Below are 57,232 nucleotides of genomic sequence, written 5' to 3' on the forward strand. Positions count from 1 at the left end.
TATCGGACCGTGCGCCGTGCCCCGAAATCGTGCCGTGGGCGGGGGCAGGATGAGCAGGCCCTAGTCTACGGCGGCATGGAACCGGCACCGCCCCGCGGAGGGCCCATCTCCGTGGCGGTGGTGCTGCGCTTCGTCGACATCGCCGCCGAGGCGCTGGCGGGTGCGCGCGAGGAGATCGACGCCCTCAACGTCTACCCGGTGCCCGACGGCGACACCGGCACCAACATGCTGCTGACCGTCTCGGCCGCGCGCGACGCCGTCCGCGAGGCCGTCGCCGGGCTCGACGGCACCGGGCGCGAGACCTCACCGGGCCGCGAGCAGGCCCTGACGATGTTGGCCCGGGGGGCGTTGCTGGGAGCTCGGGGCAACTCCGGGGTGATCCTCAGCGAGATGCTCGGGGCCGTGGTGCGCCGCATCGCGCACGCGACGCCGACCGAGCGCAACGCCGAGATCATGGCCGACGCCCTGCACCGCGCCACCGAGGCCAGCTACGCCGCGGTGGGCGAGCCGGTCGAGGGCACCATGCTCACCGTCGCCCGCGCTGCCTCCGAGGCCGCGCGCGCCCGGTCCTCCGAGCCCGGGGCGCGGGCCCGCGACGTCTTCACCGCCGCCGCTGCGGCGGCGCGCGAGGCGCTGGCCCGCACGCCCGAGCAGCTGCCGGTGCTGGCGGCAGCGGGGGTCGTGGACGCCGGCGGACGGGGGTTGTGCGTGATCCTCGACGCCGCCGAGACCGCGCTGACCGGGCGTCGTCCGGTGCCGGTGCCTGCGGTGCTGGGCAGCCACCACATCCCCGTGCCGCACCCCGTGCCACCCGCCGGGGCGGGTGCGCCGACGGCGGGTGACCTGACCGCCGACGGTCCGGCCTACGAGGTGATGTACCTGCTCGACGCCGAGGAGCAGGCGGTGACCGCGCTGCGCGCGAGGCTGTCCGGTCTGGGCGACTCGCTGGTCGTCGTCGGCGGCGAGGGGCTGTGGAACGTGCACGTGCACGTCGACGACGTCGGTGCGGCCATCGAGGCCGGCATCGAGGCCGGTCGACCGCACCGGGTGCGCGTCACGCACTTCGCCGAGCAGGTCGCCGGGGCGCGCGCGGCGGCGGCGCCGACCGGACGCGCGATCGTGGCGGTGGCCGCGGGGCCGGGGCTGGCCTCGCTCTTCGAGGAGGCGGGCGCCACGGTGGTGCGCGGGGGGCCGGGGCAGCGCCCCTCGGCGGGCCAGGTGCTCGAGGCGGTCCGGGCCTGCGGCGCCAGCGAGGTGGTGGTGCTGCCCAACGACCACGACTCGGTGCGGGTGGCCGAGATCGCCGCGCGCACGGCCGAGACCGACCACGGCTTGCGCGTCGTGGTCATCCCGACGGTCGCCCAGGTGCAGGGCCTGGCCGCCCTGGCGGTGCACGAGCCGGGTCGCCCCTTCGACAAGGACGTGCTCGAGATGACGGCGACCGCGCGGCACGCCCGCCACGGCGCCGTCACCGTGGCCGCCCGTGCCGCGATGACCATGGCCGGCCCCTGCGAGCCCGGCGACGTGCTGGGCGTGATCGAGGGCGACTTCGTGGTGGTGGGGGAGGACCTGCACGCCGTCGCCACCGACGTGATCGCCCGCCTGCTCGCCGGTGGCGGCGAGCTGGTGACCCTGGTGGAAGGTGAGGGCGGGGCCGGACTGGCGCAGCGGGTGGCCGACTGGCTCGACGCCGAGCACCCCACTGTCGACGCCGTGGTGTACGACGGGGGCCAGGAGCGCTACCCGCTCCTGCTGTCCGTCGAGTAGCAGTCCAGAGCAGCCCAGTAGCAGGAGCCCCCGTGATCACCTTCGACTCGCCGGTCGCGACCGTCCTGGGCGACGTCGGTCCGCAGAAGGCCAAGCGCATCACCCAGGTGCTCGGCCTGCACACCGTCGGCGACCTGTTCGACCACTTCCCGCGCCGCTACCTGCCCACCGCGGAGCTGACCCGGCTCGGCAAGCTCTACCCGGGCCAGCTGATCACCGTCGTCGGCGAGATCGAGCGCTCGGAGCTCAAGACCTACCAGGACCGGCGCAGCGGCCGCACCGGCTACCGGGTGGAGGCCGTGCTGGCCACCGGTGGCTCCGGGGGCGACCTCGGCGCCCGGCTGGGCATGACGTTCTTCGCCAAGGGCAAGCACATGGCCGAGCACTTCGAGCAGAAGTACCGCGCGGGCCAGCGGGGGCTGTTCCTGGGCAAGGTCAGCAGCTTCCAGAACCGGTGGCAGCTGACCAACCCGGTGATGTTCCTCTTCGAGTCCGACTTCTTCTCCTCGGTGGCCTCGCTGCCACCGCTGTACCCGATCTACCCGCTCACCAAGGGGGTCTTCACCTGGGACCTCGAACGCGCCGTCACCTTCGCCCGCACCCTGGTCGAGGTGCCCGAGGACCCGCTGCCGCAGGCCGTGCGCGAGGCGCACGGCCTGGTCGACCTGCGCACCGCCTACAGCCAGGTGCACGCCCCCGCGACGCCCCCGGAGGCCGAGGCCGCGCTGCGCCGGTTCCGGTTCGAGGAGGCGCTGGTGACCCAGCTGGTGCTGGCCCGTCGTCGGCGTGCCCAGCAGTCCGTCGGCACCCGCACCCGCGACGGCGGCGACGGCGTCCTGCTGGCCGCCTTCGACGCGCAGCTGCCCTTCGAGCTCACCGCCGGCCAGCGCCGGGTGGGGGCCGAGATCGAGACCGACCTGGCCCGGCCGCACCCGATGAACCGCCTGCTCCAGGGCGAGGTCGGCTCCGGCAAGACCCTCGTGGCGGTGCGCGCGGTGCTGCGGGTGATCGACTCCGGCGGGCAGGCGGCGCTGCTGGCCCCCACCGAGGTCCTGGCGCAGCAGCACCACCGCTCCATCACGGCGATGATGGGCGAGCTCGCCTCCGGAGGGATGCTCGGCGGCTCCGCCGTCGGCACCCAGGTGGAGCTGCTGACCGGCTCGCTCACCAAGGGTCAGCGTCGCGAGCGGCTGCTGCGGATCGCCAGCGGCGAGGCCGGTCTGGTGGTGGGCACGCACGCCCTGCTCGAGGACACCGTCCAGTTCGCCGACCTCGGGCTCGTCGTCGTCGACGAGCAGCACCGCTTCGGCGTCGAGCAGCGCGCCGCCCTGACCGCCAAGGGCATCGACCCTCCGCACGTGCTGGTCATGACCGCCACGCCCATCCCGCGCACGGTGGCCATGACCGTCTTCGGCGACCTCGAGACCTCCACGCTCGACGAGCTGCCCGCCGGCCGCGCCCCCATCCAGACCTCGGTGGTCAACCTGCGCGAGCACCCCGGCTGGATCACCCGGGTCTGGGAGCGGGTGCGCGAGGAGGTCGGGCGCGGGCACCAGGTCTACGTGGTCTGCCCGCGCATCTCGGTCGAGGAGCTCGAGCCCGGCACCCTGCGCGTCGTCGAGCTCGACGAGGACGGACAGCCCGCGGGCGAGGACGACGAGGTGCCGCTGGCCGCCGTCGAGGACGTCGCGCCGCTGCTCTCCACGGGCCCGCTGGCGGGTCTGCGCGTCGAGCGGCTGCACGGGCGGATGGCGCCGGAGGAGAAGGACGCCACGATGACGGCCTTCGCCGCCGGCGAGATCGACGTGCTGGTGAGCACCACGGTCATCGAGGTCGGCGTCGATGTGCACAACGCCACCACCATGGTGATCCTCGACGCCGACCGCTTCGGCGTCTCCCAGCTGCACCAGCTGCGCGGTCGCGTCGGTCGCGGTGGCCTGCCGGGGCTCTGCCTGCTGGTCACCCACACGCGCATCGGGGAGGGGGTCGAGTCCCCGTCGATGATCCGGCTCGGGGCGCTGGCCGACAGCACCGACGGCTTCGAGCTCAGCCGCCTCGACCTCGAGCAGCGCCGGGAGGGCGACGTGCTGGGCAGCCGGCAGTCCGGTGGGCGCTCGCAGCTGCGGCGGCTCAAGGTGCTGCGCGACGAGGAGACGATCCTCGAGGCGCGCGGGGCCGCCGTCGGGCTGCTCGAGGGCGACCCCGAGCTGGAGGCCCACCCGCTGCTGGCCCGCGAGGTCACCGAGCTCGAGGCCTCCCAGGTCTCCGACTTCATCGACAAGTCGTGACCCGGATCATCGGCGGCAGCGCGGGCGGACGCCGCCTGCGCACCCCGCCCGGCGAGGGCACCCGGCCCACCAGCGACCGGGTGCGCGAGGCGCTCTTCTCCGCCGTCCAGGCCTGGGCCGGCACGTGGGAGGGGCTGCGCGTGCTCGACCTCTACGCCGGGTCCGGTGCGCTGGGGCTCGAGGCGTGGTCGCGCGGGGCGGAGGCGGTGACGCTGGTGGAGCACGAGCGGCGCGCGATCGCCGTCATCGAGCTCAACGCGCGCGACCTCGGTGCGCCGGTCGACCTGCGCGCCCGGGCGGTCGACGCGGTGCTCGCCACGCCGCCTGCGGCGCAGGAGCGCTACGACCTGGTGCTGATGGACCCGCCCTACCCGCTGGGCGAGGAGGAGCTGGCCGAGGTGCTCGCGAGCCTCGCGGCGGGCTGGCTGGCGCCGGACGCGCTGGTGGTGGTCGAGCGCGGCTCGCGCAGCCCCGAGCCGCGCTGGCCGGCGCTGGTCGAGGCCTGGCGCTCGCGCCGCTACGGCGAGACCACGCTCTGGTACGGTCGCGCCGCCGCGAGCCCACCCCCGGAAGAGGTCTGAGTAGTGCGCCGAGCCGTCTGCCCCGGGTCCTTCGACCCGGTCACCCACGGCCACCTCGACATCGTCGGCCGCGCGGCCGCGCTGTTCGACGAGGTGGTGGTGGCCGCGGGGGTCAACCCGTCGAAGAACCGTCTCTTCAGCCCCGAGGAACGCCTGGGCATGCTCGAGCGGGCCTGCGCCCCCTGGCCCAACGTGCGCGTCGACGGCTTCACCGGCCTGCTCACCGACTTCTGCCGCGAGCACCAGATCCACGCCATCGTGAAGGGCCTGCGCGCGGTGAGCGACTTCGACTACGAGCTGCAGATGGCGCAGATGAACGCCTCGCTGACCGACGTCGAGACCGTCTTCATCCCCACCAGCCCCGAGTGGTCCTTCCTGGCCTCCTCGCTGGTCAAGGAGGTGGCGCGCTTCGGCGGCGACGTCTCCGCGCTCGTGCCCGACTTCGTCAACACCGCCCTCGTCGATCGGCTGCGCCAGGCCTGACGAGAGCCGACACCCGGCTCGGGAGCCCGCGGTTTGGTCGCGGTCCACCCGGGCGGATACGCTCCTCGCTGGATCTGACGTGCCCGGAACCGGAAGTGAAGCCCTTGTCTGGCCTGGACCCCCGAGCGCCGCTCGTGCTCGACACCCGCGAGCTCGGCCGCCGCGCGGGGTCCCAGCGAGAGGTGGAGCTGACGGTGCCGGCGCCGGCGGATCTGGGCATCGACGTCCTGCGGGTCGCCGAGGGAACGCCGGTCGAGCTCGACCTGCGCCTCGAGGCGGTCCTGGAGGGGGTCCTGGTCACGGGGACGGCGCGAGCCGCCCTCGTCGGCGAGTGCGTGCGCTGCCTGCGCGAGATCGACGACGACGTCGAGGTCGAGCTGCAGGAGCTGTACGTCTACGACGACATCCGCGACCGGGAGCCCGCCGAGGAGGACGACGAGGTCAGCCTGCTCGAGGACGACCTGCTCGACCTCGAGCCCCTGCTGCGGGACGCGGTGGTGCTCGCACTACCCTTCCAGCCGCTGTGCGAGGACGACTGTCCCGGACTGTGCACCGAGTGTGGTGCACGCCTGGCCGACGACCCCGACCACGGCCACGAGGACCCGATCGACCCGCGGTGGGCCGGCCTGACCGCCCTGACGCAGACCGGCCTGACGCAGGACCCGGACAACGACGAACGAGGAGCATGAAGTGGCAGTCCCGAAGCGGAAGATGTCGCGCAGCAACACCCGGCACCGCCGGTCGGCCTGGAAGGCGACCGCGCCCACCCTGGTGACCTGTGCCAACCCCGCCTGCGCGGCCAAGCACCTGCCCCACCGTGCCTGCGGCACCTGCGGTCAGTACGGCGCGCGGTCCGACCGCCGCCAGGTGCTCTGACCGACACCGAGTCGCAGCTCGACCAGCACGTCGAGCTGCGCACGGCGCTCGGGGACCCCGTCCTGGACCCCGAGCTGCTCGAGCGTGCCCTCACGCACCGCTCCTTCGCCTACGAGAACGGTGGGCTGCCCACCAACGAGCGGCTGGAGTTCCTCGGCGACTCGGTGCTCGGCGTCGTCGTCACCGAGACGCTCTACCTGATGCACCCGGACCTCTCCGAGGGGCGTCTGGCCAAGCTGCGCGCGGCCGTCGTCAACGCTCGGGCGCTGGCCCAGGTCGCGCGTGCCATCGGGCTGGGGCGCGAGATCAAGCTCGGTCGCGGCGAGGAGACCACCGGCGGTCGCGAGAAGGCCTCGATCCTCTCCGACACCGTCGAGGCCGTGATCGGTGCCGTGCACCTCAGCGGGGGCCTCACGGCTGCCGCCGACGTGGTGCACCTGCTCTTCGACCCGCTCATCGAGGCCGCCTCGGCGCTCGGGGCGGGACTGGACTGGAAGACCTCGCTGCAGGAGATCTCCGCCGAGCACGCGCTCGGCGTGCCCGAGTACGTCATCACCGACGACGGGCCCGACCACATGAAGACCTTCACCGCGCAGGTCCGTGTGGCCGGCGAGCTGTACGGCAACGGCGTGGGCCGCTCCAAGAAGGAGGCCGAGCAGGCCGCGGCCGAGACGGCCTACCGCGCCGTCAGCTCCTCGCTGGGGCTCGCCGACACCGGCGCCCCGCTGGACTGAGCACACCGTGCCGGAGCTGCCCGAGGTCGAGGTCGTCCGGGCCGGCCTCGAGCGTCACGTCGTCGGTGCCACCGTCACCTCCGTCGAGGTTTTGCACCCGCGCCCGGTGCGTCGCGACCCCCGCGGGCCCGAGGGCTTCGCCGAGGCCCTGGCCGGACGGCGCCTGGTCGGCGCCCGGCGCCGCGGCAAGTACCTGTGGTTGCCGCTGGAGAACGGCGACGCGCTGCTGGCCCACCTCGGCATGAGCGGCCAGATGCTCGTGCAGCCCATCGACGCCGCGCCCGAGCGGCACCTGCGGGTGCGGCTGATGCTGGCCGACGGTCCCGCACCGGGCCGCGACCTGCGCTTCGTGGACCAGCGGATGTTCGGCGGCCTGCTGGTGAGCACCGGTGGCGCCGAGCTGCCGCCCGAGATCGCCCACATCGCCCGCGACCCGCTCGACCCCGGGTTCGACGACGACGCCTTCGTGGTCCGGGTGCGTCAGCGCTCCTCCGGCGTCAAGCGGCTGCTGCTGGACCAGGGCCTGGTCTCCGGGGTCGGCAACATCTACGCCGACGAGGCGCTGTGGCGCGCGCAGCTGCACGGGGAGCGCCCTGGCGACCGACTCACCTCGCGCCAGGTGCACGAGCTGCTGGCCCGCTGCCGCGAGGTGATGGGGGAGGCCCTCGCGCAGGGCGGCACCTCCTTCGACGCTCTCTACGTCAACGTCAACGGCGAGTCCGGCTACTTCGACCGCTCGCTGCACGCCTACGGCCGCCAGGACGAGCCCTGCGACCGGTGCAGCACCCCGATCCGCCGGGTCGCCTTCATGAACCGCTCCAGCTTCTTCTGCCCCCGCTGTCAGCCCGTGCCGCGGCGCCGACGGGTGGTTTGACCGGGGGCGGGTGCCGGTGGGACTCTTGTAGACGGCCCGAACGGGGCCGGCACCACCCGTCACGATCGCACCGTCGTGACGTTCGATCGATGAAAGGCACGACCACATGGCCAAGGCGCTGATCGGCTACCTGAACAGCGACCTGCGCGACCCGCGGCTGGCCTCGGACAACGCGCGGCTGCGTGCCCGCGTCGCCGAGCTCGAGGCGCTGGTCCTGCGGCTCTCGGAGGAGAACGACCGCCTGGTGGCCGCCCGCGCCGCCGAGCTGCTCGACGAGCGCCTGCAGGCGCAGATCACCGAGCAGGCGCAGGAGATGCAGCCCGCCTGACGGCTGGCTGGTCCGGTCCGTGCGGCCCGGGCCGCACCCGGTGGCCCGGTCAGACCACGGTCGTGGTGACCGGCACCGTGTGCACGAACCCCGCGCGTCGCACCTGCACGAAGAACAGCATCCGCCCGGGTTCGTCGATCTCGGTGTGCAGCTCCAGCACCGTCTGCGCGCCGTCGGTCTCGGGCGTGCCGAGCGGGTGCAGGTGGGTCACCGCCCCGGTCTCGACGTCGAAGCCCGTGACGTGGGCGCTGGTGCCCAGGTAGCTCTCCAGCTGGGGCGGCTCGGAGTCGTCGGCGCCCTCGGGGTCGCTCAGGCGCAGCTCGAGGCTGCCCTCGGGACCGCTGGCCAGCTCGGCGTCGGTGCTGACCTCGAGCGCGCCGTCGCTCTCGGTGCTGGTGGCGGAGACCGGCTCGGGCGTCCAGCCGCCCGGGACCGTCGCGGTGGCGCCCAGCAGCACGTGCTCGCCCTCGGCGACGCCGCCGTCGGCCGGCGCGAACTCCGCGATCGCGCGGTAGCGCCCGGAGCCGGCCAGGTTGACCCGCGCCCGCCACGTGCCGTCGTCGTCGAGCACGGGGTGCACGTGTCGGAAGTCCTGCAGGTCCTCACGCACCACGTAGAGGTGCAGCGCCTTCGTCTGCTGCTCGGTGTAGTCGCGCAGCGGCTGCCCCTCGGCGTCGAGGATCCGGAACGACAGCTCGCCCGGCGAGCCGCTGAAGCGCGGCACGCGCAGGTCGCTCATCCGGTAGCCGGCGGCCTCGGCGGTGGTGCCGTCGCCGATGCCCTCGCCGTGGGAGTGGGTCTCGCCCGGCTCGGCCACCCGCGGGGTCACCGTGACGGTGGGCTCCTCCAGCGGCTGCGCCGCGGGGTCGTCGCCCGAGGAGGCGCACCCGGCCAGCAGCAGGCTCGCGAGCGCGGCCGCCAGGGCCGTGCCGGGAGCAGTGGTGAGGCGTCGCATCGCCCTCAAGGCTACGGCTGGATGGAGAGGAAGATGAAGGAGGCCAGCAGCACCAGGTGCACACCGCCCGCCAGCGGCTTGGCGCGACCGGGCACCACCGTCAGCACGGCCACGACCACCGAGACGGCCAGCAGCACGATCTGGGTGGGCTCCAGGCCCAGCGCCAGCGGGCCGTCGAGCCAGATCGAGGCCACCGCGATGGTCGGGATCGTGAGACCGATCGAGGCCATGGCCGAGCCCATCGCCAGGTTGAGGCTCACCTGGGCGCGGTCGGTGAGCGCTGCCCGGACGGCCGCGATCGACTCCGGCAGCAGCACCAGCAGGGCGATCACCACACCGACGACGGCGCGGGGGAAGCCCGCGGCGTCGACACCCGCCTCGATGGTGGGCGAGAGGGTCTTGGCCAGACCGACGACGACCACCAGCGAGACCACCAGCAGCGCGAGGCTCACCAGCGCCTCCCGGGTGGTGGGCGGGTCGGCGTGGCCGTCGCCGTCGGCGTCCACGGGGCCGCGCTCGGCCGCGCGGCGGCCGGCGGCGCTCTCGACGGGCAGGAAGAAGTCGCGGTGGCGCACCGTCTGGGTGAACACGAACATGCCGTAGAGCACGAGCGAGGCGACGGCCGCGAACGCCAGCTGCGAGCTGGAGTACTCCAGGCCCGCGCCGGAGGTGGTGACCGCCGGCAGCACCAGCGCGACGCCGGCCAGGGCCACCACGGTGGCGAGCGCCGAGCCGGTGCCCTCGGCGTTGAACTCGGCGAGGTGGTGCTTGTAGGCGCCCACGACCAGCGAGATGCCCACGATGCCGTTGATGGTGATCATCAGCGCCGCGAAGACGGTGTCGCGCGCCAACGTGGCCGTCCCGTCGCCGCCGCTGATCATGAGCGTGACGATCAGCGCCACCTCGATCACCGTGACGGCGACCGCGAGCACCAGCGACCCGAACGGCTCGCCCACCTTGTGCGCCACCACCTCGGCGTGGTGGACCGCCGCGAGCACCGCTCCGATCAGGAACACCGCGATGAACGCGGCCACCAGCGGCGGGGGATAGGTGCCCCACGAGAACACCAGGACCACGAGGCCGGCGAGCGGCATCCACAGGGTCCAGCGGAATCGTCCCTGCGTCACCTCGGCACTCATGGGGCGAACTGTAGTGAACGAGTGATGTTCGCCGGATCGGCGATCGGGGGGTGACGCTCGTAGGCTGGTGCCATGGCTTCCAGCGTCTTCCCCCGGCTCGAGCCGCGCCTGCACGAGGTGGCCAAGCCCATCCAGTACGTCGGTGGCGAGCTCAACTCCGAGGTCAAGCCCTGGGACTGCGCGCCCGAGGGCGAGACCGTGCGGTGGGCCCTGATGTACCCCGACGCCTACGAGGTCGGCCTGCCCAACCAGGGCGTCCAGATCCTCTACGAGGTGCTCAACGAGCGCGACTGGATCGTGGCCGAGCGCACCTACGCGGTCTGGCCCGACCTCGAGAAGATCATGCGCGAGGGCGACGAGCACGGCCCCATCCCGCAGTTCACCGTCGACGCGCACCGTCCCGTCGGCGCCTTCGACGTCCTCGGCCTCAGCTTCAGCACCGAGCTCGGCTACACCAACATGCTCACCGCGCTCGACCTGGCCGGCATCGCGCTGCACGCCGTCGACCGCGGCGAGGACGACCCGATCGTGCTCGCCGGCGGGCACGCCGCGTTCAACCCCGAGCCGGTCGCCGACTTCCTCGACGCCGCGGTGCTCGGTGACGGCGAGGAGGTCGTGCTCGCGATCTCCGAGCTGGTCCGCGAGTTCAAGGCCGAGGGCCGCCCCGGCGGCCGCGAGGAGCTGCTGCGCCGCCTCGCCGTCACCGGCAACGTGTACGTGCCGCGCTTCTACGACGTCTCCTACGGCCCCGACGGCGCCATCGCCGCCGTCGAGCCCAACCGGCCGGGCATCCCGTTCAAGGTCACCAAGCACACGCTGATGGACCTCGACGCCTGGCCCTACCCCCGCAAGCCGCTGGTGCCGCTGGCCGAGACCGTGCACGAGCGGTTCTCGGTGGAGATCTTCCGCGGCTGCACGCGCGGCTGCCGCTTCTGCCAGGCAGGCATGATCACCCGGCCGGTGCGGGAGCGCTCGATCAAGACCATCGGCGACATGGTCGAGAACGGCGTGCGCCAGACCGGCTTCGAGGAGGTCGGGCTGCTCTCGCTGAGCTCGGCGGACCACACCGAGATCGGCGAGGTGGCCACCGGGCTGGCCGACCGTTACGAGGGCTCCAACGTCTCGCTCTCGCTGCCCTCCACCCGCGTCGACGCCTTCAACATCACCCTGGCCAACGAGTTCTCCCGCAACGGCCGCCGCTCCGGCCTGACGTTCGCGCCCGAGGGCGGCTCGGAGCGGATGCGCAAGGTGATCAACAAGGCGGTCAGCGAGGACGACCTGATCCGCACGGTCGCCGCCGCCTACTCCCACGGCTGGCGCCAGGTGAAGCTCTACTTCATGTGCGGCCTGCCCACCGAGACCGACGACGACGTGCTCGCCATCGCCGACCTCGCCAAGCGCGTCATCGCCACCGGTCGGGAGGTCTCAGGCCGCAACGACGTGCGCTGCACCGTCTCGATCGGCGGCTTCGTGCCCAAGCCGCACACCCCCTTCCAGTGGGCCGCGCAGCTCGACACCGCGACCACCGACGCCCGCCTGGCCAAGCTGCGCGACGTCGTCCGCTCCGACAAGCGCTACGGTCGCGCCATCGGCTTCCGCTACCACGACGGCGAGCCCGGCGCGGTCGAGGGACTGCTCTCGCGCGGGGACCGTCGCGTGGGTCGCGTCATCGAGCAGGTCTGGCGCGACGGCGGCCGCTTCGACGGCTGGAGCGAGCACTTCTCCTACGAGCGCTGGGCCTCCGCGGCCGAGCGCGGGCTGGCCGGCACCGGCGTCGACCTGGCCTGGTTCACCACGCGCGAGCGCGGCTACGACGAGGTGCTGCCCTGGGACCACCTGGACTCCGGCCTCGACAAGGACTGGCTCTGGGCCGACTGGGAGGACGCGCTCGCCGTCGCCGAGGACCCCGAGGCCGTGCCCGACGTCGAGGACTGCCGCTGGACGCCCTGCTACGACTGCGGGGTGTGCCCCGAGATGGGCACCGAGATCCAGATCGGCCCCACCGGCCAGACGCTGCTGCCGCTCTCCGTGGTCTGAGGGGCCCGGCCACTAGTCTCGCGGCCGTGACGACGCCCGAGGACCTGACCGTGACCGTCCGCGAGGGACGGCCCGAGCTGGACGAGCAGCTCTCGGGCCTCCTCGACGTGGTCAACACCGCGCGCACCGCGCCGCTGCCCGCGGCGCGGGAGCTGACGGTGGCCGTGCACGACGCGGGCGGGGACCTGGTGGCCGGGCTGAGCGGGTGGACCTGGGCCGAGGCGGCCGGCATCGCGATGACGTGGGTGCACGAGGAGCGCCGCGGTCAGGCGCTCGGCACCCGTCTGCTGGCCGAGTTCGAGGCCGAGGCGGTGCGCCGCGGCGTGCTGCGGGTCTTCGTCACCTCCTTCACCTTCCAGGCGCCCGGCTTCTACGAGCGCCACGGCTACCGCGAGATCTTCCGCTGGGAGGGCGTGCCCGTGGCCGGCCAGGACGACGTGCACCTGCGCAAGGAGCTCGTCGCCCGCCCTCGAAACGACGAAGTCAGCGGAGGGGCTTCGTGAGCTGTGATCCGTCAGAGCGATGGGCGATGCACACGAAGGCGTCACCACGCGCGGGGTCAGGTGACTCGGTGAGAGAGGTCATTGTCATGTTCGCTGGCAAGGACTCGAGGACGCTTAGCGTTACGTAAGGCTCACAGAAATCCCCGCGGGTCGGATCCCCATAAAATTGTGCCGCCTCAGCGCTGAGTTCTCCCGCGGCCAGCACTTCGCCGTCGTGTGGCTCATCGCAGCTCACGACCTGAATGACACTGACCGAGTCGCTCTTGTCGTCCGTGAGGCCATCTGCATCGATGCACTCACCTCGCTTGAGGTCTGCAACGGCCGCGCCGACCAACGAGCCGATCCCTGCGAGCCCGAGCACCAGCAGCACCCCGACCATCACCAGCGAGACCACGATGGCCGCGATTGCCAGGCCCCGGCCGGCGCGCCGGCTGGTCAGCACCACGATGCCCATGATGAACGCGGCGACCTGGGTCAGGCAGAGCGGGAGGAACGCCAGCACCAGTGCCGCGACCGCCAACCCCTTGCCGCCCTGGGGAGCCGGCGCCTGGCCGAACGGCGCTTGGCCGTAGGGGTTCTGCCCGGGGCCGGGCGCGTAGGGGTTCTGCCCGGGGCCGGGCGCGTAGGGGTTCTGCCCGAACGGCGGCTGACTGCCCGTCTGGTAGGGGTTCTGCGGCTGTCCAGGTTGTCCCGGTCCGGGCGGTGGGGGCGTGGACGACATCGGGATCTCCTGGGCGACTGGGCACGGCCTGCGCTGCCGGCACCGCCGGGGGATCCGGCGTGCCCGTGCGCGCCTCAGCGTAGGGCGTGGAGGATGGCCCGGTGCGAGAGTTCAGCGACGACGAGCGACGCCGGCGCCTCCTAGTGCGTCACCGGCTCACCGCGGCCACGCGGGCGGCGACGCCCGAGGAGGCCACCGAGGCCGTCGGGGTGCTGCACAGCACCGAGCCCGCCACGGTCTACCTGAGCGTGCGGGTGCGGGCGCCGCACCTGGGCGTGGACGACGTCGACCGCGCGCTCCACCGGGACCGCACGCTGGTCAAGCAGCTCGCGATGCGCCGCACCCTGTTCGTCTTCCCCCGGGCGCTGCTGCCCGCCGCCTGGGGCAGCGCCGCGGCGCGCGTGGCCGCCACCGAGCGGGCCGGCCTGGTCAAGGGCGTCGAGTCCTCCGGCCTGGCCACCGATGGCGCCGCGTGGGTCGAGGAGCGCCGAGCCGAGATCGTGGCAGCCGTGGCAGCGACGCCGTCGGGGCTGACCGCCGTCGAGGTGCGCGAGGCCGTGCCGGGGGCCGCGGTGCAGGTGAGCGTCCCGGGCGGCGTCGTCCCCGCCCACACCCGGCTGCTCACCCACCTGGGCCTCACCGCCGACCTGGTGCGCGGCGAGAACACCCAGCACTGGCGGCTCTCGCGCCCGCGGTGGGCGCCCATGGAATCCTGGCTCGGCGCGGAGCCGGTGGCGACGACCTCGGCGCAGGGGTACGCCGAGCTGGTGCGCACCTGGCTCGAGCGCTTCGCGCCCGGCACCGAGGAGGACCTGGTGTGGTGGCTGGGGGCCACCAAGGGCGCGGTGCGCGCGGCCCTGACCGAGGTGGGAGCGGTGGCGGTGCAGCTGGAGGACGGCGGGCCCGCCTGGGTGCTGCCCGGTGACGAGGAGACCCACGAGGACCCGGGTCCCGAGCCGCACGTGGCGCTGCTGCCCGTGCTGGACCCCACGGTCATGGGCTGGCGCGGTCGCGACTGGTACCTGGAGCCGGCGCTCGCCGCCCGGCTCTTCGACCGCAACGGCAACGCCGGCACGACCGCGTGGGTCGACGGTCGGGCCGTGGGCTGCTGGGTGCAAGGCGCCGACGGCGTCGTCCACGTGGCGGTGGAGCCCTCCGCCGAGGTCTCGCCGGCCGCACGCGCGGCTCTGCAGCACGAGGCGGAGCAGCTGGGGGAGTGGCTCGACGGCGAGCGGGTGGGCACCGTCTACCCTTCCCCTGCCATGAAGGACGCACGCGAGCAGCTGGGAGAGGCGCAGGTGACCCGGGGATGAGCCGCCAGCAGCCCGAGCAGCAGGCGCCCCCCGTGCAGCGGCTGCGGGTGCGCTACGCCAAGCGCGGTCGGCTGCGCTTCACCAGCCACCGCGACGTGAGCCGCGCCGTCGAGCGCGCCATCTTCCGCGCCCGGGTGCCGATGGCCTACTCCTCGGGCTTCAACCCGCACCCACGCATCTCCTACGCCGGGGCGGCCCCCACCGGTGCGGCCAGCGAGGCGGAGTACCTGGAGCTCGCGCTGAGCGCCGAGGTGGAGCCCGCCGCGATCCGCGCCTCGCTCGACGAGGCGCTGCCCCCGGGCCTGGACGTGCTCGAGGTCGTGGTCTCGCCGGGCGGCGGCGTGGCCGACCGCCTCGAGGCGAGCCTGTGGCACCTCGACGTCGCCCTCGACCACGACAAGGCCGCCCGGATGGTCGCGGCCTTCCTGGCCGAGCCCGAGGTGCCGGTGGAGCGGATGACCAAGAAGGGCCTGCGCGAGTTCGACTGCCGCGGCGCGGTGGTGCGTCTCGAGGTGGCGCCCCTGCCCGGTGAGGGCCCGTGGAGCACCCGCCTGGAGCTGCTGCTGCGACACGCCGTGCCCGCCGTCCGTCCCGACGACGTGCTGACCGGTCTGGCCGCCGCCTCCGGTCAGGCCGTGCCGGGAGGGGCCCTGCTGACCAGGCTGGCACAGGGTCCGTTCGACGAGGCGACCTCCTCGGTCGGCGACCCGCTCGGCTGACGACTCCTCCCGGTCGTGCGGTCCCGATCGGGTGTCGAGATCCCGGCACCGGGCGTCGGCTGTGCGATACTCGCCGAGGTCGCCGCCCGGAGCAGCTCTCGAGCCCGCTCCCCGAGGTGACCCGACGACGTTCTCGCCGTCCGGCTCCGGTCGGGAGGCACGGCGGGCGCAGGTCGTCGCCAGACCGCGACGCGGCCCGACCGGCCGTCGACCGCGGCAGGCGTCGGCCGGTACCCGACGACGCAGCACGCGGAGGGCTTCGCCGTACCCGATGACAGGCTTCGTGCCGCCGGGCCCGGGAACCTCCGGCCACCGGCGGCGCGCCAGAGATGCCCGGCCGCAGTCGCCGCCGGGCCAGGAGCAGCACATGGCTGACGACGACTTCCCGACGACCACCTCGACGCCGGAGGGGGCCGACACGCCGCCTGACGCGGGGCCCGAGGCAGGACCCGACACGGGACCCGACGAGGGCGCGCCCCCGGCGAAGAAGGCGGCCGCGAAGAAGGCCGCGGCCAAGAAGACGACGGCGAAGAAGGCCCCCGCCAAGAAGGCCGCCACCAAGAAGGCCACCGCCAAGAAGGCGACGACGAAGAAGGCCGCTGCCGGCCCCGAGGTCCCCGAGGCGGCCGTCGAGACCGGCGAGGCCGGCGACGTGCCCCTGGACGTGCCGCTCGACGTGGCGCTCGAGGCCCCGGGCGACGAGCAGGGCGAGGCTCCGGCGAAGAAGGCGACCCGCGCCAAGAAGACCACCACGAAGCGCACCTCGACGCGCAAGAAGGCGGCTGCGAGCGCCGAGGCGCCCGAGCCCGCGGCCGAGCCGAGCGCCGAGGCGCTCGAGCCTGCTGCCGAGCCCGCCCCTGAGCCGGCCGCCGAGTCGGGGGTCCCGGGTGCCGCGGTGCTCTTCCAGCCGCCTGCTGCCCCGTCCCGGACGCGCAAGCGCACCGCCTCGAAGAAGAAGGCCGCCCCCGAGCCCGAGCCCGAGCAGGCCCCGGAGCTCGAGGAGGCCGCGGCGGTCGCGCCGGAGCCCGAGGTGGACCCCGAGACCGCCGTCGACCCGCTGGCCGAGGCCGACGCCGAGGCGATCGCGGACCCCGCTGCCGAGCCGGCGTCCGACGAGACGTCCGACCAGGAGTCCGACGCCAGCGACGTCGACGACTCCAGCGACTCCAGCGACTCCGACAGCGACGAGGACTCCGAGGACTCCCAGGACAGTGAGTCCGGCCCGCGTCGCCGCCGGCGCCGCGGCGGTCGACGCCGCCGCAAGTCCGCAGGCGGCGGCCAGGACACCGACGGCGACCAGGCCGTGGGGGACGCCGGCGACCGGAGCGACAAGAACGACAAGAGCGACAAGGACGGCAAGACCGACAAGGACGGCAAGGACGAGGACTCCGGCCGGTCCGAGAGCGGCCCGGGCGCCGCGCAGGACGAGTCCGGCGGGGACGGTGGCGAGGAGGAGTCCTCGAGCGGCACCCGGCGTCGGCGTCGTCGGCGCCGCGACGGTGACAGCGGTGGCGGCTCGGGCGAGGACCCGCAGAACACCGTCACCCGGGTGCGCAAGGGTCGCTCGGCCGAGGACGAGATCACCGCGGTCAGCGGCTCGACCCGCCTGGAGGCCAAGAAGCAGCGCCGCCGCGAGGGCCGCGAGGCCGGACGCCGCCGGGCGCCGATCGTCAGCGAGTCGGAGTTCCTGGCCCGCCGCGAGGCGGTGGACCGCGTGATGGTGATCCGCCAGCGCGAGGACCTCACCCAGATCGGCGTGCTCGAGGACAAGGTGCTCGTGGAGCACTACGTGGCCCGCGAGTCGCAGACCTCGCTGATCGGCAACGTCTACATCGGCCGGGTGCAGAACGTGCTGCCCTCCATGGAGGCGGCGTTCATCGACATCGGCAAGGGTCGCAACGCGGTGCTCTACGCCGGCGAGGTCAACTGGTCCTCGCTCGGCCACAAGGAGGGCACCCCCCGCAAGATCGAGTCGGTGCTGAGCTCGGGCCAGAGCGTGCTCGTGCAGGTCACCAAGGACCCGGTCGGCCACAAGGGCGCACGCCTGACCAGCCAGGTCAGCCTGGCTGGGCGCTTCCTGGTCTACGTGCCCGACGGCACCACCAGCGGCATCTCGCGCAAGCTGCCCGACACCGAGCGTCACCGCCTCAAGACCCTGCTCAAGCAGATCGTCCCCGAGACCGCCGGCGTGATCGTGCGCACCGCCGCCGAGGGCGCCTCCGAGGACGAGCTGACCCGCGACGTCGAGCGGCTCAAGGCGCGCTGGGAGGAGATCGAGGGCAAGGCCAAGGGTGGCGCCCCCAAGCTGCTCTACGGCGAGCCGGACCTGACCCTCAAGGTGGTCCGGGACCTGTTCACCGAGGACTTCTCGCGCCTGGTGATCCAGGGCGAGGAGGCGTGGGAGACCGTGCACGGCTACGTGGAGTCGATGGCGCCGGACCTGCTGCCGCGGCTGGAGCGGCACGAGGGCGACCGCGACGTGTTCGCCGCGTACCGCATCGACGAGCAGATCGCCAAGGCGCTGGACCGCAAGGTCTGGCTGCCCTCGGGCGGCTCGCTGATCATCGACCGCACCGAGGCGATGACCGTCGTCGACGTCAACACCGGCAAGTTCACCGGCTCCGGGGGCAACCTGGAGGAGACGGTCACCAAGAACAACCTGGAGGCCGCCGAGGAGGTCGTGCGCCAGCTGCGGCTGCGCGACATCGGCGGCATCATCGTCGTCGACTTCATCGACATGGTGCTGGAGTCCAACCGCGACCTGGTGCTGCGTCGGATGGTGGAGTGCCTGGGCCGCGACCGCACCCGCCACCAGGTGGCGGAGGTGACCTCGCTGGGTCTGGTGCAGATGACGCGCAAGCGCATCGGCACCGGTCTGCTGGAGGCGTTCAGCGAGAACTGCCCGCACTGCCAGGGCCGTGGCCTGGTGCTGCACGACGTGCCGGTCGAGGCGCGTGGCGGCGGCAACGGCGGCAACGGCAACGGCGGCGGTGGCGGCAACGGCGGCGGTGGCGGTGGCACCGCGGGCAACGGGTCGGGCGACGACGACAGTGGTCGCCGTGGCCGCGGACGTGGGCGCGGACGCGGCCGGGGCGAGGAGTCCCCGAGCCCCGCACCGGTGGCGCCCAAGCCGCCGACCCCGGCCCAGGTGGCTGCGATGGCCAAGGCGCCGCGGCCCGAGCAGCCGGCCGAGGCGGCCGAGACCGGCGAGACAGGCGAGGCAGCCGGGTCGGGCGAGGTCACCGAGATGACGACCGAGGTGATCGAGCAGCCGCAGGCCGCGGACACCGAGGCGCAGCCCGCCGCGGAGCCCGCCGCGGAGCCCGCCGAGGAGCAGGCCGAGCAGGAGGCACCCCGGCGCTCGCGCCGGTCCCGTGGGTCGCGCGGCTCCCGGGGCCCGAGTGACTCCGCCTCGCCCGCCGAGCCGGAGCCGGCTGTCGAGCCGGAGCCCGCTGTCGAGCCGGAGCCCGCTGCGGAGCCGGAGCCTGCTGCCGAGCCGGAGCCGGCCGCCGAGCCCGAGCCGGCCGCCGAGCCGGAGCCGGCCGCCGAGCCGGTGGACACCGCACCGCGCGTGGTCACCCGGACCCGGCGCAGCGCGCGGCCGGCACAGGGCCCGATCAGCACGGGGGAGGGCGTGGCGATCACGGTCGCCAGCACCCCCGCTGCGCCGGTGGAGCCGCTGGCGCCCGTGGCCCCGCCCACGGTCGTCACCCGGACCCGCACCCGGCGTGCGCCGCGCAGCGCGGGCTCCGCCGCGTCGACAGGCTCCCCGGAGCCCACCGACGAGGGCTGAGACCGGCTCGAATTGCTGAGCGGGGTCGCGTTCCGTACGATGATCCTTCGGTGTGCCACGAGTGCGCCTCGCTCGGCACCAGTCGTTCCGCGCCGCCCCGCCTGCGGGTGGGGGCGCCAGCGCAGGTGACGGCCCCACCACCGGCCCAACCGGCCACCACCCGAACGTGACATGACGACGAAGGAGACCGCGGTGTACGCGATCGTGCGCGCAGGCGCCAAGCAGCAGAAGGTCGCTGTGGGCGACGTCATCGAGATCGACCTGGTCTCGACGCCGGTCGGCGACACCCTGACGCTCCCCGTCGTCATGGCCGTCGACGGCGACAAGGTGACCGCCACCGGACTCGACAAGGCCACGGCCACCGTCGAGGTCCTCGGCGGCACCAAGGGCCCCAAGATCGTCATCCAGAAGTACAAGAACAAGACCGGCTACAAGAAGCGCCAGGGTCACCGCCAGAAGTACACCCAGGTCAAGGTCACCGACATCAGCCTCTGAGCCTCCGGCTCAGTCACCCACACGCTCTGCGAAGGATCACGAGATGGCACACAAGAAGGGCGCCGCGTCCACCAAGAACGGCCGCGACTCCAACTCCCAGCGCCTCGGCGTGAAGCGCTTCGGTGGTCAGGCCGTCAACGCCGGCGAGATCATCGTGCGCCAGCGCGGCACCCACTTCCACCCCGGCAGCGGCGTCGGCCGCGGCGGCGACGACACCCTGTTCGCGCTCATGGCGGGCTCGGTGGAGTTCGGCCGCAAGCGCGGTCGCAAGGTCGTCAACATCGTTCCTGGTGAGTGACCTGACCTCCCCGCACCACAGCTGAGTCGAAGGGCGTCCCGCTGGCCGGGGCGCCCTTCGTCGTCCCCACCCCCTTCCGCCCGGCTCACACACCCAGCACCAGGAGTCCCCATGGCCGTCCCCACCTTCGTCGACCGGGTCACGTTGCACGTGGCCGCCGGGCGCGGTGGACACGGCGTGGCCTCCGTGCACCGCGAGAAGTTCAAGCCGCTCGGGGGCCCCGACGGCGGCAACGGCGGTCCCGGCGGCTCGGTGATCCTGCGCGTGGACCCCGACGTGACGACGCTGGTGGACTACCACCACAGCCCCAAGCGACGCGCCGAGAACGGCGCGGGCGGCGCCGGCGGCCACAAGAACGGCTCGCACGGTGCCGACCTGGTGCTGTCGGTGCCCGACGGCACCGTGGTGAGCAGCCAGGGCGAGGTGATCGCCGACCTGGTGGGGCCGGGCACCGAGCTGATCGTCGCCGAGGGCGGACGCGGCGGCCTGGGCAACGCGGCGCTGGCCTCGGCCAAGCGCAAGGCGCCCGGCTTCGCACTGCTGGGCGAGCAGGGCGAGGAGCTCGAGATCACCCTCGAGCTCAAGGTCGTCGCCGACGTCGGGCTCGTGGGCTTCCCCAGCGCTGGCAAGTCCAGCCTGATCGCCTCGATGTCGCGGGCACGCCCCAAGATCGCCGACTACCCCTTCACGACCCTGGTGCCCAACCTCGGCGTCGTCGTCGCGGGAGAGACCACCTACACCGTGGCCGACGTTCCGGGGCTGATCGAGGGCGCCAGCGAGGGACGCGGCCTGGGCCACGACTTCCTGCGCCACATCGAGCGCTGCGCCGCGATCGTGCACGTCGTCGACACCGCCAGCATCGAGCCCGGCCGCAACCCGGTCGACGACCTCGACGTCATCGAGAACGAGCTCGGCCGCTACGGCGGCCTCGAGGACCGCCCGCGGCTGGTGGCCCTGAACAAGGTCGACGTGCCCGACGGGCGCGAGATCGGCGAGATGGTGCTCGACGACCTGCGCGAGCGCGGGCTGGCCGTCTTCCCGGTCTCCGCCGCCTCGGGCGAGGGGGTGCGTGAGCTGACCTTCGCGATGGCCGAGATCGTGCGGGCCGCGCGCGCCGAGCGCGAGGTGGCGGTGGCGACGCGGATCGTGCTGCGCCCGCCCAGTGCCGACGGCGGGACCGACTTCACCGTGCGCAGCACGGGCGAGGGGTGGCGGGTGCGCGGCACCAAGCCCGAGCGCTGGGTGCGCCAGACCGACTTCTCCAACGACGAGGCCGTGGGCTACTTGGCCGACCGGCTCAACCGGTTGGGCGTGGAGAAGAAGCTGGTCGAGCTGGGCGCCGAGGAGGGCGACGCGGTGCTGATCGGCCCCGAGCACGACTCGGTGGTCTTCGACTTCAAGCCGGGCATCGACGCCGGCGCCGAGATCCTCTCGCGCCGCGGCGAGGACCAGCGCTTCGACGCCGAGCGGCCCGCCGCCGCGCGCCGTCGTCAGATCCAGGAGGGTCTGGTCGACCGGGCCGAGGGCGAGACCCGAGCCGACGTCGCCCGCCGCCTGGCAGCCGCACACGCGGCCGAGCAGGCCGAGCTCGCCCCGCGTCCCGCCACCGGCCCGAGCTCCTACGAGATCGGCTCGGCCGACGACCCCGACTGGGCCGAGTCCGACCCCGATGCGCGCTGAGGTCACCGGCGCCCGCCGGGTCGTCGTCAAGGTCGGCTCCTCCTCGCTCACCACGGCCGCCGGTGGCATCGACCCGGCGCGGCTCTCCGCCCTGGTGGAGGTGCTGGCCGCGTGCCGCGCCCGCGGGGCCGAGGTGGTGCTCGTCTCCTCGGGTGCCATCGCGGCGGGCCTCGCGCCGCTCGGTCTGCGTACCCGCCCCCGCGGGCTGGCCGCGCAGCAGGCGGCCGCCTCGGTGGGGCAGGGGCTGCTGGTGCAGCGCTACACCGAGGAGCTCGCGCGGCACGGCCTGGTGGCCGGCCAGGTGTTGCTGACCCTCGACGACGTCACGCGCCGCGCCCACTACCGCAACGCGCTCGCCACCTTCGCCAAGCTGCTCGAGCTGGGCGTGCTGCCGATCGTCAACGAGAACGACACCGTGGCCACCACCGAGATCCGGTTCGGCGACAACGACCGGTTGGCCGCGCTCGTGGCGCACCTGGTGCACGCCGACCTGCTGGTGCTGCTCTCCGACGTGGACGGTCTCTACGACGGCGACCCCCGCGAGCCCGGCACCTCGCTGGTGCCCGAGGTGGCCTCGGCCGAGGACCTCGACGGCGTCAGCATCGGCAGCACCGGCGCCGCCGGCGTCGGGACCGGCGGCATGCAGACCAAGGTGCAGGCCGCGCAGATCGCCACCGGCGCCGGGATACCGGTGGTGCTGACCGCGGCCGACCGGGCCGCCGAGGCCCTGGCCGGCGAGCCGGTGGGCACGCTCTTCCACGCCACGGGCCGTCGCCGCCCCGCCCGGCTGCTCTGGCTGGCCCACGCCACCGAGCCCCGCGGCACACTGCTGCTCGACGACGGCGCCGTCCAGGCCGTCCTGCACCGTCGCGCCTCGCTGCTGGCGGCGGGAGTCACGGGGGCCACCGGCAGCTTCGTGGCCGGCGACCCGGTCGACCTGGCGGGGCCCGACGGCGTCGCGATCGCCCGCGGGCTGGTCAACTTCGACGCCGCCGAGGTGCCGAGCCTCGTGGGGCGCTCCTCGGCCGACCTCAAGCGCGAGCTCGGCGCCGCCTACGAGCGCGAGGTCGTGCACCGCGACGACCTCGTCCTCCTCTGACTCCCGTCCGTCGAACCTCCTGGCCCTCCCCGCCGCCTACGCCGGGTCGGTGAAGGAGGAGCGCAGGACCACCCGGTCCTCGGCGTCGCGGACGACGAAGCCCGCGGCGTCGTCGCGGAGCACCGAGGAGTTGAGGTTGCAGACCATCCCGGCCGCGCCGGTGCCCACGAACTCGCCGGCCGGGTAGGTGCGACCGTCCTCGCCCAGCACGGCCACCCGGTAGCTCTCGCCGACCTGGAAGCCGGAGCCGGTGAGGCGCACCTCGACCCCCCAGGTGTGGGGGATGAGGCCGGCGGTGGCCTCCACGTCGGTGCGCTCACCGGGGCCGAGGACGACGACGGGCACGGCCTCGAAGGGCACGGGCGGGGCCGGGTCGGGGCGCAGCGCCAGCCAGCCGCCCGTGAGCACCAGGGAGGCTGCCACCGCGCCACCGGCCGCGGCCACGGCCAGCGGACGGCGGCGACGGTGCCACGACGCCTGGTCCGCGGGGTCCGCCGGGCCGGAGCGGGCCCGCTCCGACTCGACCGCGGCCAGCACGCGCACGCCCAGGGTGGGTGGCGCCGCCTCGGCACCGGCCACGGCATGGGGGGCCAGGTCGCGGGCCTCGGCCAGCAGGGCCGCCGCCGGCTGCAGCTCGTCGAGCTCGGCGCGGCAGTCGGCGCAGGTGGCCAGGTGCACGTCGACCTCGGTGGCCTCCGCCTGGTCGAGCGCACCCAGCAGGAAGGGCCCGAGGGCCGTGCGCAGTCGTTCGTGGTCGGGGCTCACGAGGCCACCTCCATCTCCTCCATCACGACGCGGAGCGCCTTGAGTCCGTAGAACACCCGGCTGCGCAGCGTGCTCTCCGGCACGCCCAGGCGAGCCGCCACCTCGGGGTAGGGCCGGTCGGCCAGGTAGGTCTCGACCAGGGCGGTGCGGTGGTCCTCGCCGAGCCGGCGCAGCGCCTCCTCCACCAGGATCCTGCGCAGCACCGGGTCGAGCCGGTCGCGCCCCTCGGCGCCCTCCTGCAGGGTCTCGTGGTCGGCCAGCTGACTCAACCACGGGCGCGCCGCCCGGGCCCGTTGCGCGTCGACGACCACGTGCCGGGCGATCCCGAAGAGCCACGTGCGCAGGCTCCCGCGCGCCGGGTCGTGGGTCGACCGCGCCCGCCACGCTCGCAGGAACGTCTCCTGGACGGCGTCCTCGGCGGCCGCGGGGTCGCGCAGCGAGCGCAGCGCGAGCCGGTAGAGCTCGGCCCCGTGCGCCGCGTAGGCCGCCCGCACCCCCTCCTCGTCGTCGAGGAGGGGAGGGGGCGGTGCGGGCGGTCTACGACGCAACCTCATGCCGGGTGTTCGGTGCGGTTGCTCGGCGCGACGGGTCACGGGCTGGCCCGGTCCTGGTCCCGTTCCCGCGTGCTCAGCGGCGGGGCTGGACGACGGCCAGGTCGGTGACGCGCCGGTTCTTGCCGATGGTGCGCGGAGCGGTGGCCTCCCCGGTGGTGAGGTCGATGCGGTACAGCGAGGCGCCGAACGTGGCGAAACCCTCGTTGCCGACCGTCCGCTCGCCGGCGAGCGTGCTGCGGATGTCGAAGCCCACCTGGGCGGGGGCGTTGCGCCGCAGCTGGCCGAGCGTCGTGATGGTGCCGCCGTTGGCCGGCGCCTGCAGCACCAGGGTGTCGGCGGCCGAGCTCAGGTCGTAGAGCGCGGTGCCGGTCACGTCGCTGGTGTCGTTGTTGGTGTAGGCCGCACCCGTGATCCCGCGAGTGGTGCCCTCGACGTCCGGCGTGCTGAGCGGGGTGTCGACGGTGGTGGTGCGGGCCGCGAAGCTGTAGCGCAGGTTCTGACCGGTGTTGCTGACGATGCGCAGCGCGTCGGCGGCCGGGTTGACGTCGACGCCGAAGGAGGAGCCCTGCAGCGGCTCGCCGAGCTGGCCCACCTTGCGGGCGGCGGCGGTGCGCTTGTTGACGACGAACAGGCCACCCTGCCGCCCGACGGCGTAGAGCTGGCCGGTGGCCGGGCGGATGTCCATGCCCACCAGGCTGCGGTCGGCACCGAGGCCGCGGACCTTGCCGAGCGTCTGCACCTGCCCGGGCGCGTTGAGCCGGAAGGAGATCAGCTGGTCGGTCGCGGTGAGGCCGAACGCCCGGGCGAACGAGGGAGCGGCGGCGGCGCTGCCGGTGCCGGCTGCTGCGAGCCCGCCACCGAGCAGCGTGGCGGCGGCGAGCGTGGCGATGGTGCGCTTCATGGTTCCTCCGTGTGGTTGGTCGAGCTGTCCGAGGACCGAACCGCCGGTGGCGCCTCGGTCGTGGGGGAGTACGGGCGCCGCGGCACCGGTGTTGAACCGGGCCGAGGATTTCTCGTCACCTGCTTGGCTGGCGCCGTGCCGTCCCTGCCTGCGCCCGTCGTGACCGCGCTCCGGGTGGTGCTGGTCCTGCTGCTGCTCGGCTCGACGGTGCTCACACTGACCCGGTTGCTGCAGCCCGGTGTCGGTCCGGCGCTGCAGCTGGTGGCCTTCACGCCGTTCGGGCTGCTCGGGCACGGCGCGGCGCTGCTCCTGGCCGTGCTGCTCCTGGTGACGGCGCCGGCCGTCCGCCGTGCGACCGCACCGCTCGCCGTCGTCGCGGTGGTGGGTCTGGCGCTGCACGCGGTGTGGTTCGCGCCGCAGGTGCTGGGTGGGGCGCCGGCGCCGGGGCCCGACGGCGAGCGCCGGGTCGTGATGGGCGCCAACCTGCTGCAGGGCGGTGCCGACGCCGCGACGGTGGTGCGCCTGGTGCGCGAGGAGAAGGTGCAGGTGCTCGCGGCGAGCGAGATCACCGTCGAGACGCTCCGTGGTCTGGAGGAGGCCGGCATCGACGAGCTGCTGCCGCACCGGGCGGGGGAGCCGGGGGAGCGCGGGAGCGTGCTGGGCACGATGGTGTTCTCGACCGGGCCGGTGGAGCTGGTGGCGCAGGTGCCGACGTTCTCGCAGACGCTGCTGGTGCGCACCGGCGGCGTGGAGGTGCTCGCCGTCCACCCCTCGCCGCCCACGCTGCCCGAGCGCTGGCGGGAGGACGCCGCCGCGGTGCTCGACGCCGTGCGCACCCACGAGCCCGACGTCGTCGTGGGCGACTTCAACGCCACCGACGACCACCGACCGATCCTCGAGCTGCACGACGACGGCTGGCGCAGCGCGGCGCGCCTGCAGAACGCGGGCTGGTCGCCGACGTGGCCCGAAGGTGGCACCTACGGACTGCTCGGGGCGCTGGGCCCGTTGGCGCGCATCGACCACGTGCTGGTCGGACCGGGGTGGACGACGACCGCGTACGACGACCATGTGGTGCCGGGCACCGACCACCGGGCCGTCGTCGCCACCGTGGCCACCGTCGCGGCCCGCTGACGCCGCGCCGTAGGCTGGGGGCGACATGTCCGAGCGCGCGGTGTACCTCGACCACGCCGCCACGACGCCGATGCTGCCGGTCGCCGTGGAGGTGCTGACGTCGCACCTCCGGGACCGCGGCAACGCCAGCTCGCTGCACGCCTCGGGTCGTCGCGCGCGCCGCGTGGTGGAGGAGTCGCGCGAGACGATCGCGCAGGCGCTGGGCTGCCGCCCCGGCGAGGTGGTGTTCACCTCCGGCGGCACCGAGGCCGACAACCTCGCGGTCAAGGGCATCCACTGGTCGCGCACCGCAGCCCTGGGCGAGGGTGCACGGCTGATCACCTCCGCCGTCGAGCACCACGCGGTGCTGGACCCCGTGCACTGGCTGCAGGGCGCCGGGCAGGCCGAGGTGCGGCTCTGCGGCGTCGACGCCGAGGGCCGCCTCGACCTCGACGAGCTGGCGCGGCTGCTCGCCGAGCGACCGGTCTCGCTGGTCTCGGTGATGTGGGCCAACAACGAAGTCGGCACGGTGCAGCCGATCGAGGCGGTCGTGGCGCTCGCCGCCGAGCACGGCGTGCCCGTGCACACCGACGCCGTGCAGGCCGTCGGCACGCTGCCGGTCGACTTCGCCGCCAGCGGCGTGGACGCCATGACCGTGAGTGCCCACAAGCTCGGCGGCCCGGTGGGCGTCGGTGCCCTGGTGGTGCGCCGCGAGCAGGGCATCGTCCCGCTGGTGCACGGTGGCGGCCAGGAGCGCGACGTGCGCAGCGGCACGCTCGACGTGCCCGCGATCGCGGCCTTCGCGGCGGCGGTCGAGGTCGCCGTCAAGGAGCAGTCGACGCACGCGGCCCGGGTGGCCGAGCTGCGCGACGACCTGGTGCGACGCATCCAGCAGGTCGTGCCCGACGCGCACCTGCACGGTGCTGCGCTCGACGTGCCCGGCGCGCGTCTGCCCGGCAACGCGCACCTGGGCTTCCCCGGCTGCGAGGGCGACTCGCTGCTGATGCTGCTCGACGCCCGCGGCGTCGAGTGCTCCACCGGGTCGGCGTGCTCCGCAGGCGTGCCCCAGCCCTCGCACGTGCTGCTGGCCATGGGCTCCTCGGCGGACGACGCCCGCCACTCGCTCCGGTTCTCGCTGGGTCACACCTCCACCGCGGCCGACGTCGACGCCGCCGTGGAGGCCATCGCTCCGGTGGTCGACCGCGCGCGGGCCGCCCGCCGATGAGCTCTCCCGCCGCCGCTGCCCCCACGGGGCTGCGGGTCGTCGCGGCCATGTCGGGCGGCGTCGACTCCGCGGTCGCTGCGGCCCGCGCCGTCGAGGCGGGTCACGAGGTCACGGGCATCCACCTGGCACTCTCGCGCAACCCGGCCTCCTACCGCTCGGGCGCGCGCGGCTGCTGCACGATCGAGGACGCCAACGACGCGCGCCGCGCGGCCGACGTGATTGGGATCCCCTTCTACGTCTGGGACCTCTCCGAGCGCTTCCACGAGGACGTCGTCGAGGACTTCATGGACGAGTACGCGGCCGGGCGCACGCCCAACCCCTGCCTGCGCTGCAACGAGAAGATCAAGTTCGCGGCGGTGCTCGACCGGGCGCTGGCGCTGGGCTTCGACGCCGTCGCCACCGGCCACTACGCGCGGCTCGAGCGCGGTGACGACGGCCTGGTGCAGCTGCACCGCGCCGCCGACGCCGGCAAGGACCAGTCCTACGTGCTGGGGGTGCTCGACCAGGAGCAGCTGGCGCACTCGCTGTTCCCGCTGGGCGACACCGACAAGCCGGCGGTGCGCCGCGAGGCCGCTGCGCGGGGGCTGCTGGTGGCCGAGAAGCCCGACAGCCACGACATCTGCTTCGTCGCCGACGGCGACAACGCCGGCTGGCTGCGCGAGAAGCTGGGGGAGCGGGCCCCCAACCACGGCGGCGAGATCGTCGACGACGCCAGCGGCGAGGTGGTCGGCCACCACGAGGGCACCTACGCCTACACCATCGGCCAGCGCCGCGGCCTGCGCCTGGGCCGCCCGGCCGCCGACGGCAGGCCTCGGTTCGTACTCGACATCGAGCCGGTCTCCGGCACCGTGCGCGTGGGCCCGCGCGAGCGGCTGGCCGTGCACGCCCTCACCGGGGAGCGTCCACGGTGGTGCGGCACCGTGCCGTCGGTGCTCGAGGGGCCGGAGGTGACCGTGCAGCTGCGTGCGCACGGCGCCGAGCACCGCGCCGAGGTGCGGGTCGAGGGTGAGCGGGTGGAGGTGCGGCTGCTCGAGCCCGCCTCCGGCATCGCGCCGGGCCAGGCCGTCGTCGTCTACGAGGGCACGCGCGTGGTCGGCTCGGCCACCATCAGCGCCACGCAGCGGGTGCCGGCATGACGCTCGCCAGCGGGGTGGGCTCGATGCCCGGCGACGACCAGCACGCGCTCGTGGAGGCGGTGCGGTTGGTGCTCGGCGAGCTCGGGGAGCCTCCCGGCCTGCCGTTCGTGCCCGAGGTCCCCGGCCGCGGGGCCGGCGCCGCGATGACGGGGCGCGCGCTCGCCGTCGTCGACTCGCTGGACGCCGACCTCCAGCCTGCGGGCTGGCGCCTCACCGGGGGCGCCGGTGCCCCCGGCGTCGACCACCGGCGCGCGCGCAGCCTGCTGGCCCAGGACCTCGACGCCCTGGAGGAGGCCGCGCAGGGTTACACCGGGCCGTTCAAGACCCAGGTGTGCGGCCCGTGGACCCTCGCCGCCACGGTGGAGCGACCGCGCGGTGACCGGGTGCTGGCCGACCACGGGGCGCGGCGCGAGCTGGCGCAGGCGCTGGCCGAGGGCGTGCGCACCCACGTGCGCGACCTGCGACGTCGGCTGCCCGGCTGCGACCGGCTCGTGGTGCAGCTCGACGAGCCCGCGCTGCCCGCGGTGCTGGCGGCACGCGTCCCCACGGCCTCGGGCTTCGGCCGGCACCGCACCGTCGAGCCCGCGGTCGCCTCCGAGGCGCTGGGCTGGGTGCTCGACGCCGTGCGCGACGAGGGCGCCGAGCCGTGGGTGCACTGCTGTGCAGCGGGAGCACCGCTCTCGCTGCTGCGCGGCGCCGGTGCGCACGGCCTCGCCGTCGACCTCGACCAGCTGGGCCCCGCCGACCACGACACGCTCGCCGAGGCGCTCGAGACCGGTGGTGCGGTGGCGCTCGGCGTCGTCGCGACCGCCGTGCCCGGTGGTGCCGCTCCGACCGCGGGCGTCCTCACCGAGAGGGTCGAGCGCTGGCTCGACCTCACCGGGGTCGACCCTGCGGGGGTCGGGGGCGAGCTGGTGCTCACCCCCGCCTGCGGGATGGCGGGGGTGAGCACGGAGTTCGCGAGAGCAGTGCTCGCTGCCCTGCGTGAGGCTGCCGCGAACCTCGGCTGAGTCACGTCAGCCGACGTGGACGCCCTCGGGGCCGTCGGTGGCCAGCTCCTGGTGCTTGACGCGCAGCTGGGTGAAGATCACCACGGAGGCCGCGAGCATCATCACCGACCCCACCAGGAAGGCGTTGGTGGCGCCGTCGGTGAACGAGGCCTGGAACACCGCGCCGTCGAGGAAGGTCAGGTCGGTGCCGGGGATCGGCTGGTTGGCCATGTCGCCCAGTCCCTGGGTCAGCGGACCGGTGACGGCGTCCTCGCGGCTGTTGGTGGCCGAGAGGGCGACGGTGCCCAGCAGCGCCAGACCGAGCGCCCCACCCACCTGCTGCATGGTGTTGAGCACGCCCGAGCCGATGCCGGAGTCCTCGCTGCGCAGGTGGTGCACCGCCGTCAGGGTCAGCGGCACGAAGGTCAGGCCCATGCCGATCGACATCAGCACCACGAAGGGGAAGATGCTGGCCCAGTAGTTGACGTCGGCGCCCACGGTGCCGCCGCTCTGCAGGGTCTGGAGCACGGCGTTGGGGGAGTCGTCGACGCTGATCCGGCTGAACATGAACAGCGAGAACGCCGCGATGAGCGTGCCGGTGCCCGAGAGCCAGCGCGGGTCGACGCGGTTGACGAGGTTGGAGGAGAGACCGGCGCCGATCACGATGCCGAACGAGAACGGCAGGAACGCGAAGCCGGCGTGCAGCGAGGAGTAGCCCATGACCTGCTGGATGAACAGGCTGAGGAAGTAGAACATCGCGAACATCGCCGCGGGAGCCAGCATCATCGCCACGAAGCTCGTGGCGCGGGTGCGGCTCTGGAAGATGCGGATCGGCAGCAGCGGGTGGCTCACCCGCGACTCGATGACCGCGAACGCCGCGAGCAGGGCCACGCCGGCGACGAGCGCGGCGATGGTGCCGGCGTCGGTCCAGCCGTACTGCTCCTCGCCCGCGCGGGTCAGGCCGTAGACCAGGCCCAGCAGGCCCAGGGTGCCGGTGACGGCGCCGGGGACGTCGAGCCGGCCGATGTTCGACTCGGACTCGCGCAGGAAGCGCGGGGCCAGTGCGGCGGCCACCAGGCCGATCGGGACGTTGATCAGGAAGGTCAGGCGCCAGCCGCTGAGCTCGATGCCCGCGACCGAGTCCAGTCCGGTCAGCCATCCGCCGAGGATCAGGCCGACGGCGGCGCCGGCGCCCGACATGGCGGCGTAGACGGCGAAGGCCCGGTTGCGCTGCGGCCCGGCTGGGAACGTCGTGGTGATCAGCGCGAGGGCGGCGGGTCCGGCCATCGCGGCACCGAGGCCCTGCAGGGCTCGCGAGGCCAGCAGCATGGCCTCGTTCTGAGCGAGGCCGCCGATGGCCGAGGCGACGGCGAAGACGAGCAGGCCCAGGATGAACAGACGGCGCCGCCCGTAGAGGTCGCCCAGGCGGCCGCCGAGCAGCAGCAGACCACCGAAGGCCAGGGCGTAGCCGGTGACGATCCAGGTCAGGTTCGCGCCCGAGATGTCGAGGTCGGTGCCGATGTAGGGCAGGGCGATGTTGGTGATGGTGCCGTCGAGCACCACCATCAGCTGGGCCACGGAGATCAGCACCAGCGCCCAGCGCAGGTTGATCGGTCGTTCGCCGGGCGGGGCGGTGGAGGCGCGCTGCGGCGCCGCGGGCTGGTCGCCGTCGGTGGTCAGGTCGGTCATGCGGGATCCTTCGGAGGACGGGCGCCCGCGGGTGCGAGCACGGCCGGGAGGATGATCTGGTCGACCACCCGGGTGATGAGGTCGGGGGAGGGCGCTTCGCCCAGCAGGAAGCCGCGGTGCATCACGATGCCGGGCAGGGCCGTGGCGGCCAGCTCGAGGTCGAGGCCCGCGCGCAGCTCGCCGCGCGCCCGGGCCCGCTCGTAGACGCCGAGCACCAGGGTCGCCTTCGGCTCGATGAAGCGCTGGCGGAAGGTGGCGGCGAACTCCTCGTCGCGGGCGATGGCGGTGATGATGCCGGCCAGCACCGCGGTCTGCCGCTGGTCGGTCAGGCCACCCATGCCGCAGAACATGGCCAGCAGGTCGCCGCGCAGGGTGCCGGTGTCGGGCGCGACCGGCCGCTCCTTCATCGAGAGCAGTGCTTCCACCACGAGCGCCGCCTTGCCGCTCCACCGCCGGTACAGGGTGGCCTTGGACGCCTTCGCCGAAGCGGCGACGGCGTCCATGGTGAGCCGGTCGTAGCCCACCTCGACGAGCACGTCGAGCGTCGCCTCCAGGATCTCCCGCTCACGGTCGCCCTCGACGCGCGGACGCGCGGCGGGCACGTCGGCCGTCGGCGACTCCTGAGCGGTGGGAGGGAGGGCGGGCATGGTGAGGCTCCACGGTGGCGCGAGGGACGAGGACGAGGTCGCCCGCGCCGGTGTGACGACGGGCACAGATGGAACGAAACCGTTCCGTACCATCGGACGCTACAACGGCCCGTGCCCGTCGTTGTTCCCGAGCGTCGGTGGTGGTCTAGACCCGGGCGGCCTCGAGCACCTCGAGCACGGAGTCGCGGGCGTAGGCGTTCCAGCGCTCGACGCGGCGCAGCAGGTAGTGCCCCACCCGACCCATGTCGGTGAAGGCCGCCGAGTCGGCCACCGGCTCGGCGGCGGCGACGTATCGGCGGGTCATCCGAGCGGAGGTGATCTTGTCGGTGCGTCCGTGCGCCGCCCGCAGGTGGCGCCCGGCCAGCGTGCGCACCGGGTCGCTGGCGGGGTCCCACCACGGCGCCAGGCCGACGACGCCCGCCACGTGAGGTGCGTCGGCCACGTGCACGGCGGTGCGGGCGCCCATCGAGTGCCCCAGCAGCACCACCGGCACCTCGCCGTGTGCCTCGCGCACCTGCCCCAGCGCCCAGCGCGCGTCGGGCACGGAGTCCCCGCCGCCGTTCCAGCCCCGCACCCGGTAGCGCAGCAGCCAGGTGGCCACGCCCTGATCGTGCAGCGCCGGCGTCACCGCCCGCTGCAGCGCCGCGGCACGCCGCCACGAGGCGCTGCGGCCGGCCACCGGCGCCGTGCTCACCTGGGTGCCGCCGTGCAGCACCAGCACCACCGCTCGGGGTGTGCTGACGCCGTCCGGGAGGTCGAGCCGCGTCAGGCCGGGCCCGGGCGCGGCGTCGGTGGGGGTGGTCGCGGGGGCGCTGGTCACGGCTGGGGGTTCGGAGCCGGCCGCGCGAGCGGATGTCGGTGGGGACCGCCAGAATGTGCCCATGACCGAGAACGGCCCCGAGCCCACCCCCGCCGGCGAGGAGGCGCGCGAGGAGCACCGCGTGCTCGCCGAGCAGGTCGAGGAGGCCCGCTGGCGCTACTACGTGCTCGACGACCCGACCCTCGACGACGCCGACTTCGACCGGCGGATGCGTCGGCTGGAGGAGCTCGAGGAGCAGCACCCCGAGCTGCGCACGCCCGACTCGCCCACGCAGAAGGTGGGTGGCGCGGTCTCCACCGACTTCACGCCGGTGGCGCACCTGCGGCGCATGGAGAGCCTCGACAACGCCTTCTCCCACGAGGAGCTCGAGGCCTGGCACGGGCGGCTGGCCCGCGACGGCGTCACCGACCCCGCGCTGCTGTGCGAGCTCAAGGTCGACGGGCTGGCCATCAACCTGCTCTACGAGCAGGGCCGGCTGGTGCGCGCGCTGACCCGCGGCGACGGCAGCACCGGCGAGGACGTCACGCCCAACGTGCGCACCATCGACGGCGTGCCCACCCGGCTCGCCGGCACCGAGGAGTTCCCGGTGCCCGAGCTGGTCGAGGTGCGCGGCGAGGTGTTCCTGCCCGTCGAGGCGTTCGAGCGGCTCAACGAGTCGATGACGCAGGCCGGCAAGCCGATGTTCGCCAACCCGCGCAACGCCGCGGCCGGGTCGCTGCGCCAGAAGGACCCCCGCGTCACCGCCACCCGTGCCCTGGGCATGGTCTGTCACGGCCTCGGCGAGCGGCGCGGCTTCGAGCCCCGGGCGCAGTCGCAGGCCTACGAGGCGCTCGCGGCCTGGGGGCTGCCCACCTCCGACCGGGTGCGCGTCGTCGCCACGCTGGAGGAGGTGCAGGCCTACGTCGAGCACGCGGGCGAGCACCGGCACGCGCTGGTGCCCTACGAGATCGACGGCGTCGTGGTCAAGGTCGACGACGTCGCCCTGCAGCGCCGGCTCGGCTCCACCTCGCGCGCGCCGCGCTGGGCGATCGCGTTCAAGTACCCGCCCGAGGAGGTCAACGCCAAGCTGCTCGACATCCGGGTCAACGTCGGCCGCACCGGCCGGGTGACCCCGTTCGGCGTCATGGAGCCCACCCGGGTGGCGGGCTCCACGGTCGAGAACGCCACCCTGCACAACGCCCACGAGGTCAAGCGCAAGGACGTGCGCCCCGGCGACACCGTGGTCCTGCGCAAGGCCGGCGACGTCATCCCCGAGATCCTCGGGCCGGTGCTGCCGCTGCGCCCCGAGGGCCTGCCGGAGTGGCAGATGCCCACGCAGTGCCCGGCGTGCGGCACCCCGCTGGCCGAGCAGAAGGAGGGCGACAAGGACCTGCGCTGCCCCAACCACGAGGCCTGCCCCGGGCAGGTGCGCGAGCGGGTGTTCTTCGTCGCCGGCCGCGGGGCCTTCGACATTGAGGGCCTGGGCTACGAGGCCGCCGTCGCGCTGCTCGAGGCCGGCGTCGTCACCAACGAGGGCGACCTGTTCGACCTCGACCGCGAGGCGCTGCTGCGCACCGAGCTGTTCACCCGCGCCCCGCGCAAGGGCGAGGAGGGGCCGCAGCTGAGCGCCAACGGCGAGCGGCTGCTCGCCCACCTGGCCGATCGTCGCGAGGTGCCGCTGTGGCGGGTCGTCGTCGCGCTGTCGATCCGCCACGTCGGTCCCACCGCGGCCCGCGCCCTGGCCCAGGAGTTCGGTTCGATGCAGGCCATCCGGGAGGCCACGCTCGAGCAGCTCTCCGCCGCCGAGGGCGTCGGGCCCACCATCGCCGAGGCCGTCACCACCTGGTTCGCCGAGCCCTGGCACGCCGCCATCGTCGACCGCTGGGCCGCGGCCGGCGTCACCATGGCCGACGAGCGCGACGAGTCCGTGCCGCGCACGCTGGAGGGGCTCACGGTGGTGGTCACCGGCTCGCTCGAGGGCTACAGCCGCGACTCCGCCAAGGAGGCGATCCTGGCCCGGGGCGGCAAGGCGTCCGGGTCGGTCTCGAAGAAGACCGACTTCGTCGTGGTCGGCGAGAACGCCGGCTCCAAGGCCGAGAAGGCCGAGCAGCTCGGCGTCCCGGTGCTCGACGAGGCCGGGTTCACCGCGCTGCTCGAGCACGGCCCGCCGGCGGCCGAGGCCGTCGAGGAGTCCACGGGCGAGGCCGAGGAAGCCGAGGAGTGAGCTCGCGGGCATAGGGTTCCACCGACAGCTCGCGACGGGAGGCGGCCCATGCTCTACCAGGTGCTCCACGGGGTCGTCCCGCCGCTGTTCCGGCTGGTGTGGCGGCCGCAGGTGCGAGGCCTGGAGCACGTGCCGGCCACCGGGCCGGTGATCCTGGCCAGCAACCACCTCAGCTTCGCCGACTCCGTCGTCATCCCGACCCTCGTGCCGCGTCGGGTGGCCTTCCTGGCCAAGGACGACTACTTCACCGGCACCGGGCCGAAGGGCGCCTTCACCAAGGCGTGGTTCGAGGCGCTCGGCATGCTGCCGGTCGACCGTGACGACCCGCAGGCGGCGCTGAAGAGCCTCGACGTCGCGCTCGAGGTGCTGCGCGAGGGTGGGGCGTTCGGCATCTACCCCGAGGGCACCCGCTCGCGTGACGGACGGCTCTACCGCGGTCGCACCGGCGCAGCACACCTGGCGCTGACCGCCGGCTGCCCGGTCGTCCCGGTCGGGCTGGTGGGCACCGAGCGCCTGCAGCCGGTGGGGTCCAACCTGCCGCGGCTGGCCCGCATCCGGGTCTCGTTCGGCGCGCCGATCGAGGTCGCCGGCCGCTTCGAGGGCGTTCCCCTCGGTCGTGCGCGCCGTGAGCTCACCGACGAGGTGATGACCGCGATCGCCGGGCTCAGCGGCCAGGAGCAGGCCGGCGTGTACAACGAGCGGCCCGCTCTCGCCTGAGCCCGGCACTCCCGGCGACGTCGCTGGCACGGACGTGTTGCCGCCACATTTCTTGAAGCCAAATGTGAGATTCCGCAAGAAATCGCTGCGGAATGCTCAGATTGTCCGACAAGGTGGCTGCTCCCACTCACGACAGAAATGAGGGAGTAGTGAGGAAGTCCCGCTCACTGGTCACATCCACCGGCCTCGCGCTCGCCGCCTCGGCCCTGCTGGTGCCGCCCGGCGCCGCCGAGCCCGGCAGCACGCCGAGTCCGGCTCCCGCCGCCGCGTCCGGCGACGGTCGCGGCGCCGGCACGGCGTCGACGGCGCAGGTCTCGCGACCCGGTGTCCGCGCGGCTGCAGCCGCCGCCCAGGACGCCCGCGACCCGATCGCCATGCCGTCCTCCTACCCCTTCCAGCCGGAGCTGCGCTTCTACCGCGACAACCCCGACGACGCCGCGGACACCGCCGAGCTGCTCACGCACCCCGACCTCGCGCCGCAGCTGACCGAGTGGATGGCCGCGAGCAACCGGATCTCCACCCAGGTCGTCGGCCAGTCCACGAGCGGGCGCGACCTCTACCTGGTCACCGTGACCGCCCCGGAGTCTGAGGCCGCCACCGCGCAGCAGACCGCCTGGCGCGAGCAGATCTCCAGCGACCCGACCGCGGCCGCCGCCGACAGCCAGCTGCTCGGCCAGTACAAGACGCCGGTCTGGGTCAGCGCCAACATCCACGGCAACGAGTGGGAGGGCACCGACGCGGTCATGCGCTACATCGACTACCTCGTCACCGCGCCCGAGGCCGAGGTCAGCAGCATCCTGCGCAACAACCGCCTCTACTTCTCGCTCTCGCTCAACCCCGACGGCCGCACGCTGGCCACCCGCGCGACCTCGCTGGGCCTGGACCCCAACCGCGACATGATCACCGACACCACGCCGGAGGCCGCCTCCTACGTGCGCACCGCGCAGGCGATCCAGCCCATCTACGCCGCCGACCTGCACGGCTACACCCGCGTGCTGCAGCTCGAGCCCTGCGGCCCGCCGCACGGCTCGAACTACGAGTACGACCTGTACCTGCCGCACAACTACGCGCTGGCGCTGAAGGTCGAGCAGGACGTCGTCGACGCCGAGATCCCGGGCAACACCTACTACGACCCGGCCACGGGCGGCGCCACCGCCACCAACACCGGGTTCGTCAAGATCCCCTACCGCGACACCCCCGACGGCTGGGACGACTTCCCGCCGATCTTCACCGCGCAGTACGCGGCGTACTACGGCGCGGCCACGGCCACCGTCGAGCTGCCCCTTTCGCGCAACGCCCCGGGCGGTCGGCAGTCGCCGGCCAACGCGCGGGTCAACACCGCGGTCGGCACCCAGGTGGTCGAGAGCACCGTCGAGTACATGAACGACACCACCAACGCCCGCCAGATGCTCCTCAACCAGATCGAGGTCTTCGCGCGCGGCCTGGCCGGTGAGCCCAAGAAGTCCCTGACGACGGCCGACGTCGCCGCCGTGCCCGGCCCCGCGCAGTGGAAGCCGCTGTGGGACGTGGTCGACGACCAGGAGCCGGTGACCCTGCCGCGCGCCTACGTCATCCCGGTCGGCGACGACCAGCGCTCGGCGTCCGACGCCGCCCGCCTGGTCGACCAGCTGCTCTTCCACGAGATCCAGGTCGGCACGCTCGACGCCGACACCACCGTCGGGGGCACCACCTACCCGGCCGGCTCCTACGTCGTCGACATGCACCAGGCCAAGCGCGGCCTGGCCAACGCGCTGCTCGACCTCGGCGACGACATCTCGGACAAGGTGCCGACGATGTACGACATCTCCGCGTGGAGCTACAGCTACCTGTGGGGTGCCGACGTCGCCAAGGTGGGCCTCACCACCGACGCGCCGCTCGGTGCCGTCACGCCGATCACGGCCAGCACCCCGGTGGCCGACAAGACCGTGGGTGCCGAGCCCGGCTACCTGGCGCTCGACGTGGCCGGCGTGGCCGACGTGCGCGCCGTCAACGAGATGCTCGACCAGGGTGCGGCGGTCTCGATGACGCCGGCCGGTCGGGCCGTCGTCGGTCCCGAGGACACCGGGACCGCCGTCGCGGTCGCGCTGGCCGAGGACGTCGCCCTCGAGGAGGCCACCGAGGCCGACCTGACGGCGCTCGCCGACGAGGACACCCGCGACCTCGACGACCTGTCCGTGGCCTACCTGGGCACCCAGGACGACCGGCTCTCGCTCACCGAGCTGGGCTTCGACGACCTGACCCTCGTGACCACCGCGGGGCTCAACTCCACGCCGACGGCGCTCGACGGCGTCGACGTGCTCTGGGCCGGTTCCGCCGTCAACCTGGCGACCAACCCCGGCGCAGCGGCCGTCCTGACCGCCTTCGCCGCCCGCGGCGGCACGGTGCTCGGTCGCGGCACTGCCGGCTTCAACCTGGCCTCCGGCCTCGGCCTGGTGGCGGCCACCGCCACCACCAGCCGCAGCGACGCCAACGGCATCGTGGCGGTCGAGCAGCCCGAGGGCTCCTTCCTCGCCGCGCACGGCCAGGACTCCTCGTTCTTCTACCCCGCCACCTGGTTCACCGGGCTCGGTGCGGGCACGGAGGCCCTGGAGACCTACGCGGCCGACCCGATGCTGGCCGGCCACTGGCTGCCCAGCACGACGGCCGGTGTGCCGCAGCCCAACGGTCCGGCCAACGCCGCCGGCAACGCCTCGGTGATCGGTGCGGAGTCGGCCTCCGGCGTGCGCACGGTGGTCTTCGGCACCTCGGTGTTCTTCCGCACCCACCCGAAGGGCGGTCTGAGCCAGGCCGGTCGCGCGGTGTTCTGGGCCGGACCTGAGGGCGAGGCTGTCGAGGCGCCCGAGACGCCGTCCAGCAGCACCACCACGCTGCAGGGTCCGGCGCGGGTCACCTACCCCGCGTCGATCACCCTGACCGCCGCGGTGGCCGCCTCCGCCGACGAGGGCACGCCGAGCGGTTCGGTCCAGCTCTCCTACGGGGGTGAGGTGGTCGCGGAGGAGGAGCTCGTCGAAGGCTCCGCCAGCTTCGAGCTGCCTCGCGTCGGCCCCGGCCGGCAGGAGTTCACCGCGAGCTACGTGCCCGACGGTGCCCTGGAGCCCTCCACCAGCGAGCCGCTGGTCGTGGTCGTCGACAAGGCGCCCTCGGCCACCAGCCTGGGGGTCACCAAGCTCGGTGGGCAGCGCGTGCGGCTCGCCCTCGGCGTGGCCGTCGAGGGAGTCGCACCGCGCGGCACCGTGGTGATCACCGACCGCGGCCGCCAGGTGCGTCGCGTGGTGGTCAACGCCCGTCGCACCGTCACGCTGCGCCTGGCGCCCGGCCAGCACCGCCTCCGGGCGCGCTTCCTGGGCACCAACCTGATCGCCCCGAGCGCCTCCCCGGTGCGGACGGTGCGGATCACCCGCTAGGCCGCAGCAGGACAGCAGCACTCAGCACAGCAGCACCCGCAGGGCCGGCGCCGCAACCGCGGCGCCGGCCCTGCGGGCCGTGACGGGGGAGTCGGCATCGGGGGAGGATGGACGTCGTGAGCATCCCACCGGTGGCCCGCGCCCTCGACCTGCGACCGCACCCCGAGGGTGGCTGGTACCGCCAGACCTGGGCCTCCCCGGTGCAGGTGACGCTTCCCGACGGCCGGGTACGACCCACGGCAACGCTCATCTACTTCCTGCTGCCAGCGGGCGAGAGCTCGGCCTGGCACCGGGTCTCCTCCGACGAGCTGTGGCTCGCCCACACCGGGTCGGTCACCCTCGAGCTCGGCGGTGCGGGTCCGGTGCCGGAGCCGACCTCGGAGCCGGCCGTGCGGCCGGTGGTCGACGCGGCGTCGCCGCAAGCCCTCGTGCCGGCAGGCGTCTGGCAGCGCACCCTGCCCGCCCCCGACGACGCCCTGGTCAGCTGCCTGGTCTCGCCGGGCTTCGACTTCGCCGACTTCGAGCTGGCCTGACCGGGCAGGTGCGGGGCCGAGTCGTCGCTTGCGCGCGTCGGGGGAGGGCCGAGTCGTCGCTTGCGCGCGTGTGGGGAGTGCCGAGTCGGCGCTTGCGCGCAGTCCCGCCGTCAGCCCGTGCGCGTTGGCGCCGACTCGGCTGTCTGACGGTGCGCGCAAGCGCCGACTCGGCTATGCGTGGCGCGGCGGTCGAGGCTGTCGGCGCCGTGTGCTGGGGTGGTCCCCATGAGCACCGCACCCGCGCGCAGCACGGGCCGGTCCGGCACCCCGGGCCCGGCCTACCGGCTGGTGCGCCCGGGGCCCTCCGTCGCGCCGGCGGCACCGCCGCTCGACGAGCACCAGCGCGCCGTCGTCGAGCACGAGGGTGGGCCGCTGCTCGTGCTCGCCGGGCCGGGCACGGGCAAGACGACGACGCTGGTGGAGGCGATCGTCCACCGCGTCGAGCAGCGTGGCGCCCGCCCCGAGGAGGTGCTCGCGCTCACCTTCTCGCGCAAGGCCGCCGAGCAGCTGCGCGACCGGGTCACCGCTCGGCTGGGCCGCACGGTGTCCACGGCGCTGGGCTCCACCTTCCACTCCTTCGCCTACGGGCTGATCCGCCAGCACGCACCGGCCGAGCTCTACGAGGGCCCCCTGCGACTGCTCAGCGCCGCCGAGCAGGACGTCGTGCTGCAGGAGCTGCTCACCGACCACCCCGAGTCGGTCACCTGGCCCCCCGAGCTGGCCCGCGCCGTCGGCACGCGCGGCTTCGCCGGCGAGGTCGCGGGCGTGCTGGCGCGTGCTCGCGAGAAGGGTCTCGAGGGCGCCGACCTGCACCACCTGGGCGTCCAGGAGGGCCGCCCCGCGTTCGCCGCCGCTGGGCTCTTCCTCGACCAGTACCTCACCGTGCTCGACAGCCTGGGCGCGATCGACTACGCCGACCTGATCCGCCGAGCCGTCCACGTGGCCGAGGAGCACCGCGCCGAGCTGCGCGGCCGCTACCGGCACGTCTTCGTCGACGAGTACCAGGACACCGACCCCGGCCAGGTGGCGCTGCTGCGCGCGCTGGCCGGCGACGGTCGCGACCTGGTGGTGGTGGGCGACCCGCACCAGTCCATCTACGCCTTCCGCGGTGCCGAGGTGCGCGGCATCCTGGAGTTCCCCACGGCCTTCCCGCAGGCCGACGGCGCCCCGGCACCGGTGGCGGTGCTGGGCACCACCCGCCGCTTCGGGCCCCGCCTGCTGCGCGCGGGCCAGCGCGTCGCCGCACGACTGCCGCTGCCGGCGGCACTGCCCGAGGCCGCGCGCGCGACCTTCCTGGCTCCGCGCTCGGAGCACCCCGAGCCCGGCCGGGTGCAGGTGCTCACCTTCGACACCGACCGTGCCGAGCTCGAGCACGTCGCCGACCTGCTGCGCCGCGCCCACCTCGAGGAGGGTCTGCCGTGGTCGGCGATGGCCGTGCTGGTGCGCTCGGGGCGCGCCACGCTGCCGGCGCTGCGCCGGGCCCTCGTGGCCGCCGGGGTGCCCGCCGAGGTGGCCAGCGACGACACCCCGCTGGTCGCCGAGCCCGCCGTCCGCACGCTCGTCGACGCGCTCGACGCCGTCCTGCACCTGGAGGAGACCGACCCGCAGCAGGCCGGCTACCTCGACACCACCCGCGCCCACGGCCTGCTCCAGTCACCGCTGGCCGGCCTCGACGCCGCCGACGTCCGGGTCCTCGGCCGGGTGCTGCGCGCCGCCGAGAAGAGCGCCGCGGCCGCCGAGGGCCGCACGCCACGCAGCTCGCCGGAGCTGCTGCGTGAGGCGGTGGTGGCGCCCGAGGCGCTCGGCGTCAGCCCCCAGCACCCCGAGCAGGCGGTGCGCGCTGCGGCCGCCCTGGCCGGCCTGCTGCGCCGCGCCCGCGGGCTGCTCGAGGCGGGGGCGGCCAGCGAGGAGGTGCTGTGGGAGCTGTGGGACGGCACCTCGTGGCCCGAGCGGCTGCTGACGGCCTCGGGTCGCTCGGGCCCGCAGGCGCGCAGCGCCCACCGCGACCTGGACGCCGTGTGCGCGCTCTTCGACGAGGCCGCGCGTGTGGAGGACCGGCGCGGTCACACCGGCCTCGCCACGTTCCTCGCCACCCTCTCGGCACAGCAGATCCCCGCCGACACCCTCGCCGAGCAGGGCATCCGCAGCGAGGCCGTGCGTCTGCTCACCGCCCACCGCAGCAAGGGCCTGGAGTGGCGCCTGGTGGTCGTGGCCCACGTGCAGGAGGGCGGCTGGCCCGACCTGCGACGCCGCGCCACCCTGCTCGAGGCCGACCGGATCGACCGCGACCAGCTGCGCCCGCCCACCACCACCCGCGAGCTGCTGGCCGACGAGCGCCGGCTCTTCTACGTGGCGTGCACGCGCGCCCGCGAGCGGCTGGTGGTCACCGCGGTGGCCTCCACCGACGACGACGGCGAGCAGCCCTCCCGCTTCCTCGCCGAGCTCGGCCTCACCCCCCAGCACCGCCAGGGGCGCCCGCCGCGCCCGCTCTCGCTGACCGGTCTGGTGGCCGAGCTGCGCCGCACCGCCGCCGACTCCGCCGCCCCCGAGCCGCTGCGCCGCGCCGCCGCCCACCGGCTGGCACGGCTCACCGAGGAGCACCGGGAGGGACGGGTGCGGGTGCCCGCGGCCGACCCCGCCTCCTGGTGGGGCACCCGCGCGGCCACCGAGGCGCCCGAGCCGCTGCGGGCCGAGGGCGAGCCGGTGCGCCTGAGCGCCAGCGCGCTGACCAGCCTCGAGCAGTGCCCGACCCGGTGGTTCCTGGAGTCCGAGGCCGGCGGCCAGCGCGCCTCCACCCAGGCCCAGGGCTTCGGCAACATCGTGCACGCTCTGGCCGACCGGATCGGCCGGGGCGAGGTCGAGCTGCCCCCCGAGGGCCCGGCGCCCGAGCCAGGAGGGGTGGCCGGGGTCGTCGAGCAGCTGATGGGCCACGTCGACGAGGTGTGGGAGCAGGTGCCGTTCCGCACGCCGTGGTCCTCCTCGCGCGAGCGTGAGGAGGTCCGCGCCGCGCTCACGCGCTTCCTGGCGTGGCACCAGCGGCCCGACGCCCGCACCGTCGTGGGCACCGAGCGACGCATCACCGCCGCCGTCCCCCTACCCGACGGCCAGCAGGTGGTGCTGCACGGCTACGCCGACCGGGTGGAGGTCGACGCCGAGGGGCGTGTCGTCGTCGTCGACCTCAAGACCGGCAAGTACGCACCCACCGGCGCCGAGACCGCCGAGCACCCCCAGCTGGGGCTCTACCAGCTCGCTGTCGAGCACGGTGCGCTCGACGACGTGGTGCCCGGGGCCGAGCCCGGCGGGGCCGAGCTCTGGCAGCTGCGTCAGGAGGTGCGCACCAGCCTCAAGGTGCAGCGCCAGGAGCCGCAGGAGCCCGACGCCGAGGGCGTGCGGCCCATCGAGCGGCAGCTGATGGGCGCCGTCGGGGCGCTGCGCGAGGAGCGCTTCCCCGCCCGGCCCGGCAACCACTGCCAGCACTGCGACTTCGCGCCGCTGTGCCCGGCGCACAACTCCGGGACGGTGCTCTCGTGAGCGCGCCGGCCCAGCTCGAGGCCCGGTCAGGGGTGCGCATCGAGTCAGCCGAGCAGCTGCGCGAGGTGATGGGCGCCGACTACACGCTCAGCGACCAGCAGTGGCAGGCCGTCTCGGCGCCGCTCGAGCCCGCCGTCGTGATCGCAGGCGCGGGGTCGGGCAAGACCTCGCTGATGGCCGCCCGGGTGGTCTACCTGGTGGCCACCGGGCAGGTGTCCCCCGACCAGGTGCTCGGACTCACCTTCACCACCAAGGCCGCCAGCGAGCTGCTGCACCGGGTGCGAGGCGCACTCGAGAAGGCGGGCTTCGGCCCGCGGGTCGGTGAGCCCGCCCACCCGGAGTCGGCGGACGAGGAGCCCGACGTCCTCGAGCCGGTCGTGGCCACCTACAACGCCTACGCCTCGGGGCTGCTGAGCGAGCACGGTCTGCGGATCGGTCACGAGCCGGACACCCGGGTGATGGCCGACGCCTCGCGCTACCAGCTGGCGGCCCGCGTCATCGCGCGGCACACCGCCCCGGTGCTGGAGCTCTCCGACCACCCCGCCACGGTCATCGACTACGTGCTCAAGCTCGACGCCGCGCTGAGCGAGCACCTGGTCACCCCCGAGCAGCTGACCGCCTTCGACGCCGCGGCGCTGGCCCGCTTCGAGCCCGGCATCGCCGTGGTGGAGCGCTCCTTCGCCCGGCGCGGCGAGGCGCTGGCGCTGGTGCGCGAGTACCGCGCCCTCAAGGCCGCCTACGGGCTGATGGACTTCTCCGACCAGATCGCGCTGGCCGCCCGGCTGGCCGACGAGCACCCGGCGGTGGGTGAGGCGGAGCGGGCCGGCTACCGCGTGGTGCTGCTCGACGAGTACCAGGACACCTCGGTGGGGCAGGCGCTGATGCTGCGGCGCCTCTTCGGCGGCGGACACCCGGTGATGGCGGTCGGCGACCCCAACCAGGCCATCTACGGCTGGCGCGGCGCCTCGGTCTCCAACATCCTGCGCTTCGACGAGGACTTCCCGCGCGCCGACGGCGGCGAGGTCGCGCGCTACGCCCTCACGGTCAACCGGCGCTCCGACACCCGCATCCTCGAGGTGGCCAACGCGCTGGCCGGGCCGCTCTACGAGCGCTTCGACCAGGTCCAGCCGCTCACCTCCGGCACCGACGCCCCGGGCGCCGTCGACACGGTGGTGCACGAGTCCTACGCCGAGGAGCTGGCCTGGTTGGCGGAACAGGTGGAGGCGGTGCACGGTCCGTCGGCCGCACCCACGGTGCCCTGGCGCGAGATCGGTCTGCTGGTGCGCGACAACGCGCACGCGGCCGACGTCTTCGACGCGCTGACCGCGCGCGGCATCCCGGTCGAGATCGTCGGCCTGCGAGGGTTGCTGCGCCTGCCCGAGGTGCGCGAGGTGCTGGCCACGCTCACCCTGGTCGACGACCTCACCGCCAACGCCGACCTGCTCACCCTGCTCACCGGGCCGCGCTGGGCCATCGGCCCCCGCGACCTCGCGCTGCTGGGGCGCCGCGCCTACGAGCTCGCCGGCGGTGCGGGCGGGCGCTCAGCCGGCCTGCCGCTGGCCGAGGAGCTGGCCCACGCCGTCGCCGGTGCCGACCCGACCGAGGTGGTCGCCCTCTGCGACGCGCTCGACGCCCCCGGCGACCTGCCCTACTCGCCCCAGGCGCGCGAGCGCTTCGGGCTGCTGGCGGCCGAGCTGCGCTCGCTGCGCGCGCACGCGGGCGAGCCGCTGCTCGAGCTGGTGCGGCGCATCGTCGACGCCTGCGGCATCGACACCGAGCTGTGGGCCAGCGTCAGCGAGGCCGGCCGCGCCCGTCGCGAGAACCTCGACCTCTTCGTCAAGGCGGTCGCCGAGTTCCAGGCCGTCGACGGGTCGGTCTCTCTCACCTCGCTGCTGGCCTGGCTCGAGGCCGAGGACGAGGCCGGTGAGGGGCTCGACGTCGCCACGCCGAGCGCCGCCGACTCCGTCAAGCTGCTCACCGTGCACCGCGCCAAGGGCCTGGAGTGGGACGTGGTCTTCCTGGTGGGCGTGTGCGCCGAGAAGTTCCCCTACACGCGCAGCCGCGGCATCTGGCCCGAGCGCGTCGAGATCCTGCCCACCCCGCTGCGCGGCGACCGGCGCGACCTGCCCGACCTGGGGCCCTACACCAAGAAGGGTGTGGCCGCGCTCAAGGCGGCCACCAAGGAGCACGAGGCCGTCGAGGAGCTGCGGCTGGGCTACGTGGCCATGACCCGGGCGCGCCACCACCTGCTCGTCTCCTCCTACCTCTGGAAGGAGGGGCGCGCCTCCCCGCTGGGGCCCTCGCCCTACCAGCAGGTGGTCCGCGAGGTGCTGGAGGGCTGGGGTGGCGCGCCGTTGGCCTGGCACGACACGCCGCCCAAGGGCACCCCCAACCCGTTGCACGGTGCTCCGCGCGAGTACCCGTGGCCGGTCACCGAGGCCAGCGCCGAGGCGCTGCGACGGCGCGAGGCCGCCGAGCTGGTGCAGGCCGCGCTGGCCGCACCCGAGGCGCCCGACCCCGCCGAGGGCCCCGACCTCGGTCTCGACGACCTCGCGCGGGTGCAGGAGTGGGACGAGGAGCTGGGTCACCTGATGGCCGAGGCGCGCCGCGAGCGCAGCAGCGAGGTGGCGGTGCCGCTGCCCAGCAGCCTCTCGGCCACCGCGCTGCAGCGGCTGCGGGAGGACGCCGAAGGCTTCGCCCGCGACCTGGTGCGCCCCATGCCGCGCCGGCCCTCCTCCTCGGCGCGGCTGGGCACCCTGTTCCACGCCTGGGTCGAGGAGCGCTTCGGCCAGCAGCCGCTCATCGACCCCGACCACCTGCCCGGCCGCGGCGACACCGGCATCGACGACCACGCCGACCTGCGGGCCCTGATGCAGGCCTTCGAGTCCGGACCGTTCGCCGACCGGCCGCCTCTCGCCGTCGAGGCACCGTTCGCGATGGTGCTCGCAGGCCAGGTGGTGCGGGGCGTCGTCGACGCGGTGTACGCCGACCCGAGGCCGGATCAGGACGACGGCGAGGGCGTGCTGCTGGTCGACTGGAAGACCCAGCGTGCCCAGACCGCCGACCCGCTGCAGCTCGCCGTCTACCGGGCCGCCTGGGCCGAGCTGCACGGGATCGATCCCTCCCGGGTGCGCGCCGCCTTCTACTACGTGCGCACCGCCCAGCTGGTGGAGCCCGCCCACCTGCCCGACCGTGCCGAGCTCGAGGGGCTGCTGCAGCAGCGCGTCGGCCACGGCGCGCCCTGATCGGTCTTGATACTTTGAGCGACCTATCAAGACCTGTCAGGAGACGGTGACCTCGTGGTGACGGTGGATCCCTACACCCCGGGCCAGGTGCCGCGCGTGCTCGCCGGTCGTGCCGCCGAGCTCGGGCGGATCCGTGACCAGGTCAGCCGGGTGGTGGCCTTCGGCGAGCTGGGCGGGGCGCCGCTGGTCTTCCACGCCCCGCGCGGCCTGGGCAAGACCTCGCTGCTGCGCACCGCCCAGCGCGAGGCTGAGGAGGTCGGCTGCCTCACGGCGTGGGTGGCCTGCTCGCGCGAGCGGGCCTTCCTGCCCGAGCTGCTGCACGCGGTGCGCCGCAGCCTGGAGCGCGCCGGCCTGCCCGCGGGGGGCGACCGCGAGGCCGGCCGCTGGCGCACCCGGCTCGAGAAGGTCTCGCTCGAGCTCGGCCTGCCGGGGCTCTCGGTGGGCGGCGAGCTGCGCACCGGGGTCGATCCGGTGCCCGACGCGTCACCACCTGCCGAGGCCGCTCCCATCGGCGCGCTCGAGGACCTGCTGCACGACGCCGCCACGCTGGCCCGCGGCCGCGGGCGCGAGGGGTCCCGTGGGGGCACTCGCGGTGGGGTGTCGCCCGGTGCGGGGCTGGTGCTGTTCCTCGACGAGCTGCACGCGGCCTCCGCCGTCGACCTCTCGATCCTGCTCAACGCCGCGCAGAACCTCGGGGGAGCGCGCGAGGCCAACCCGCTGGCGGTGGTCACCGCCGGGCTGCCGGTCACGCCCGAGGCCATCGTGCGCGCGGCCACCTTCGGGGAGCGCAGCGTCTTCGTGCCGCTTGACGTGCTCAGCGACGACGACGCCCGCGCGCTGCTCACCGTGCCGGCGCAGGCCCAACAGGTCACGTGGTCGCCCGAGGCGCTCGACCTGGTGGCGGCGGAGTGCCACGGCCACCCCTACCTGCTGCAGCTGCTGGGCAGTGCCACCTGGCAGGTGGCGCGACCGGCGTCGGGCGGGGTGCTGGAGGCCGGGCACGTGGTGGCGGCGGTGCCGTCGGCGCGCGACCAGCTGGACGCGATGTTCCGGGCGCGGTGGGCCGGGGCGACGCCGGGGGAGCAGGCGTTCGTCCGGGCGATGGCGCAAGTGGCGCAGTCCCAGGGCGCCGACAACGTCACCCGCGCTGCCATCGCCGCCCAGCTGGGGCAGCCGTCCTCCTCGATCAGCGTGCCGCGCGAGCGGCTGATCGAGAAGGGCGTGATCGAGCCGGTGGGTCACGGCCTGGTGCGGTTCACGATGCCCGGGTTCGCGCGGTGGGTCACCGAGCTCTCCGGGGAGCACCTGACGCAGGAGTGATCAGCCGCCGAGGCCGGCGGTGAGCGCCACCTCGACCATCTCCCCGAAGGTCTGCTCGCGCTCCTGCGCGGTGGTCTCCTCGCCGGTGACGATGTGGTCGGAGACCGTGCAGATCGCCAGCGCCCGGCGGCCGTGGCGGGCCGCGAGCGTGTAAAGCGCGCTGGCCTCCATCTCGACGGCGAGCGCGCCGTGCTCGGCCATCCGCGCGGTGAGCTCGGGCCGGGTGGCGTAGAACGAGTCGCTGCTCATCAGCAGCCCCACGTGGGCGTGAGGCGCCGCGGCGGCGGCGTCGCGCAGCAGGCCGAAGTCGGCGACCGGCGCGTAGTCGAGGCCCTCGAAGGTGATCCGGTTCATCGAGCTGTCCGTGCACGCGCCGGACGCGATCACCAGGTCGCGCAGGGCGAGCCGCTCGGTCAACGCGCCGCAGGAGCCGACCCGGATGATCGCCTGCACGTCGTAGGAGGCGAACAGCTCGTGGGCGTAGATGGCGAGCGAGGGCTGGCCCATGCCCGAGCCCTGCACCGAGACCGGGTGGCCGCGCCAGGTGCCGGTGTAGCCGTACATGCCGCGCACCTCGCTGTAGCAGCGGGCGTCCTCGAGGTGCGTCTCGGCGATCCACCGCGCGCGCAGCGGGTCGCCGGGCATCAGCACGAGCGGGGCGATCTGGCCGTGCTCGGCGCCGATGTGGGTGCTCACGACCTCAGCCTAGGCTGGCGCGGTGACCGACTCCCAGCCGCAGCCCGCGCCCCACCTGGCCCTCACCGTCGCGGCCCACGACCGGCTCGGCGAGCACCGCAAGGACCAGGCCTGGCTGGACGCCCGCTGGGCCGAGCCGGCCTCGCGCGCGCTCGTCGTCAGCGGCACCCGGGTGCGGCCGGTGGGCCGCGAGCTGCCGTGGATGCCCACCGACCAAGCGCCCGACGGCGTCCGCGTCCTGCTCGGCGAGCGCGGGGGCACCACGTGGTGGGCCGTGATCGTGGGGCCGGAGGTCGCTGCCAGCGAGGAGGGGGAGTGGTACCCGCTGCGAGGGCTGCTGCCCGCGCTGGCCGGCGACGGCGTCGAGCAGGCTCCGCTGGTGTTCCACGCCCTGGGCCTGGCCGAGTGGCACTGGGCCACGCGGCACTGCCCGCGGTGCGGCGGTCCGCTCGAGCCGCGTGCCGCCGGTCACGAGCTGCGGTGCTCGGCGTGCGGGCGCACGCAGTTCCCGCGCACCGACCCCGCCGTCATCATGATCGTGGCCTCGGGCGAGCCCGGGAGCCCCGAGGAGCGCTGCCTGCTGGGGCGCTCGCCCCAGTGGCCCGCCGGCCGGTTCTCGACCCTGGCCGGCTTCTGCGAGCCCGGGGAGAGTCTCGAGGACACCGTGCGCCGCGAGGTGGCGGAGGAGACCGGGGTGCAGGTGGGCGAGGTGACCTACTTCGGCAACCAGCCCTGGCCGCTCCCGGCCAGCCTGATGCTGGGCTTCCTGGCCCGCGCCACCACCACCGAGATCCGCATCGACGAGGTCGAGATCGACGACGCCCGCTGGTTCACGCGTGCGGAAATGCTGGCCCAGGCCGAGAGTGGCGAGCTGGTGCTGCCCGGCGGCGTCTCGATCAGCCGCTCCCTGATCGAGCACTGGCACGGTGGAGCGCTCCCCGGCGCCTGGTAACAGCGTGACGGCTTCGGTTGCGAGCGCAGTCCTCGTGCGTGACGGGTGGTGCAGGTGTGGCGTGTGTTGCTGAAGGTGCGCGTGAGGCGAGGGGGTGATCCCACGTGGACGTGTGATCACGGAACTGGAGGGCCAGAATCCTGGCCCTCCGGTTCCGCGTTCCCACGTGGACGTGGGATCGCGGACCCCCCGGGGGGATCAGGCCAGCGAGGCCAGCTTCTCCTTGACCTGCGCGAGGGAGGGGTTGGTCTGGGCGGAGCCGTCGGAGTAGACCAGCGTGGGGACGGTCTGGTTGCCGTTGTTGGCCTTCTCCACGATCTGCGCGGCCTCGGGCTGGGCCTCGATGTCGACCATGTCGAACGCGATGCCCTCACGGTCGAGCTGGCTCTTGAGGCGGTGGCAGTAGCCGCACCACGGGGTGCTGTACATGATGAAGGTGCCGGCTGCCGGGGTCTCGCTGGACAATGGAGTGTCCCCTCTCGCGTCTAGGGTTCTGAACGGACGGCGACGCCACCCGGGACCGAGGCCCGGACACGCCGCCACCCGAGTCAACCAGAGAGCCCGAGGAGATGTTCCGCAGATGAGCCAGCCCGACCTGCTCGCCGCGCTCGACCCCGAGCAGCGCGAGGTGGCCGAGACCCTGCGCGGTCCGGTGCGGGTGCTGGCGGGTGCGGGCACGGGCAAGACGCGGGCGATCACGCACCGCATCGCGCACGGCGTGGCCACGGGCGTCTACGCGCCCACCGAGGTGCTGGCGGTCACCTTCACCACCCGCGCCGCGGGCGAGATGCGCGCGCGGCTCGGGGCGCTGGGGGCGGGCGGGGTCCAGGCACGCACGTTCCACTCCGCCGCGCTGCGCCAGCTGCGCTACTTCTGGCCGCACGTGCACGGCACCGAGCTGCCGCAGCTCACCGACTCCAAGTTCCCGATGCTCGGCCCCGCGGTGCGCCGCCAGCGCATGAACGCCGACCAGGCGCTGCTGCGCGACCTCGCCTCCGAGATCGAGTGGGCCAAGGTCAGCAACGTGCGCCCCGACGACTACCCGCGCATCGCCGCCGCGCGCGGGCGCAGCGTCGCCACCCTCGACGCCGAGGTGGTGGGCCGCATCTTCACCGCCTACGAGGAGGTCAAGCGCGGGCAGGGCCGGATGGACATGGAGGACGCGCTGCTGCTCACCGCCGGCCTGCTGGCCGAGGACGAGCGGGTCGCGGCGCAGGTGCGGCGCCAGTACAAGTGGTTCACCGTCGACGAGTTCCAGGACGTCTCGCCGCTGCAGTCGGCGCTGCTCGACCTGTGGCTCGGCGGGCGCCACGAGATCTGCGTGGTGGGTGATCCGGCGCAGACCATCTACTCCTTCGCCGGAGCCGACGCCAACTACCTCCGCGACTTCCCGAGCCGGCACCCGGGCACCACCTCGGTCGAGCTGGTGCGCAACTACCGCTCCACCCCGCAGGTGGTCAGCGCGGCCAACACGCTGCTGGCCGGCACGCCCAGCCAGGGCGTCAGGCTGCTGGCGCAGCGCGAGGCGGGGCCGGCGGTCACCTACACCGGTGCGCCCGACGAGGTCGCCGAGGCGGCCGTCGTCGCCCAGCGGATCGCCCGCCTGCGCGACGCCGGCCAGTCGCTCGACGAGGTCGCGGTGCTCTTCCGCATCAACGCCCAGTCCGAGGCCTACGAGGAGGCGCTGGCCGACCACAAGGTGCCCTACCTGGTGCGGGGCGCGGGCCGGTTCTTCGAGCGGCCCGAGGTGCGCGAGGCCGTGACCCGGCTGCGCGGTGCGGCCCGCAGCGGCGCCACCCCGGCCGAGGGTGACGGCTGGGTCGACCTGGTGCGCGACGTGCTCACCGGCATGGGCTGGAGCGCCGACCCGCCCACCGGCCGCGGCCAGACCCGCGACCGCTGGGAGTCCTGGCAGAGCCTGGCCGCGCAGGCCGAGGGCTTCGCCCAGGCCGACGACGCCCACGACCTCGGCGCCTTCGTGGACGACCTCGACCGCCGCGCGAGCGAGCAGCACGCGCCGTCGGTCGGCGGTGTCACCCTGGCCACCTTCCACGCCGCCAAGGGCCTGGAGTACGACGTCGTGTTCCTCGTGGGGCTGCAGGACGGCACGCTGCCGATCACCTACGCCGACACCCCGCAGGCCGTCGAGGAGGAGCGCCGCCTGCTCTACGTCGGCATGACCCGCGCGCGGCGCGAGCTGGTCTGCTCCTGGGCGCAGGCGCGCAACCCCGGCCAGGCCGCGCGGCGTCGGCCGTCCCGTTTCCTGACGCCGCTGCTGCCCGCCGAGGCCGTCCCGAAGCCCGCCGGGTCCAGCACCCGCAACAAGGCGCGCACCTGCGTGGAGTGCGGAGCACCGCTCACCACCGCCGCCGAGAAGAACCGGCGCCGCTGCGCCAGCTGCCCCGCCTCCTACGACGAGGCGCTGTACGAGCGGCTGCGCGAGTGGCGGCGCCTGCGCTCCCAGGAGGACAAGATCGCAGCCTTCATGGTGTTCTCCAACCAGACCCTGGAGGAGATTGCCGAGCACAAGCCGCAGACGCCGGCCGCGCTGCTGGAGATCAACGGCATCGGTCCCGAGAAGCTGGCCAAGTACGGCGACGACGTGCTCGAGCTGACCGGCTGAGCTCCGCCCACGAGCCCTCCCGGGCACTCACGAGCCCTCACGAGCACTGCTCTCGAAACTTCTCGGTGAAATAGTCATAAAATGGTTTGCCCATGACAGGCGGGCCGGGATACCTTTCCCGAGCACGTTGACCGAACACCGCGCACCACGGGCCTGACAAGCCCGGCGCCCGACACACCTGAGGAGGTGGACCCCGTGGAGAACAAGACCAACACCATGACGATGCCGAACGCAGCGCCGTCGCCGAGCACCACCCCGTGGCACCTCTCCGTGTCCGCCTCCGGCAACACCGCCGTCAGCACCCACGCCACCGCGTCCGTCGCGGCCTGCGTGCGCGTGCGCGGCATGGGCGGCCTGACGGTCGGGACCACGGCACCCGTGGGTCTCGGCGCAGCCGCCCGCATCGACGCCGTCGACGCCCGCCAGGGCGCCTTCGCCGGCATCGACGCCGCCGGCTTCGACGCCCAGGCCACCGTCCCGGGTTCTCGCACCTGGAGTCCGCCTCCCTGCTGAGCTGATCAGCACCGGCAGCCTCCAGGCCGCGGAACCCGACACCGGGATCCGCGGCCTTTCTGCTTCTCCGGGCAACCCCCGTGGCGCAGATCGACCGCAGATCCACCAGCACCACACGCGATCAAGGTCAACAACCAGGAGGTGAGACACATGACCATCAGCGTCCTCGACCGCGCCGGTAGCCATGTGCCGGAGTACGACGTGCCGGAGAAGGAGCCCACGCTGGGCTCGCTGCACGACCATGCGGGACAGGTGGACGTCGAGCGGCTGCCGTGCCGGGTCAACGACCCGGACCTGTGGTTCGCCGAGTCGCCCACCGACGTGGAGTACGCCAAGGCGCTCTGCGTGGACTGCCCGGTGCAGCAGATGTGCCTGGCCGGCGCCCTCGACCGGGCCGAGCCCTGGGGCGTCTGGGGCGGGCAGCTGTTCCTGCAGGGAGCAGTGATCCCGCGCAAGCGGCCCCGCGGCCGGCCCCGCAAGGACGAGGCGGCGGCGTGAGCGCCCCGACGGCGCTCGCGCCCCGCTCGTCCCCCCTGACACCAGCACCACCCCACACTCCCGAGTCCCTCGGACGACCCGAGCGGCTCGACACCCCTGAACGGAGCACCACCATGAACCACTTCTTGCACGTCGACCTGGAGCGCGCGGAACGCAGCGCGCGCCTGGGAGAGGCCCAGGGGGTGCGCGCCGGTCGCCGGATGGCCCGCGCCCACCGCCTGAGCCGCAAGGCCGAGCAGGCCGCGCAGCAGGCGCGCCTGGCTCTCGCCCGCGCTCTGTAACGAGTGCAGCCGCAGCCAGCGAGCTGCACCAGATCCCGGAGTCCTCACCTCCGGGGCACCTTGATCGCGGGTGACCACCTCGAGCCGGGTACGTCGTCGAGAACCGACGACGTACCCGGCTCGTCGCACGTCCGGACCCGGCCCGGGTACTACCGTCGGGTGCGTGGAGACCGAGACCTGCGACCACTGCGGACGCCGGGAGGAGTCCGGCGCGGCCACGCTCACCTGGACGACGTCGGTGGAGCACGGCCGACGTCGCACCTACTGCGACTCCTGCTCGCGCACGCACCTGCGCGCGATGGAGGGCAAGCTCGACAGCGAGTACTGGTGAGCCGATCGGTGCCTGGGACGCGCGCTGCTCACCCGGTGTGGTCGAGACCCACCTGCCAGGCGCACCCGCAGGCGGGATGCCGCGGCCAGTGCTGGACGTGCGGCACCCCGCCGGCCGTGACGACGACGCCGGCCGACCAGGTGGCCGGGGCGTCGCCCTCCAGGTAGCGCGCCGCGTCGCGCGCGGCCCACGCCAGCGCCAGCTGCCACAGCACCGGGTCGGCGGGGACGATGGCGCCGGCCGCTGCGGCTCGGGCGAGCTGCTCGACGACCAGGTGACGACGGGGATCGGTCTCGGCGCGGTGGCAGTCGACGCAGCGCTGGCAGGCCGTCAGACCCGGCGCCACCAGCGGCCCGACCTCCAGGCACGCCTCGCGGGCCACCACCAGCAGGTGGGGGCGGTCCTCGCGCACCAGGTCGGCGAGCGCGGCGCGGTCGGGCTCGCCGGTGTGCAGCAGCACGTGCAGCAGCGGCTCGTCGATGTCACCGTCTCGGTGCACCCGCACGCCCGCGGCCACCAGCAGCGACTCCGCCTGACGGCGCAGCTCGCCCGGCCCGCGGACCGCCACCGACCCGGCGCTGCGTGCGGTGGCGCGGGTCGCGGCGGCTGCACCGTGGCGGGCGGCGTCGGCGCGGGTCGCGCGCGAGTCCACCAGCAGGTCGGCCTCGCCCAGCGTCGCGAGCGCGTGGGTCGTCGCCGGGTCGGGGTGCGGCTCGCCGGCGCCGGGTGGCGTCCAGCCCGGCCCGGTGAGGCGTGCCAGCAGCGCGCGCACGGGAGGGATGTCCGGCAGCAGGGCGCGGTGCGGCGCGTCGAGGCCCACCTGCAGGGTGCGGTCGTCGCGGCGCACGGCGAACCAGCCGGGACGCAGGAGGAGCTCGACAGCGTCGCCCTCGGGCTCGGTGCGTGCGGTGGACGCGGTCAGGAGGTGGCGTGGATCGGGCCCCATGGCCCCAGCCTCACACGCGCGAGATCTCGGGCGGACGGCTCATCCACAGGCGCGAGTGGCCGTGGACCGCGTCCCGAGAGGCTCCTCCACCGGGTCCGAGCGTGTCCGGCGGAGGAGCGGGTGGCCGGCGTCAGGCCTTGCCGAGGATCCGGTTGAGGTTGGTGCTGCACACGGGGCACACGGCCTTGGCCATGCGGGTGCCCTTGTCGTTGACCTTGACCTCGCCCTCGGCCTCGCGCTTCTCCTTGCACTTCACGCAGTAGAACTCGCCGCTCCAGGTCTCCGCCATGACGGCCTCCTTGCTCGTGTGGGAATGCTCCGGGACTGATGTGACCGGCTCCGGCCGGCAGGCCACCCGGGGTCCGATCGGTCGCGACCCTACGGCACGGCGGGCCGGGGGAGTGGGAGGCGCGTCACTACGCTGCGGCCATGCCCGACGCCTCTGCTGATGTCACCGAGCCCCTCCAGCACCTGCGCCTCGAGCGTCCCTCCCCGGGCGTCGCGCTGCTCGTGCTCGACAACCCCGACCAGCGCAACGCGATGTCCGAGCCGATGACACGCTCGTGGCAGGCGGCCGTCGACGAGCTGGCCGCCGACCGCTCGCTGCGCGCGGTGGTGGTGACCGGCGAGGGGTCGGCGTTCTGCTCCGGCGGCGACACCGCCTGGATCGCCTCCGAGCCCGAGGCCGGGGTCGACCACCTGCGCACCCGGATGATCGCCTTCTACCGCGCGTGGCTCTCGATCCGGCGCCTCGAGGTGCCCACCATCGCCGCCGTCAACGGCGCCGCCGTGGGTGCCGGCCTGTGCCTGGCGCTCGCCTGCGACCTGCGGTTCTCCGCCGAGGGCGCGAAGATGGGGGTGCCGTTCGTGAAGCTGGGCATGCACCCCGGGATGGCGGGCACCTTCCTGCTCCCCGACGTCGTGGGCCGCGCCGCCGCGCGCGACCTCATGCTCACCGGCCGGATGGTCGCCGACGCCGAGGCCCGCGAGCTGGGCCTGGTCTCGCGGGTGCTGCCGCACGAGGGGTTCCGCGAGGCGGTGCTCGAGATCGCCGCCGGCATCGCCGCCACCGCCCCCATCGCCAGCCGCCTCACCAAGCTCGCGCTCGCCGGCGAGGGGCACGCGGACCTGGAGAGCTGCCTGGCCTACGAGGCGATGGCGCAGCCGATCACCCTGGCCACCGCCGACCTGCAGGAGGGCATCGCCGCCGTCCGCGAGAAGCGGGCCCCGGTCTTCCGCGGGGTCTGACTGCCCACCGCCACCGAAGAGGCCCCCGCCCCGCTTCCCGACACCTGGCTTCCCCGTCCGGGTGTCGGTCTGCGGGCCGAGGGCCTCGTCACGGCTGACGCTAGGCAGAGCTCGGGGCCGCGGTCAACGATGTGGCCGACGTGGTCTCCCCACCCTGTGGACGAGCCTGGGGACAACCGGGCAGGCCCTGTGCACGAACCCCCGCCAGCGTGTGCACAGCCGGTGGAGGAACCTGTGGAAAACCGGGGTGAGGACGGCGCGACGCGCCGTGCTGACCTGCCCCGACGCTTGTCCACCGCCTGTGCACAGGAGAGAGTTGCCGGGTGAGCGGCGTCTCGGAGGTACCTGTCGGCCCGGTACCCACTCCCGTCGCCGCGCTGCGCCGGATCGCCTTCCTGCTCGAGCGGGCGCGCGAGGACACCTACAAGGTCAAGGCCTACCGCGGCGCGGCGGCCGCCGTCCTGCCGCTGGGCGACGACGAGGTGGTGCGTCGCGCCGCGGAGGGCACGCTCACCGACCTGCCAGGCGTCGGGGCCAGCACCGCGAAGGTGATCGCGGCCGCGGCGCGGGGCGAGGTGCCCGACCGCCTGGCGCGCGTGGAGGAGGAGCTGGCCGGGCCGCTCACCGCCGACAGGGCGGGGGAGGAGCTGCGGGCCGCGCTGCGCGGCGACCTGCACTCGCACTCGGACTGGTCCGACGGCGGCTCGCCGCTGGAGGAGATGGCGATGACGGCGCTCGAGCTCGGCCACGAGTACCTGGTGCTCACCGACCACTCCCCGCGCCTGAAGGTCGCACGCGGGCTCAGCGCGGAGCGGCTGGCCAAGCAGCTCGACGTCATCGACGCCGTCAACGAGCACCTGGGCGGCGGGTTCACCCTGCTCAAGGGCATCGAGGTCGACATCCTCGACGACGGCAGGCTCGACCAGACGACTGCGATGCTCGACCGGCTCGACCTGCGCGTGGCGAGCGTGCACTCCAAGCTGCGCATGGACGGCGCGGCGATGACCCGGCGGATGGTGGCCGCGGTGCACCAACCCCACACCAACGTGCTCGGCCACTGCACCGGTCGCCTGGTCACGGGCGGCCGCGGCACGCGCCCGCCCTCTGACTTCGACGCCCGGGCGGTCTTCGAGGCGTGCGCCGAGCAGGGGGTGGCGGTGGAGATCAACTCCCGCCCCGAGCGCCGCGACCCGCCTACTGCGCTGCTCGAGCTGGCCCGCGACCTCGGCTGCCTGTTCTCGATCGACTCCGACGCCCACGCGCCGGGTCAGCTGGACTTCCTGGTGCTGGGCTGCGAGCGCGCCGAGGCGGCCGGCATCGAGCCCGACCGCATCGTCAACACCTGGCCGCGCGATCGGCTGATTGCCTGGGCCCGGCCGGGTTGATGGCCTACCGTCGGGCCATGGAGCGCCCCGAGGTGGAGGTCCGTCGCTCGAAGCGGCGTCGACGCACCGTCTCGGCCTACCGCGAGGGCGGCAAGATCGTGGTGCTCGTCCCGGCGTCGCTCTCCCGGCGCGAGGAGGCCGAGTGGGTCGAGGCCATGGTGGCGCGCATCGAGAAGGCCGAGGCCAGGGCCCGGCCCTCCGACGACGACCTCGCCCGCCGCGCCACCGCCCTCAGCGAGCGCCACCTGTGCGGGCTGGCGGTGCCCAGCTCGGTGCGCTGGGTGGGC

At 74.2% G+C, this 57,232-nt stretch carries 51 protein-coding genes (1 of these 51 only partly in view); 38 read left to right on the forward strand and 13 right to left on the reverse strand.

Features of this window, described 5'->3' with window-relative positions:
* The first annotated feature begins 75 nt into the window (after window positions 1-75).
* From ABD948_RS07385 to ABD948_RS07425, 9 genes are all read left to right on the forward strand, one after another.
* Window positions 76-1,767 carry a DAK2 domain-containing protein gene (locus tag ABD948_RS07385; RefSeq protein WP_345264169.1) on the forward strand — a complete coding sequence of 564 codons (1,692 nt, stop codon included), beginning with the start codon at window positions 76-78 and terminating at the stop codon, window positions 1,765-1,767.
* Window positions 1,768-1,799: 32 nt separating this feature from the next.
* Window positions 1,800-4,055 (forward strand): ATP-dependent DNA helicase RecG, encoded by a 2,256-nt coding sequence (locus ABD948_RS07390; protein WP_345264171.1) that lies wholly within the window; start codon window positions 1,800-1,802, stop codon window positions 4,053-4,055.
* Entirely contained in the window at window positions 4,052-4,636 is a 585-nt protein-coding gene (gene rsmD / locus ABD948_RS07395) for a 16S rRNA (guanine(966)-N(2))-methyltransferase RsmD (protein WP_345264173.1), read from the forward strand. The genes ABD948_RS07390 and rsmD overlap by 4 nt, the downstream gene beginning before the upstream one ends.
* A 3-nt stretch (window positions 4,637-4,639) precedes the next feature.
* Complete coding sequence (gene coaD / locus ABD948_RS07400; RefSeq protein WP_345264175.1) at window positions 4,640-5,119, forward strand: pantetheine-phosphate adenylyltransferase; 480 nt, start codon at window positions 4,640-4,642, stop codon at window positions 5,117-5,119.
* A 104-nt stretch (window positions 5,120-5,223) separates the two neighbouring features.
* Window positions 5,224-5,808, forward strand: a complete 585-nt coding sequence (locus ABD948_RS07405; protein ID WP_345264485.1) for a YceD family protein — start codon at window positions 5,224-5,226, stop codon at window positions 5,806-5,808.
* Window position 5,809: 1 nt separating this feature from the next.
* Window positions 5,810-5,995 (forward strand): 50S ribosomal protein L32, encoded by a 186-nt coding sequence (rpmF, locus tag ABD948_RS07410; protein ID WP_345264177.1) that lies wholly within the window; start codon window positions 5,810-5,812, stop codon window positions 5,993-5,995.
* 74 nt (window positions 5,996-6,069) lie between these two features.
* Window positions 6,070-6,729 (forward strand): ribonuclease III, encoded by a 660-nt coding sequence (rnc, locus tag ABD948_RS07415; RefSeq protein WP_425576546.1) that lies wholly within the window; start codon window positions 6,070-6,072, stop codon window positions 6,727-6,729.
* Between the two features lie 7 nt (window positions 6,730-6,736).
* Complete coding sequence (mutM, locus tag ABD948_RS07420) at window positions 6,737-7,603, forward strand: bifunctional DNA-formamidopyrimidine glycosylase/DNA-(apurinic or apyrimidinic site) lyase (protein WP_345264179.1); 867 nt, start codon at window positions 6,737-6,739, stop codon at window positions 7,601-7,603.
* A 106-nt stretch (window positions 7,604-7,709) separates the two neighbouring features.
* Window positions 7,710-7,931 carry a hypothetical protein gene (locus ABD948_RS07425; RefSeq protein ID WP_345264181.1) on the forward strand — a complete coding sequence of 74 codons (222 nt, stop codon included), beginning with the start codon at window positions 7,710-7,712 and terminating at the stop codon, window positions 7,929-7,931.
* 49 nt (window positions 7,932-7,980) lie between these two features.
* Here ABD948_RS07425 and ABD948_RS07430 read toward each other — a convergent pair whose 3' ends face one another.
* Window positions 7,981-8,886 carry a hypothetical protein gene (locus tag ABD948_RS07430; RefSeq protein ID WP_345264183.1) on the reverse strand — a complete coding sequence of 302 codons (906 nt, stop codon included), beginning with the start codon at window positions 8,884-8,886 and terminating at the stop codon, window positions 7,981-7,983.
* 11 nt (window positions 8,887-8,897) lie between these two features.
* Window positions 8,898-10,025, reverse strand: a complete 1,128-nt coding sequence (locus tag ABD948_RS07435; RefSeq protein ID WP_345264185.1) for a calcium:cation antiporter — start codon at window positions 10,023-10,025, stop codon at window positions 8,898-8,900.
* A gap of 72 nt (window positions 10,026-10,097) precedes the next feature.
* Between ABD948_RS07435 and ABD948_RS07440 the strand changes: the two genes are divergently transcribed.
* Window positions 10,098-12,062, forward strand: a complete 1,965-nt coding sequence (locus ABD948_RS07440) for a TIGR03960 family B12-binding radical SAM protein (RefSeq protein ID WP_345264187.1) — start codon at window positions 10,098-10,100, stop codon at window positions 12,060-12,062.
* A 26-nt stretch (window positions 12,063-12,088) separates the two neighbouring features.
* On the forward strand, window positions 12,089-12,565 hold the full coding sequence (locus ABD948_RS07445) for a GNAT family N-acetyltransferase (protein ID WP_345264189.1): 477 nt from the start codon (window positions 12,089-12,091) through the stop codon (window positions 12,563-12,565).
* Here ABD948_RS07445 and ABD948_RS07450 read toward each other — a convergent pair.
* Window positions 12,546-13,286, reverse strand: a complete 741-nt coding sequence (locus ABD948_RS07450; RefSeq protein ID WP_345264191.1) for a DUF4190 domain-containing protein — start codon at window positions 13,284-13,286, stop codon at window positions 12,546-12,548. The genes ABD948_RS07445 and ABD948_RS07450 overlap by 20 nt on opposite strands.
* Before the next feature lie 101 nt (window positions 13,287-13,387).
* Here ABD948_RS07450 and ABD948_RS07455 point away from each other — a divergent pair, with 101 nt between their 5' ends.
* From ABD948_RS07455 to proB, 7 genes are all read left to right on the forward strand, one after another.
* Window positions 13,388-14,599 (forward strand): winged helix DNA-binding domain-containing protein, encoded by a 1,212-nt coding sequence (locus ABD948_RS07455; RefSeq protein WP_345264193.1) that lies wholly within the window; start codon window positions 13,388-13,390, stop codon window positions 14,597-14,599.
* Window positions 14,596-15,318 carry a TIGR03936 family radical SAM-associated protein gene (locus ABD948_RS07460; protein WP_345264195.1) on the forward strand — a complete coding sequence of 241 codons (723 nt, stop codon included), beginning with the start codon at window positions 14,596-14,598 and terminating at the stop codon, window positions 15,316-15,318. The genes ABD948_RS07455 and ABD948_RS07460 overlap by 4 nt, the downstream gene beginning before the upstream one ends.
* Before the next feature lie 367 nt (window positions 15,319-15,685).
* The gene (locus ABD948_RS07465; protein ID WP_345264197.1) at window positions 15,686-19,111 is read left to right on the forward strand and encodes an Rne/Rng family ribonuclease; all 3,426 of its coding nucleotides are present in this window, start codon (window positions 15,686-15,688) and stop codon (window positions 19,109-19,111) included.
* A 192-nt stretch (window positions 19,112-19,303) separates the two neighbouring features.
* Complete coding sequence (gene rplU / locus ABD948_RS07470; RefSeq protein WP_345264487.1) at window positions 19,304-19,606, forward strand: 50S ribosomal protein L21; 303 nt, start codon at window positions 19,304-19,306, stop codon at window positions 19,604-19,606.
* A 43-nt stretch (window positions 19,607-19,649) separates the two neighbouring features.
* A complete protein-coding gene (rpmA, locus tag ABD948_RS07475; protein WP_345264199.1) occupies window positions 19,650-19,904 on the forward strand; it encodes a 50S ribosomal protein L27 in 255 nt (84 codons plus the stop codon).
* Between the two features lie 111 nt (window positions 19,905-20,015).
* Window positions 20,016-21,584, forward strand: a complete 1,569-nt coding sequence (gene obgE / locus ABD948_RS07480) for a GTPase ObgE (RefSeq protein WP_345264201.1) — start codon at window positions 20,016-20,018, stop codon at window positions 21,582-21,584.
* Window positions 21,574-22,683 carry a glutamate 5-kinase gene (gene proB, locus ABD948_RS07485; RefSeq protein WP_345264203.1) on the forward strand — a complete coding sequence of 370 codons (1,110 nt, stop codon included), beginning with the start codon at window positions 21,574-21,576 and terminating at the stop codon, window positions 22,681-22,683. The genes obgE and proB overlap by 11 nt, the downstream gene beginning before the upstream one ends.
* Window positions 22,684-22,719: 36 nt before the next feature.
* On the opposite strand, the gene ABD948_RS07490 is transcribed toward proB, so the two are convergent.
* From ABD948_RS07490 to ABD948_RS07500, 3 genes are all read right to left on the reverse strand, one after another.
* Complete coding sequence (locus ABD948_RS07490; RefSeq protein ID WP_345264206.1) at window positions 22,720-23,448, reverse strand: anti-sigma factor family protein; 729 nt, start codon at window positions 23,446-23,448, stop codon at window positions 22,720-22,722.
* On the reverse strand, window positions 23,445-23,942 hold the full coding sequence (locus tag ABD948_RS07495; protein ID WP_345264208.1) for a sigma-70 family RNA polymerase sigma factor: 498 nt from the start codon (window positions 23,940-23,942) through the stop codon (window positions 23,445-23,447). The genes ABD948_RS07490 and ABD948_RS07495 overlap by 4 nt, the downstream gene beginning before the upstream one ends.
* 133 nt (window positions 23,943-24,075) lie before the next feature.
* Window positions 24,076-24,903, reverse strand: coding sequence for a DUF4394 domain-containing protein (locus ABD948_RS07500; protein WP_345264210.1), 828 nt, complete (start codon window positions 24,901-24,903; stop codon window positions 24,076-24,078).
* Between the two features lie 135 nt (window positions 24,904-25,038).
* On the opposite strand from ABD948_RS07500, the gene ABD948_RS07505 reads away from it, so the two are divergent.
* From ABD948_RS07505 to ABD948_RS07520, 4 genes are read left to right on the forward strand one after another with little or no spacing between them, the layout of a single operon-like run.
* Window positions 25,039-26,034 (forward strand): endonuclease/exonuclease/phosphatase family protein, encoded by a 996-nt coding sequence (locus tag ABD948_RS07505; RefSeq protein ID WP_345264212.1) that lies wholly within the window; start codon window positions 25,039-25,041, stop codon window positions 26,032-26,034.
* A 25-nt stretch (window positions 26,035-26,059) separates the two neighbouring features.
* Window positions 26,060-27,238, forward strand: coding sequence for a cysteine desulfurase family protein (locus ABD948_RS07510; protein ID WP_345264214.1), 1,179 nt, complete (start codon window positions 26,060-26,062; stop codon window positions 27,236-27,238).
* A 29-nt stretch (window positions 27,239-27,267) separates the two neighbouring features.
* Complete coding sequence (gene mnmA / locus ABD948_RS07515) at window positions 27,268-28,374, forward strand: tRNA 2-thiouridine(34) synthase MnmA (RefSeq protein ID WP_345264488.1); 1,107 nt, start codon at window positions 27,268-27,270, stop codon at window positions 28,372-28,374.
* Window positions 28,371-29,384: a uroporphyrinogen decarboxylase/cobalamine-independent methonine synthase family protein gene (locus ABD948_RS07520; RefSeq protein WP_345264216.1), complete on the forward strand. Its 1,014-nt coding sequence runs from the start codon at window positions 28,371-28,373 to the stop codon at window positions 29,382-29,384. The genes mnmA and ABD948_RS07520 overlap by 4 nt, the downstream gene beginning before the upstream one ends.
* Window positions 29,385-29,390: 6 nt before the next feature.
* Here ABD948_RS07520 and ABD948_RS07525 read toward each other — a convergent pair whose 3' ends face one another.
* The 3 genes from ABD948_RS07525 to ABD948_RS07535 form a co-directional block, all read right to left on the reverse strand.
* Entirely contained in the window at window positions 29,391-31,052 is a 1,662-nt protein-coding gene (locus ABD948_RS07525) for an MFS transporter (RefSeq protein WP_345264218.1), read from the reverse strand.
* Window positions 31,049-31,699, reverse strand: a complete 651-nt coding sequence (locus ABD948_RS07530) for a TetR/AcrR family transcriptional regulator (protein ID WP_345264221.1) — start codon at window positions 31,697-31,699, stop codon at window positions 31,049-31,051. The genes ABD948_RS07525 and ABD948_RS07530 overlap by 4 nt, the downstream gene beginning before the upstream one ends.
* 145 nt (window positions 31,700-31,844) lie before the next feature.
* Window positions 31,845-32,519 (reverse strand): alpha/beta hydrolase, encoded by a 675-nt coding sequence (locus ABD948_RS07535; protein ID WP_345264223.1) that lies wholly within the window; start codon window positions 32,517-32,519, stop codon window positions 31,845-31,847.
* A gap of 61 nt (window positions 32,520-32,580) precedes the next feature.
* Here ABD948_RS07535 and ligA point away from each other — a divergent pair, with 61 nt between their 5' ends.
* From ligA to ABD948_RS07570, 7 genes are all read left to right on the forward strand, one after another.
* Window positions 32,581-34,722 carry an NAD-dependent DNA ligase LigA gene (gene ligA, locus ABD948_RS07540; RefSeq protein WP_345264225.1) on the forward strand — a complete coding sequence of 714 codons (2,142 nt, stop codon included), beginning with the start codon at window positions 32,581-32,583 and terminating at the stop codon, window positions 34,720-34,722.
* A 48-nt stretch (window positions 34,723-34,770) separates the two neighbouring features.
* A complete protein-coding gene (locus ABD948_RS07545; RefSeq protein WP_345264227.1) occupies window positions 34,771-35,439 on the forward strand; it encodes a lysophospholipid acyltransferase family protein in 669 nt (222 codons plus the stop codon).
* Between the two features lie 149 nt (window positions 35,440-35,588).
* On the forward strand, window positions 35,589-38,843 hold the full coding sequence (locus ABD948_RS07550) for a M14 family metallopeptidase (RefSeq protein ID WP_345264229.1): 3,255 nt from the start codon (window positions 35,589-35,591) through the stop codon (window positions 38,841-38,843).
* Between the two features lie 107 nt (window positions 38,844-38,950).
* Window positions 38,951-39,376 carry a cupin domain-containing protein gene (locus tag ABD948_RS07555; RefSeq protein ID WP_345264232.1) on the forward strand — a complete coding sequence of 142 codons (426 nt, stop codon included), beginning with the start codon at window positions 38,951-38,953 and terminating at the stop codon, window positions 39,374-39,376.
* A 225-nt stretch (window positions 39,377-39,601) separates the two neighbouring features.
* On the forward strand, window positions 39,602-42,907 hold the full coding sequence (locus tag ABD948_RS07560) for an ATP-dependent helicase (RefSeq protein WP_345264234.1): 3,306 nt from the start codon (window positions 39,602-39,604) through the stop codon (window positions 42,905-42,907).
* Window positions 42,904-46,152: an ATP-dependent helicase gene (locus ABD948_RS07565; RefSeq protein WP_345264236.1), complete on the forward strand. Its 3,249-nt coding sequence runs from the start codon at window positions 42,904-42,906 to the stop codon at window positions 46,150-46,152. The genes ABD948_RS07560 and ABD948_RS07565 overlap by 4 nt, the downstream gene beginning before the upstream one ends.
* A gap of 54 nt (window positions 46,153-46,206) precedes the next feature.
* On the forward strand, window positions 46,207-47,472 hold the full coding sequence (locus tag ABD948_RS07570) for an ATP-binding protein (RefSeq protein WP_345264238.1): 1,266 nt from the start codon (window positions 46,207-46,209) through the stop codon (window positions 47,470-47,472).
* Here ABD948_RS07570 and deoD read toward each other — a convergent pair whose 3' ends face one another.
* On the reverse strand, window positions 47,473-48,168 hold the full coding sequence (deoD, locus tag ABD948_RS07575; RefSeq protein ID WP_345264240.1) for a purine-nucleoside phosphorylase: 696 nt from the start codon (window positions 48,166-48,168) through the stop codon (window positions 47,473-47,475).
* Between the two features lie 22 nt (window positions 48,169-48,190).
* Here deoD and nudC point away from each other — a divergent pair, with 22 nt between their 5' ends.
* Window positions 48,191-49,120: an NAD(+) diphosphatase gene (nudC, locus tag ABD948_RS07580; RefSeq protein ID WP_345264242.1), complete on the forward strand. Its 930-nt coding sequence runs from the start codon at window positions 48,191-48,193 to the stop codon at window positions 49,118-49,120.
* Between the two features lie 198 nt (window positions 49,121-49,318).
* Here the strand turns inward: nudC and ABD948_RS07585 are convergent, their stop codons facing one another.
* Window positions 49,319-49,549 carry a mycoredoxin gene (locus ABD948_RS07585; RefSeq protein WP_345264489.1) on the reverse strand — a complete coding sequence of 77 codons (231 nt, stop codon included), beginning with the start codon at window positions 49,547-49,549 and terminating at the stop codon, window positions 49,319-49,321.
* A gap of 151 nt (window positions 49,550-49,700) precedes the next feature.
* On the opposite strand from ABD948_RS07585, the gene ABD948_RS07590 reads away from it, so the two are divergent.
* The 5 genes from ABD948_RS07590 (at window position 49,701) to ABD948_RS07610 (ending at window position 53,366) form a co-directional block, all read left to right on the forward strand.
* Window positions 49,701-51,743, forward strand: coding sequence for an ATP-dependent DNA helicase UvrD2 (locus tag ABD948_RS07590; protein ID WP_345264244.1), 2,043 nt, complete (start codon window positions 49,701-49,703; stop codon window positions 51,741-51,743).
* A gap of 195 nt (window positions 51,744-51,938) precedes the next feature.
* Complete coding sequence (locus ABD948_RS07595) at window positions 51,939-52,256, forward strand: hypothetical protein (protein WP_345264246.1); 318 nt, start codon at window positions 51,939-51,941, stop codon at window positions 52,254-52,256.
* Window positions 52,257-52,406: 150 nt separating this feature from the next.
* Entirely contained in the window at window positions 52,407-52,754 is a 348-nt protein-coding gene (locus tag ABD948_RS07600) for a WhiB family transcriptional regulator (RefSeq protein ID WP_345264248.1), read from the forward strand.
* Between the two features lie 113 nt (window positions 52,755-52,867).
* Window positions 52,868-53,035 carry a hypothetical protein gene (locus ABD948_RS07605; protein ID WP_345264250.1) on the forward strand — a complete coding sequence of 56 codons (168 nt, stop codon included), beginning with the start codon at window positions 52,868-52,870 and terminating at the stop codon, window positions 53,033-53,035.
* A 163-nt stretch (window positions 53,036-53,198) separates the two neighbouring features.
* A complete protein-coding gene (locus ABD948_RS07610) occupies window positions 53,199-53,366 on the forward strand; it encodes a hypothetical protein (RefSeq protein WP_345264252.1) in 168 nt (55 codons plus the stop codon).
* 28 nt (window positions 53,367-53,394) lie between these two features.
* Here ABD948_RS07610 and ABD948_RS07615 read toward each other — a convergent pair whose 3' ends face one another.
* Window positions 53,395-54,312: a hypothetical protein gene (locus ABD948_RS07615; RefSeq protein WP_345264254.1), complete on the reverse strand. Its 918-nt coding sequence runs from the start codon at window positions 54,310-54,312 to the stop codon at window positions 53,395-53,397.
* Window positions 54,313-54,442: 130 nt separating this feature from the next.
* Entirely contained in the window at window positions 54,443-54,601 is a 159-nt protein-coding gene (locus ABD948_RS07620; protein ID WP_091115022.1) for a DUF5679 domain-containing protein, read from the reverse strand.
* A 140-nt stretch (window positions 54,602-54,741) separates the two neighbouring features.
* Between ABD948_RS07620 and ABD948_RS07625 the strand changes: the two genes are divergently transcribed.
* The 3 genes from ABD948_RS07625 to ABD948_RS07635 all read left to right on the forward strand — a co-directional run.
* Window positions 54,742-55,560, forward strand: a complete 819-nt coding sequence (locus ABD948_RS07625; RefSeq protein WP_345264266.1) for an enoyl-CoA hydratase/isomerase family protein — start codon at window positions 54,742-54,744, stop codon at window positions 55,558-55,560.
* A gap of 323 nt (window positions 55,561-55,883) precedes the next feature.
* On the forward strand, window positions 55,884-56,945 hold the full coding sequence (locus ABD948_RS07630) for a PHP domain-containing protein (RefSeq protein WP_345264268.1): 1,062 nt from the start codon (window positions 55,884-55,886) through the stop codon (window positions 56,943-56,945).
* Window positions 56,946-56,962: 17 nt separating this feature from the next.
* Window positions 56,963-57,232: the 5' portion of a M48 metallopeptidase family protein gene (locus ABD948_RS07635; RefSeq protein WP_345264270.1), read on the forward strand. The gene runs 282 nt beyond the window's last position; the window shows 270 of its 552 coding nt (coding positions 1-270); its start codon is at window positions 56,963-56,965; the stop codon falls past the right edge of the window.

This window comes from Nocardioides nanhaiensis, assembly GCF_039542785.1.
In the GTDB taxonomy this organism is placed as follows: domain Bacteria; phylum Actinomycetota; class Actinomycetes; order Propionibacteriales; family Nocardioidaceae; genus Nocardioides; species Nocardioides nanhaiensis.

Excerpts from the sequence above, each read along its gene's own strand:
- ABD948_RS07385 (WP_345264169.1), top strand. The coding sequence starts at position 76 with ATGGAACCGGCACCGCCCCGCGGAGGGCCCATCTCCGTGGCGGTGGTG.
- ABD948_RS07425 (WP_345264181.1), top strand. The coding sequence starts at position 7,710 with ATGGCCAAGGCGCTGATCGGCTACCTGAACAGCGACCTGCGCGACCCG.
- ABD948_RS07430 (WP_345264183.1), bottom strand. The coding sequence starts at position 8,886 with ATGCGACGCCTCACCACTGCTCCCGGCACGGCCCTGGCGGCCGCGCTC.
- ABD948_RS07435 (WP_345264185.1), bottom strand. The coding sequence starts at position 10,025 with ATGAGTGCCGAGGTGACGCAGGGACGATTCCGCTGGACCCTGTGGATG.
- ABD948_RS07440 (WP_345264187.1), top strand. The coding sequence starts at position 10,098 with ATGGCTTCCAGCGTCTTCCCCCGGCTCGAGCCGCGCCTGCACGAGGTG.
- ABD948_RS07450 (WP_345264191.1), bottom strand. The coding sequence starts at position 13,286 with ATGTCGTCCACGCCCCCACCGCCCGGACCGGGACAACCTGGACAGCCG.
- ABD948_RS07460 (WP_345264195.1), top strand. The coding sequence starts at position 14,596 with ATGAGCCGCCAGCAGCCCGAGCAGCAGGCGCCCCCCGTGCAGCGGCTG.
- ABD948_RS07465 (WP_345264197.1), top strand. The coding sequence starts at position 15,686 with ATGGCTGACGACGACTTCCCGACGACCACCTCGACGCCGGAGGGGGCC.
- rpmA (WP_345264199.1), top strand. The coding sequence starts at position 19,650 with ATGGCACACAAGAAGGGCGCCGCGTCCACCAAGAACGGCCGCGACTCC.
- obgE (WP_345264201.1), top strand. The coding sequence starts at position 20,016 with ATGGCCGTCCCCACCTTCGTCGACCGGGTCACGTTGCACGTGGCCGCC.
- proB (WP_345264203.1), top strand. The coding sequence starts at position 21,574 with ATGCGCGCTGAGGTCACCGGCGCCCGCCGGGTCGTCGTCAAGGTCGGC.
- ABD948_RS07500 (WP_345264210.1), bottom strand. The coding sequence starts at position 24,903 with ATGAAGCGCACCATCGCCACGCTCGCCGCCGCCACGCTGCTCGGTGGC.
- ABD948_RS07510 (WP_345264214.1), top strand. The coding sequence starts at position 26,060 with ATGTCCGAGCGCGCGGTGTACCTCGACCACGCCGCCACGACGCCGATG.
- ABD948_RS07520 (WP_345264216.1), top strand. The coding sequence starts at position 28,371 with ATGACGCTCGCCAGCGGGGTGGGCTCGATGCCCGGCGACGACCAGCAC.
- ABD948_RS07525 (WP_345264218.1), bottom strand. The coding sequence starts at position 31,052 with ATGACCGACCTGACCACCGACGGCGACCAGCCCGCGGCGCCGCAGCGC.
- ABD948_RS07530 (WP_345264221.1), bottom strand. The coding sequence starts at position 31,699 with ATGCCCGCCCTCCCTCCCACCGCTCAGGAGTCGCCGACGGCCGACGTG.
- ligA (WP_345264225.1), top strand. The coding sequence starts at position 32,581 with ATGACCGAGAACGGCCCCGAGCCCACCCCCGCCGGCGAGGAGGCGCGC.
- ABD948_RS07545 (WP_345264227.1), top strand. The coding sequence starts at position 34,771 with ATGCTCTACCAGGTGCTCCACGGGGTCGTCCCGCCGCTGTTCCGGCTG.
- ABD948_RS07555 (WP_345264232.1), top strand. The coding sequence starts at position 38,951 with ATGGACGTCGTGAGCATCCCACCGGTGGCCCGCGCCCTCGACCTGCGA.
- ABD948_RS07560 (WP_345264234.1), top strand. The coding sequence starts at position 39,602 with ATGAGCACCGCACCCGCGCGCAGCACGGGCCGGTCCGGCACCCCGGGC.
- ABD948_RS07585 (WP_345264489.1), bottom strand. The coding sequence starts at position 49,549 with ATGTACAGCACCCCGTGGTGCGGCTACTGCCACCGCCTCAAGAGCCAG.
- ABD948_RS07590 (WP_345264244.1), top strand. The coding sequence starts at position 49,701 with ATGAGCCAGCCCGACCTGCTCGCCGCGCTCGACCCCGAGCAGCGCGAG.
- ABD948_RS07600 (WP_345264248.1), top strand. The coding sequence starts at position 52,407 with ATGACCATCAGCGTCCTCGACCGCGCCGGTAGCCATGTGCCGGAGTAC.
- ABD948_RS07605 (WP_345264250.1), top strand. The coding sequence starts at position 52,868 with ATGAACCACTTCTTGCACGTCGACCTGGAGCGCGCGGAACGCAGCGCG.
- ABD948_RS07615 (WP_345264254.1), bottom strand. The coding sequence starts at position 54,312 with ATGGGGCCCGATCCACGCCACCTCCTGACCGCGTCCACCGCACGCACC.
- ABD948_RS07620 (WP_091115022.1), bottom strand. The coding sequence starts at position 54,601 with ATGGCGGAGACCTGGAGCGGCGAGTTCTACTGCGTGAAGTGCAAGGAG.
- ABD948_RS07625 (WP_345264266.1), top strand. The coding sequence starts at position 54,742 with ATGCCCGACGCCTCTGCTGATGTCACCGAGCCCCTCCAGCACCTGCGC.